Source organism: Streptomyces sp. NPDC002888 (assembly GCF_042888465.1).
In the GTDB taxonomy this organism is placed as follows: Bacteria; Actinomycetota; Actinomycetes; order Streptomycetales; family Streptomycetaceae; genus Streptomyces.
On sequence record NZ_JBIAPU010000048.1, the window covers coordinates 1 to 53,963 of the forward strand.

A 53,963-nucleotide genomic window follows, 5' to 3' on the forward strand; every position below is an offset into this window, starting at 1 on the left:
CCGCGTCGGGGGTGCCCCCGAGCCGGCCCTTCCCCCCCCTGTCCCGCCGGGGGGGGGGGGGCGCCCGGCGCGGGGGGGGGGGGGGCGCGCGGGCGCCCCCCCCCCCCCCCCCCCCCCCCCCCCCCCCCCCCTACGCACCCCACGCCCTACGCACCCCACGCCCTACGCACCCCACGCCCTTCGCACCCCACGCCCTTCGCACCCACGCCCGTCGTCACGCCCCGACGGCGTGCACACCACCGTCGACATGCACGATCTCCCCCGTCGTCCGGGGGAACCAGTCGGACAGCAGAGCGACGACAGCGCGGGCCGTCGGCTCGGGGTCTGAGAGATCCCAGCCGAGAGGGGCGCGGGTTTCCCAGACCTCGCGGAAGGTGTCGAAGCCGGGGATGTGCCGGGCGGCCATGGTCTTGACGGGGCCGGCCGCGACGAGGTTGCAGCGGATGCCGCGGGGGCCGAGGTCGCGGGCGACGTAGCGGGAGGTGGCCTCGAGTGCCGCCTTGGCCACGCCCATCCAGTCGTACGCCGGCCAGGCCGTGCTCGCGTCGAAGTCGAGGCCCACGATCGATCCGCCGCGCTCCTCCATGAGCGGCAGGCACGCCACGGCCAGCGACTTGAGGGAGTACGCGGACACCTCGACCGCGGTCGCCACCGAGTCCCAGCCGGTGGCCAGGAAGTTGCCGCCCAGCGCGTCCTGCGGGGCGAAGGCGATGGAGTGCACGACACCGTCGAGGCGCGCGTCTCCCCCCACCTGCTCCCGGATCCGGCCGGCGAGGCTCTCGAGGTGCCCCTTGTCCTGGACGTCGAGCTCGACGAGCGGGGCCGGCTTCGGCAGCCGCCGGGCGATCCGCTCGACGAGGCCGAGCCTGCCGTACCCGGTGAGGACCACCTCGGCGCCCTGCTCCTGGGCGAGCCGGGCGGTGTGGAAGGCGATGGAGGACTCCATCAGGACGCCCGTCACCAGGACGCGCTTGCCCGCGAGCAGGCCGCTCATCGTGCCGTCACCTCAGCCTTCCGGTCGGTCTGGGTCGGGTCCGCAGCCTTCCGCTCGGGCTGGGCCGGGTCCGCAGCCTTCCGCTCGGTGTCGGCCGGGTCCGCAGCCTTCCGCTCGGTGTAAGCCGGGTCCGCAGCCTTCCGCTCGGTGTAAGCCGGGTCCGCAGCCTTCCGCTCGGTGTGGGCCGGGTCCGTGCCGGTGACGAACCCGGCGATCTCGTCGACGACCCGGGGGGCGCCGAGGATCCGCCGGTGCCCGAGCCTGCGGGTGACGACCAGGCGTGCCCGCCCCTCGAAGGCCCCGACGATCCACTCCGCCTGCTCCGCGCCGACCGCCTCGTCGTTCTCGTCGTGGATCAGCAGCAGCGGGACGCGCACGTGCGAGGCGTGGTGGAGGACCGAGAAACGGGTCCACATGTCCTCACCCGGGTACAGGTCCCGCTCCAGGCGCCGGCAGATCTCGTCCTGAAGTTGCGGCCCCAGCGCCATGTGGGCGCAGAACGAGTCGACCAGGTACGCGAAGTCCGGCACGGAGCTGATCGCCACGATGCGGTCGGTGCGCAGCCCCTCCGGCAGCGAGAGGAAGGTGGCCAGTACGCCGAAGGAGTGGCCCACGACGGCCTCGAAGTCCCCGTGCGCGCCCTGCAGTCGGGCGATGATGGCGCGGTACTCGACGAGGGTCGTGCTGTCCCCCTCGGACTCGCCGTGCCCCGGCGCGTCGAAGGACACCGGGCTGTAGCCGAGCTCGAGGAGCCGGGTGATGAGCTTGGCGTAGCGCGACGCGCGCGATTCCCACCCGTGCACCAGCAGCACCGGGCGCTCACCGCTGCCCCAGGCGTAGGTGACGACCGCCTTGCCGTCGATGTCCAGCTCGCCGGTCCGCGCGCTCTCGATGACCGCCCGCTCGTCGGGCCGGGGCCTGCTGCGGCCCTGGGGCCGGCGGAAGAGGTCGTACATCTCCTCCCCCTCGGCGCTCTGGACTGGGTCGACGGCCGCCGTCGCGAGATCCATGGCAAGCCCTCCGGATCGTTCAGTGGGAGCGAGATACTAGCACGATCGTTCGCTCATATTTATGGACCAGTCTCGCGCACGGGACTAGAAAAGTAAACGCACGGTCGTGCTAATGTGCCGCCGTCAGCACTCCCGCTTGGAGGACGACATGACGCTCTCGCATCACGCCCCCCGTCCCACGGAGACTGTGACGGACCGGCAGCAGCGCGGCCCGAACCGGTGGTTCTGGGACCACCTGGACTCGGTCATCGACGCCGAGCTCCTGAAGGACTGGCCCACGGAGACCGCCGAGTCGGCGGAATCCGGGAAGGAGCCTCGGACATGACCGACGCGGGAACCACGACCGGCGGGGCCACCCCCGCACGTCTCGGCATCGCGGTCGCCTCCGGCATGCTCAAGGGGGTCTACGGCCACGGCGTACTGTCCGCCTTCGAGGAGCGCGGACTGCGCGCCGACGTGTACGGCACGGCCTCGTCCTCGGGACTGTCCGGCGGCCTCGCCGCTGTCGGCCGGGCGCGCCAGGTCGGCGTGGGCTACTGGCTGGGCGCCGCCGCGGCCGCAGTCGACAAAGGCATGAGCAGCGTGGCGCTCGACAGCATCGCGGAGTACGGTCCCACCCTGCGCGAGGGACTCTTCGGGCCCGGCGCCCCGGAGTACCTGCTGGCCACCAGCAAGGTCACCGACGCCGACGCCGCCGAAACCACCCAGGGACCCGGCGCGAAGGCCCTCGGCAGGCAGCTGCTGCGCAACATCTTCACCGGGGACCGCGGTTGGGTCGAGCAGAACCTGGCGCCCGTCGTCTTCTCCTCGCACGCCGTGCCCGGCGACGGCCGCCCGCGCCTGACCCCGGAGAACTACGACGCCGTCGCCTACGCCTCGACGCGCATGCTGCACGCCTGGAAGATCCCCGCCGAGGTCGACGGGGAGGCGTACGTCGACGCCTCGTACACCTGCTCCTGCCCGGCGCGCGAGGTCGCCGCCCGGGGCGTGGGCGTGCTGATCGCGATCGGCTCCGACCCGTTCCCGCTCTTCCGCGACCTCTACGCGTCCGAGGAGATCGTCGACGGCTCCGAGCTCGACGGGGCCCGCGTCCTCGTCGTCAAGCCGGACGAGGACCTGAAGAGCCTGGGCGTCGACTACGCCGCCGCGACCGCCGAAGGACTCGCCAAGGCGTACGAGATCGGACTCGACGCCGGACACCGCTTCGTGGACGGGCACCCCGAGCTGCTCGCCGCACCGACCGGACACCAGGAGGGCGTCGCGTGACCCACGTCGTCACCGAACAGTGCGTGCACTGCAAGTTCGCCGAGTGCATCACCTACTGCCCCGTCGCCTGCTTCCGTGAGGGCGACACGTTCCTCGTGATCGACCCCGAGGAGTGCATCGACTGCGGCAACTGCGTGGAGGCGTGCCCGGCCGACGCGATCTACCCCGAGGACGAGCTGCCGCCCGAGCTCGAGCCGGCCCTCGAGTGGAACGCCCGGCTCGCCCAGCAGCTGCCCCTGGCCACCACCGACGTCGCGCCGCTGGACGACGCCGAGGAGTGGGTCGGACGGCCGGACAAGTGGCGCAGCCTCGCGGACGAACAGGCTCCCCATGTCAGCTGTCCCTGACCGTATGCCTCCTGTCCCTGACCCGAACGTCGCCGGCCAGAGCTTCGCGCACCTTCTGCACGAGCGGGCCCGGCTCACACCCGACGCACTCGCCTACCGGTTCGTCGCCGACGACGAGAGCGCCGAGGAGATCACCTACGCGGCCCTGGACGAGCGGGCCAGGGCCGTGGCCGCCGGGCTGCGGGCAGAAGCGAAGTCGGGCGCGAGGACGAGTGGGATGCCGGGCGGAGGGCCCGGATCCGAGCACCCGTCCGCGCCCGCGCTGCTGCTCTACGCTCCCGGCCTGGACTACCTCGCCGGGCTGTTCGGCTGCTTCTACGCCGGGGTCCCCGCGGTCCCCGCCTTCCCGCCGGACCCCTTCCGGCTGGCGCGCACCCTGCCCCGGCTCGCGGCGATCATCGAGGACGCCGGTGCCGACACCGTCCTGACCACGTCGGACATCGCCCCGCTCATCACCGACTGGCTGGAGACGGCGGTCGAGGGCCGCGCGCCCCGGCTGCTCCCCACCGACGCTCAGGGCGACTCCGCCGCCGTCACCGCTCCCACTCCGGGCCGGCTCGCGCTGCTCCAGTACACCTCGGGCTCCACCTCGCTGCCGCGCGGTGTGATGCTCGGCCACGACCGGCTGCTCGGCAACTGCCGTGAGATCGCGCGGGGGTTCGGCATCCGCCCTGACAGCGCCGGCGCCCTCTGGCTGCCGCCGTACCACGACATGGGGCTGATCGGCGGCATCCTCACCCCGCTGTTCATGGGCGTGCCCATGACGCTGATGTCGCCGGTGACGTTCCTGCGCCGGCCGGCCGCCTGGCTGCGCATGGTCTCCCGGTACCGCGCGACCGTCACCGGCGCCCCCAACTTCGCGTACGACCTCTGCCTGCGCCGTATGACGGACGCCGACGCCGAGGGGCTCGACCTGTCGCGGGTCGAGCTGACGTTCACCGGGGCCGAGCCGGTCCGGGCGGACACCATGGCGCGGTTCGTGGAGCGCTTCGGCCCGCACGGGTTCCACGCCGAGTCGTTCTACCCGTGCTACGGGCTCGCCGAGGCGACCCTGTTCGTGACCGGCGGCACGCCCGGCGACGGCTGGCGCGAGGCGCGGATCGGACGCGACGCGCTGGAGGCGCGGGGCGAGGCCCGCCCCGCCGACCCGGGGACGGACGCGCGGACGCTGGTGAGCTGCGGGCCGCCCGGCCCGGACACCCGGCTGCTGATCGTCGATCCGGTCAGCAGGGAGCCGCGGGCGGAGGGCACCACCGGCGAGATCTGGGTCGCGGGACCCGGTGTCGCCGACGGCTACTGGCGGCGCCCCGAGGAGAGCGCCGAAACGTTCGGCGCGACGACCGCGGGCGGCGAGGGACCGTATCTGCGCACCGGTGACCTCGGGTTCCTCCTGGACGGGGAGCTGTTCGTGACGGGACGGCTGAAGGACCTGATCGTCGTCAACGGGCGCAACCACCACCCGGTCGACATCGAGCGGGCCTGCGAGGCCGCCGTCCCCGGGATCCGGCGCAACTGCGGCGCCGCCTTCGCCGTCGAGGGCGCGGCGGGGGAGCCCGAGCGCCTGGTGGTGGTCTACGAGGCCGACCCGGCCGACGAGGAGCGGTACGCGGCGGTGCTCGACGGCGTCAGGCGGGCGGTGTCGACGGAGGTGGGCGTGGCGCCGTACGCCGTGGTGCTGGTGCGGCCGCGCACGACGCCGAAGACGTCCAGCGGCAAGGTGCAGCGGTGGCTGGCCCGACGGCAGTACCTCGCCGGCGAGTTGGAGCAGCTGGCGCGATGGCAGCAGCCCCGGCCCTCGGGCCGACGGGACGACCATATCTACGAAGGGGCCGGACGTTGATCGTCAAGGTCAGGGGCATCCTGCTCCGCTTCACCGACTACCAGACCGAGATCGAGGTCGACGGCGACACCGTGCGCGCCGGACTCGACCGGCTGACCGAGCGCTACCCGAACCTGGGCGAGGTGCTGCTCGACCGCGAGGGGGCCGTGCGCGCCACCCATCTGATCGCCCTCAACGGCGAGCGTCTCACCCAGGGCGAACTCGACCGGGAGGCCACCGAGGACGACCGCGTGGACATCGTCACGGCCATTTCCGGAGGCTAGGACCTGTCGTTTGGATCACGCCGCAGACGCGGGGTCTGGCACGCACCTCTGCCGCGTTGTCGTCGGTTGCCGATTCCCCCACTCTCGGCTTCGCTCGAGCGGGAGGGGCCCCCATCGCATCGACGCCCTCCTCCGCCTTGCAGAGGCACGCACCAGACCCCGCTCACCGGCACCGAACAGCGCCGTCACTTCCCTGCGACCTGATCCAAACGAAAGGCCCTAGGAACCGATGCCCCGCAGCTCCACCTTCGAGGCCGTGCTCGACGCGAGCCTGTTCACCCCGACGCAGCTGCAGACCGTCTCGGTCGCGCGGCTGGCGTTCCAGGCGGGCACCCGCTGGCTGCGCGACCACGTGTGCAGCCACCGCGTCCTGGTGCGCGAGCACCGGGTCGGATTCGTGCTGTGGTCCTGGCAGTTGGAGTACGACCGGCCGCTGCGGTTCCTGGACGCCGACGAGGCGCTCGTCGACGTGCGGGCCCGGGTGCGCGGGCCGCGTTCGTCGCAGCTGGAGGTGGAGATGACACTCACCGGGCCCGCCGGGGTCGCGGTGCGCAGCCGGGCCGCCTCCGTGCCGCTGCGGCTCAGCGGCGACGAGGCGCTCTCCGGGGCACCCGCTCCGCTGCCGGACACCGTGGTCGCCGCCTTCCGCGACGACGAGGTGGAGCGCACCCCGCACCTCTCGCCCGTCCGCTCCCTGTGCGCCACGCTCCGGCGCGAGGGCGAACCGCTCGCCGAGGGCACCGTGCCCGTCCGGGTCCACCGCCACCAGTGCGAGGTGGCCGACCAGTGGTACTGGGCCGAGACCCTCGGCTTCGCCGGCGGCGCCCGCGAGGAACTCGTGCGCCGGCACGGCCGCGAGGTCGCGCCGCTGCGCCGTGCGCTGGCCGACGGCATCCGGCGCGTCGACGTCACCTGGCTGCGCGCCGGTCAGCTGTGGGACCTGCTCCACGTCCGCACGACCGCCTACCGGCACGGCGACGACCTGGCCTTCGTGCACGAACTCGCGCCCGCCGCAGAGGACGACGGGGAGCCGTACGCGATCGTGGTGGAGCGCGTATGACCTCCACGTTCGCGCGCGCGCAGGCGCTGGAGCGGGCGCTCGGCTGTCCCTTCGACCCGGACACCGCGATGTCGCTGGCCGGCGGCGTGCGCGCCGACGAGTCGGAGAGCGAGCCCGTCGAGGCCTACGAGGCGGCCTGGGCCGCCGGGCTGCACCGGGACCTGGTCCCGGTCTCCGACGGGGGCCGGCTCGACTCGTTCGAGTCGCTGACCGCCGTGGTCCGCGCGGTCTCCCGGCGCGACCTGGCGGTGTCCATCGGCCTCGGTTCGACGTTCCTCGCGGCCGCGCCGGTGTGGATCTGGGGCGACGAGGGGCAGCGGCGCCGGGTCGCCGAGCTCGTCCTGGACCGTGCCTGGGGCACCGCCGGGATCAGCGAGGAGGCCGCGGGCAGCGATCTGCTGGCCACCGCCACCCGCGCCGTCCCGTATCCGGGCGGACATGTGCTGAACGGGCGCAAGTGGCTGGTCGGCAACGGCCGCAGATCGGCCTTCGCCACCGTCCTGGCCGCGTCCGAGCCCTCGTACGGGCTGTTCCTGCTCGACTTCGACGCCCTCGGCGACGCGGGAGTGCGCAGGCTGCCCAAGGTGCGCACCCTCGGTCTGCGCGGGCACGACCTGAGCGGCTTCGATCTCGACGACTGCCGGGTCGGCGCCGACGCCGTGCTCGGCCGGCCGGGACGCGGCATCGAGATGGTCTCCGGGATGCTCCAGTTCACCCGCACCCTGGTCGGCGCCGCCGGCCTCGGCGTGGCCGACACCGCCCTGCGCATCGCGCTGCGCCACGCCCGCTCCCGCATGCTCTACGGGCGGCCCGCGTCGGCGTTGCCCCCGGTGCGGGCGCTCCTCGCGCGGGGCTTCGCGGACCTGCTGGTGGCCGAGTGCACCGAACTGGCGGCGGCCCGCGCCCTCGACGTGGCACGACAGCGGACGGCCCTGTGGTCCGCGGTGGCGAAGTACGTCGTACCGGGGCTGTGCGTGGACAGCGTGGCCGCGAGCGCGGAGGTGCTCAGCGCCCGCGCCTACCTGCGCGAGGGCGTCGCCGGCGGAGCCTTCCAGAAACTGCGCCGGGACCTCGCGGTGACGCCGGTGTTCGAGGGCACCGAGCTCGTCCAACTCGACACCGTGAGGGCGCAGGTGAGCAGCGCGGCGCGCCGGCGCGGGGCGTCCGCGAAGCTGCCCCTGCCGCTGCTGTACGGCTTCGGCGACCCGGTGGCCTCCCCCGCACCGCGGGAACAGCGGCCCTCGCTCACCTTCGGCGGCGCCGACGAGGTGGTCGACCTGCTCGACGAGACGGTCGAGGCCCTCGGCGACCCGGAGTTGTCCAAACTGGCCCGCCGTCTCCTGCCCGCCCGCGACGAGGCGCGGGCCGTGCTGCACGCGCGCGGCACGCACCGCACGGACGAGACGTACGAGGCGGCGCGCCGGCACTGCCTGGTGCACGCGGCCGCCTGCTGCCTGCACACCTGGCTGCACCGCCGCACCGCGCTCGGCGGCCTCGCGGCCGAGCCGGCCTGGCTCCTGGTCGCGCTGCGCCGGGTCCTGGCACGGCTCGGGCAGCCCGTCGAGCCCGACCCGGCGGCCGAGGAGCTGTTGGTGCGCAGGCTCGAAGACCTCGACGACACCGACCGCGCGTTCTCGCTCGTACCGCTGCGGCTCGCGCCGCAGCACCGGGCACCGACCTTGTAGGAGTACGCCATCACCACGACACCCGCCAAGGCCCCCGACCACGCCGTCGAGCCCGTCGAGCCCGTCGACGGCTGGCTCGTCCCGCTCCTTCGCGAACTGCTCGGCTGGGACGAGGACCTGCCACTGGACCGCACGCTCGCCGAACTCGGCCTCGACTCGCTCACCGCCGCCCAGCTGTCCGTGGAGGTCGAGGAGCGCACCGGCGCCCACATCCCGCTGGAGCGCTTCCTCGGCGACGAGACCCTGGCCGACCTCGCGCACGCGGTCCGGGAGGCCGCGGCGTGACCACGCGGGCCCATGCGGTCGACATCATGAACCGGGGCGTCCTGGGGCACCGCACCCTGGACGAGGAGGTGAGCGAGGTCCGGCGCGAGGCCCGGGAGCGGTTCGCGCGCTTCGTGCTGGAGGACGTCAACCCCGGCACGCACTTCCGCAACCACGCCCGACGGCCGCTCGACAGGCGGCTGTTCGAGCAGGCCGGGGAGCTCGGTCTGCTGCGCTTCTCGCTGCCCGTGGAGGTCGGCGGCGACGGTCGGGACAAGCTCGCCTGGGGTGTGGTCGTCGAGGAGATCGCCCGCCTCTCGCGCGACCCCGGCTTCGCCGTGCTGCTGGACATCAGCGTCGAGATCGCCGAGTTGCTCCTGTCGAGCGGCAGGCGGGAGCTCATCGACCGGTACGTGCCCGACCTCATGGCCGGACGCCGCTTCGGGGTGCAGGGCGCCTACGAGAACCGGGACCCGTACGACTACCGATCCACCGCCCGCCTGGAGGGCGACGAGTGGGTGCTCAACGGGGCGAAACGGTTCCTGGCGGGGGCCAGGTTCGCCGACCTGTTCCTGCTCTTCCTGCGCGACGAGGCGTCCAACGACATGCTGGCCTTCGCGGTGGAGAAGGACGACCCCGGGGTCACGGCGGTGGCCATGGACACCATGGGCCTGCACACCATGGGCCTGGGGCAGGTGCTGCTGCACGACGTGCGGCTGCCGCAGTGGCGGCTGGTGTGGCGGGCGGACGCGCTCAGCGAGCTCAACACGTACGCGCGGATCCGCCGCACGATGAGTGCGTGCGGGGTGCTGGGTGCGCTGGACGGCGTGGTCGACACCTGCGTGGAGGCGCTGTCCGCGCGGCGGCGGGGTGGCCGTGCGGTGCTGGAGTACACGAACGTCGAGCGGTCGGTCGGCGAGATGCGGATGCTGCTGCAGAGTGCCCGGGCGAGTGTCCACCGGGCCCTCGACGGCACCCGCTCCCCCGACCGCGACCCGCACTTCGACGAGTTCGCCACGGTCGCCAAGCACCAGGCCGCCGACTGCGCGCTGCGCATCAGCCACCTCGTCATGGGGCTGCAGGGCGGCGAGGCGTACATGTCCGCCTTCCCCTGGGAACGCTTCACCCGCGACGTCCTCGGCCTCGTCTCCGGCCAGGGCTCCCAGGAGACCCTCCTGATCCAGCTGGGCCAACGCGTCATCACGACCCTGGAGGGCGACCTCGTCCGCGAGGAGGCCACGGAACGGGCCGTCACCGTGCTGGCGGACCAGTGGTGGGCGCTGCATGCGGTGGCCGTGGGGGACGGGCCGGGGGAGTTCGCGGAGGCTGTGCGGGGGTTGGTGGAGGCGGCGCGGCTGGAAGCGCCCGGCCTCGACGAACGACCGCAGGTGAGCCTGCTGCTCGACCGGGCGCATGCCCTGGTCGCCGATGTCCGGGCCGGGCGGGCTCCCGAGGTGCTGCCGGTCGGGCCGGACGGGAGGTTCGGCGGGCGGCTCGGGGAGGTGGCCGCCGGGGCGTGGGGGTTCGTCGCGTGTGTGGTGGCGTACGAGTCGGGGCTGCTGACACGGCTGCTGCGGGCGCGCACCGCGCGGGAGGCGGCCGGGGACCTGCCCGTGGCGTTCACCGAGGGGCTGCTGGCGCTCCTCGCGGGCCGGGGCGTCGTACGGCGGGACGGGCAGGACGACGAGGGGCGCTTCGTCCTGGCACCGGGGCTGGAACAGGTCGTCGTCGGCGGCGGGCGGGGCCGGGCGTTCGCCGCGCGGCTGCGGCGGGCCCTGGCCGGGGGCGCCCTGCTGCGGGCCGGGGTGCGGGCCGTGGGCCGGGAGTCGGTGCCGGGGTGCGGTGGTGAGGCGGCGGTGCTCGCGGAGGTCCTGGTGGGCTCCCTGCTCGGGCGGTTGGAGGGGCTGGCCGTCGCCCTCGACCGCTCCGGCGCACGGGTGGGCTGCGCGGCGGGCGACGAGAGCAGGTCCGCCGCCGAGCTGACGCGGCAGATCCCGTACGTGCCGGTGCTCGACGACACGGACCTCGGCCGGGCCGACCGGCTCGCCCTGGCCTGGCTGCCCGTCGGCGGCCTGACCACGGACGCCCTGCGCGGGTCCGTCACCGCGGCGGCCCGAGGGCTCGAGCCCGGCGGCTGGCTCGTCCTGCCCTGCCCCCTCGCCCCCAGACGCCCCCTGGGCGCCGCAGCACTGCACCTCGCCCTCACCGTCACGGGCGCCACCGCGCCGAGCGACGACGAGGTGACGCACACCCTGCGAGAGGCGGGCCTGGGACATATCCACGTGGCCTGGGAGGACCGTGCGCTCGGCCTGCGGCTGATCGCGGCCCGGCGCCCCTAGGGGCGCGGGAACCGCGCGCCAAGCCACTACGGACCCGCAGCCGAACACAGCACGCGTCGGGGGCGGCCGGAACTCCGGCTGCCCCCGACTCCGTGGCGTCCCCTCAGGCCGCCGCGGTCTCCCTCTTCGCGCGGGCCGCCCGGATGCCTTCCCGGCGGTCGGTGAAGGACGTCGCCTTCTTGTCCAACTGGGCGACGAAGGCGGCCAGTTCCTCGCGTGCCGACTCGCCCGCCGCGCCGAAGCCCTCGCGTTCGAAGACGCGGAGCTTGCGCAGGACGGGCATGATGACGCTGTCGTGGTGGAGGCGCAGGTCGTAGATGCCGGCGATGGCGATCTCCGCGGACTTGCGGCCGAAGTCCTTGATGGTGGAGCCGGGCATCTCGAAGCCGACGACGACGTCCCGGACGACCTGCATGGCGGTGTCGGGGGCCAGCTCGAACGCGGCCTCGACCAGGTTGCGGTAGAAGACCATGTGCAGGTTCTCGTCCGCGGCGATCCGCGCGAGCAGCGCGTCACACAGCGGATCCGTGCTGGCCTGCCCGGTGTTGCGGTGCGAGATGCGCGTGGCGAGCTCCTGGAACGCGGCGTACGCGATCGCGTGGAGCGCGCTGAAGCCGTCGGGACGGTCGTAACCGCCCGACATGTGCACCATCCGCGCGCGTTCCAGGGCCTTGGGGTCGACGGCCCGCGTGACCAGGAGGTAGTCGCGCAGCGCGGTGCCGTGCCTGGCCTCCTCCGCCGTCCAGCGGTCGACCCAGGTGCCCCACGCGCCGTCCTTGCCGAACTCGGCCACCGCGAAGTGGTAGCCGGGCAGGTTGTCCTCCGTCAGGAGGTTGACCACCAGGGAGGTGCGGGCCACCTCCGGCAGCGTGGCCTCGTCGTCGGTCCACGGCTGACCGCCGAGCGGACCGTCGAACGTACGGCCGTCGCTCCACGGGATGTACTCGTGCGGGAACCACTCCTTGGCGACGCCGAGATGGCGGTGGAGGTTGTCCTCCACCACCGGTTGCAGTTCCGCCAGCAAGGAGTGCTCGGCTCTCGCGACAAAGCGGTCGGATCGGTCGATGGGTGGCATCGTGCTCTCTTCTTCACATCGTCGCGGGAGCGTCGACTCCCGGCGCAGACCTGACGGTTACGTGTTCTGTGCGGACCGGGACCGGATCGCGGGCGCTGCCACGGCGGCGGCCACGGCCCCGATGGCGCAGGCGAGGAACACCTGCAGATAGCCCTCGTCGTCGAGGACGCTGTGGCGCTCGAGGATGGCCGCGAGGGCGGCGATGCCGAGGGCGCCACCGATCTGGCGGGTCGTCATCAGCAGACCGGTGCCGGAGGCGAAGCGCTGCGGCGGCAGCGAGGCCGTCGCAGCGTTGGAGATCGCGGTCAGCGCCGCGCCGATGCCGATGCCGGCGAGGATGCCGATGGGCAGCCAGACCGCCGCGTACTGCTTCTCGGTCCCGAGCAGCAGGTACATCGCGAAGCACGAGGCGCTGAAGAGCGCGGAGCCGATGGCGACCGCGGCCCACTGGCTGGCCGGACCGACCCGGCGGCCCACGATCATGGCGCCGATCGCGGCGGCGAAGGCGCCCGGCGTCACCGCGAGACCGGCCTTCAGCTCCGAGTAGCCCCACACCGCGTTGAGGAAGAGCAGGGAGCTGAGGAGGTAGGAGTACATCGCCGCGCCGAAGAGCAGCGAGGTGACGTTGGTGGCCGCGAAGGAGCGGCTGCGCCACAGGTCCAGTTCGAGGGCGGGCGCGGAGTTCCGCTTGGAGAGCAGCAGGGCCACCGCGAACACCACGGCACCGCCGATCAGCAGGCCGAGCACGCGTCCGCTGCCCCAGCCCCACTCGGTGCCCTGGGTCACGCCGAAAACGACGCCGCCGACGCCGAGCGCCAGGGCGAGGGTGCCGACGGGGTCGGGCAGCTTGCGCCCGCTCGGCGCGTCAGTGGTGAGCTTGGCCGCGCCGAACAGGATGGCGAGCCCGATCGGCAGGTTGATCAGGAAGACGCTGCGCCAGCCCCAGACGTCCACCAGGAGCCCGCCGAGGCTCGGGCCCACGGCGGCGGCCATGCTGCCGACCGCGCCCCAGACCCCGATGGCGACCTGGCGGCGGGCCGCAGGCGTGTGCTGCAGCACCAGTCCGAGCGCCGAGGGGATCAGTCCCGCGGCTCCCACGCCCTGGAGGGCACGGGCGGCGATGAGCATGGGCACGCCCGCGGCGAGCCCGCTCAGCAGTGAGGCCACGATGAACACGGCCGTGGACCACAGGAACAGCTTCTTGCGGCCGATGACGTCGGCGACCCGGCCGGCCACGGCGAGCAGCGCCGCGAACACGACGGTGTACGCCGTGACGACCCAGGTCAGCTGGGACAGCGAGGCGTCGGGGAAGTCGGAGCGCAGGTCGGCGAAGGCGATGTTCACGACCGTGGTGTCGAGCACGGCGAGGAACGTGGCGCCCGACGCGACGAGCAGGGCGAGCTTGGCCGAGGCCGCGGCCGCCGCGGAGGTCCGCGACTGCTCGGCGTCCTCCGACTGTTCTGTCTTGGCCGGACCGGCGTCCGACGAGTGGGGTGAGGCGGTCGTCATGCGAGGTGGTCCCTTCGTCTGATGCGCCGCCGTCGCCCGGTCCGCAGCGGCCGCACCCGCCTCACAAAACTAAACGACCGTGCGTACATTTAAAAGAGGGATCCCGCTGATTCCGGCGCGATGAAGCCCATCGCACTGTCGATCACCACCGCCTCGCCCAGCACCTTGCGATGCCCCAGGCCATAGGTGAGAACCAGCTCCGCCTGCTCCCCGTAGGCGGCTTTCAGCGCGTGCGCGTGGTGGACGGGGACCATTTCGTCGCCGGTGTCATGAATGATCCGCATCGGTACGCCGATCTCCTCGGTCCGCACCGTGGCGTCGAACAGCTCCCACGGGTCCTCGACCGCCTGGAACAGCCGGTGTTCGATCCGGAACCGGAGGTCCTGCCACAGGGCGGGCCGCAGCCCCAGGATCCGGGCGAACTCGTCCGGAAAATGGCCGAAATCCTTCACTGCGGCCACGGTGACAAGACGCTCGGCCACCAGTCCGCCGCGCAGCGCCAGGAACGCGCTGGTGGCGCCCAGGGAGTGCGCGAGAACCGTGTGGAAGGCCCCGTACCGCTCCTGGAGCAGCCGCATGATCTCGCCGTACTCCAAAATGGTGGTGGCGTACCCCTCCGAGTCCCCGTGCCCGGGCGCGTCGAACGCGAGCCCGGTCAGCCCCAGCGCCTCCAGCCGCGGCACGAATCCCGCGTACCGCGAGGCCCGTGACTGCCAGCCGTGCACCATCAGCACCGGCCGCGCCCCGTCACCCCACCGGTAGACCCGCACCCGCTTGCCACCCACGACCACCTCCTCGGTCACGGCCCGCTCATGAACGGCCCGCTCCCCGGGCAACACCTCCCCGCGCCGCACCGGACGACAGAACAGCGCGTAAGCCACCCGCCCCGCGACCCCCGGCACCGACCGCGCCAAAGCGTTGAGCCCCGCCCCGATCACCGGCGCACCCCGGCTCATCGCCCCACCGCCACGGCCCCGACCCACCCACACACAGCAGGCCGCATGCCCACTGTCACCCCGTCACTTCCCCGGCCGCACAGGTGTCGGCGCCCGCGCCGACAACCCGACGCGTCAGTTCCTCCGCCGCCCCCGTGTAGGCAGCCGGGTCCAGCAGTCCTTCGAGCTCCCGCGCGTCGAACCGGGAGGCGAGCTGCGGCTCGGCCGCGAGGATTTCCGCGAGGGAGCGCCCCGTGGCGGCGCTCTCCGCGGACGCCCGGCTCACCACCTCCTTGGCCGCGGCCTTGCCGAGGGCCGACGCGAGGACGGCCGCGAGGCGCTCGGAGACGATCAGGCCGCCGGTCAGCCCCAGGTTGGCCCGCATGCGCTCGGGCGACACCACCAGACCGGCCACCAGCTCGCGCGCGGTGTGCGCCGCCCCGCCGGCCAGCCGCAGACACTCGCGCAACGGCTGCCACTCGGCGTGCCAGGCACCGGCCGAACGCTCGTCCTCCGAGAGCATCGCCTGCGTCAGCACACTCGCGTACGCGGGCACCTGGAGCGCGGCCGAGCGGATCAGCGTGGCCAGCGCCGGGTTGCGCTTCTGCGGCATCGCCGAGGACACCCCACGCCCGGCCGCGACCGGTTCCGCCACCTCGGCGGTCTCGGTGCGCGCCAGCGACTGCACGTCCACGGCGATCTTGCCCAGCACCCCGGTGGCCAGGGCGAGTCCGGCGGCCAGGGCGGCGATCGGCGCACGGTGACTGTGCCAGGGCAGGAGCGGGGCACGCAGTCCCGTCTCCTCGGCGAACCTCTCCGTCAGCCGCCGTGCGTACCCGTCGGTCACGCCCTCCCGCCACTCCTCACCACGCGCGTCCCCGTCGCTCAGCAGCTCCCACCACTCCTCCCGGTGCAGCCGCTCGTACTCGACGTACCCCGCCAGCGTGCCCGCCGCGCCGCCGAGTTGGACGACGAGCCCCTCGGCCCGCAGCCGGCGCAGCCGGTCCGTCGCGTCGGTCACGGCCACCAGCCAGCCGGCGGCCTTGAGGCCGAACGTCGTCGGTACGGCGTGCAGCGCGAGGGTGCGCCCCGCCATCAGCGTCCCGGTGTGCGCGCCGGCCAGCGCGCGCAGCGAGCCGGCCACGTCGTCCAGGTCGGCCAGCAGCAGGTCCAGGGCCCGGGCCGCCACGAGCATCAGCCCGGTGTCGAAGATGTCCTGGCTGGTCGAACCGCGGTGCACATAGTCCGCGGCGGCCGGGTCCTTGGCCGCCACCAGGGAGGTGAACGCCTGCACCACGGCCACGACCGGGTTGGCCGCTCCCCGGCTGAGCACGGCGAGCTCGCGCAGGTCCAGGTCGTCGGCACGGGCCAGCCCGGTGATCGTCCGGGCCGCTTCCTCGGGCACGTTGCCCAGGCCCGCCTGGGCCCGGACCAGCGCCGCCTCCGCGTCGAGCATCGCCTGCAGCCAGGCCCGGTCGGACGTGGCCTCCTCCGCGGGGGTCCCGGCGCGCACGGGGCTGAGCAGCCCGGCGTCGATCGTCACGGCGCTCACCTCGTCAGCTCTTTGGTCATCTCGTTGTCCGGCCGCAGGTCCGCGGCGCCCGCGAGCACGGCGTGCGCGATCGCGTCGGAGTCCTGCAGGGTCACGGAGTTCACCCCGGGCCGTATCCCGGCCGCCGTCGCCCAGTGCACGGACTCCGTGGGCACGCCGAAGGCGAAGCGGCGCGGGTGTGCCCGGCCCTCGGCGTCGATCAGGCGGAACGGCGCGTCGGTGACGGCGAGGCCGCCCGTCTCGTACGACGTCCCCTCGGGGTCGCGGATCTCGTGCGGGCGGCACTGCCCGGAGTCGAGGAGCCGGCGCAGCAGCGGGTCGGCGGTGGTGCGCAGGTCGATCTCCGGCAGGCGGGCCTCGATGAGTGTGGTGGCCGGGATCCGGGAGCCGGGGACCGCCGGGGACTCGACCGCGAACACCCCCGCCTCCTCGTCCGCCACGGCCCGCGCGTCGGGGCCGAGCACGTGCAGCACCCCGGCCTCGATCAGGGCGATCGCCTCCTCGATGCGGCTGGCGGGTGGGCCGATGGACAGGAACGCGTTCAGCGGCGTGTACCAGCCGTCCAGGTGCTGCCGGTGCGAGCGGCCGGTGAGGCCGCCGTGGTCGACGACGAGCCGCAGTTCGTTGCGCAGGTCGCGCAGCACGTCGAGCCCCGCCTTGAGCGGGCCGTCGACGTTGCCGGTGCGTGCCGCCAGCAGGTCCGCGTGCAGATGGCCGACCAGCCAGCCCCGGAAGTCCTCCGGCGAGTCGAAGTCGCGTCCCGCGTACGGGCGGGCGATCCGGGTCCAGTCCCAGCGCTCGGCGGGGGCGACGCCGAACTCGTCGAGGAGGTCCCGCTCCTGTCGGCCGCCCGGCGGCGCGGCGAGGTAGGCCTCGCGCAGCCGGCGCGCGTCGCCCGCCCGGTCGGCGGCCGTGAGCAGCGCCGTGTAGTAGACGGTCTCGACCTCCTTGGACACCAGCGGCCACACGGCCTCCTGGAAGTCGACCCCGCCCCGCCGCCGGGACCGCTTGCGCAGTTCCTCGATCACCTCGACGGTGAGCACGGCCGGCTCGTGCCGCCCGTGCGCGCCCTTCTGGTTCTCGCCCCGCGCGTGGAAGGGCAGGCCCCGGCGGGAGCCCGCGACCATGCGGGGCTCACGGCCGGACGGCACGTAGACCAGCCGGCCGCCCCGCCGCTCGAACCGCCCGCCGCGGCCGAGCGTGAAGAGGGCCATGTAGTCGAAGAAGTTGAGCCCGAGCCCGACCAGCGCGACCGTCTCGCCCGGCCGCACCTTCGTCAGGTCCACGTCCGCGGGGTTGGCGGGCGTGACGTAGCCCAGCCCGTTGGCTCCGGCGAAGTCGCCCAGCTCGCGCTGGCGCCGGGACTGCCGTACCGGCAGATGGCCCTGGGCGAGGACGACGACGTCGAGGCCCTCCACGAGCGTGCCGTCGTCGAGCCGCACGCACTGGGTGCCGTCGCTCTCGTCGTCGAGCGCGACCGCGCGGGCGCGGTGCACGACCGTGGTCAGGCCGCTCGGCGCCGTCTTCGTGACCCGCTGGAAGACCCACTCCAGGTAGTGGCCGTAGAAGGACCGGGTGGGGTAGGAGTCGGGGCCGAGCGCGCGTGCCTCGCCCAGGACCCGTTCGTCGTGCTGCCGGCCGCCCATGGGGCCGATGAGGGTGAGGAAGCGCGCCCACTCGTACAGGCTCGGCCCGGGGACGAGCGTGCCCTCGATCCGCACGCTCTCGTCGGTGAACATCGTGACCTGGGAGGCCACCGTGTTCATCAGCAGGTGCTCGGACTGGTCGGTGCGCCACACCTGCCCGGCGCCCGGCGGATACGGGTCGACCACGTGCACGGTGATCGTGATGTCGTCCGGGACCGACGCGGCGTTCGCACACAATCGTTCGAGGACCGAGAGGCCGCGGGGCCCGGCACCGATCACGCAGACGTCGAGCCGTCGGCTGGTCATAGTCACTCTCTCCACTGGTCGGAAGTCGTCGTGGGCCCGGCCGACCGCCCTACGGGTGGCGGCCAAGGCGCCGGCGCCTCATGTCCCCGCGGCAACACCGCTCAGGCTCAGTCCGCCGGAAGTCCGCCCCTGGATCAGGCCGCGTCCCCGCACACCGCGCGCCAGGGCGTCGTTGAGGTGGGCCCGGCCGGTGGGGCCGTGGGCCGACGGGGCCTCGGCCAGCTCCCGCAGGGCGTCCACGGCCGCGTCCAGCTCCAGGGCCAGCTCCGTCAGCACCTCCGCGACCGCGGCCGCGTTCGAGCTGAGGATGTCGGTCCACAGATCGGCGTCGCCCGCGGCGATCCGGGTGGCGTCGCGCAGCCCCTGCCCGGCGAGCTGGAGGTGGGACTCGTCGCCGTGCAGCAGCCGGGCCGCGAGGAGGCTCGCGACCAGGTGCGGGGTGTGCGAGACAAGGGCCACCGCCCGGTCGTGCTGGGAGGGTTCCATCACCACCGGGCGCGCCCCGCAGAGTTCGGCGAGTTCCGTGGCCCGGCCGACCACCCGCTCGCCGGCGCTCTCGGCCGGGGTCAGCACCCAGGGCCTGCCCCGGAAGAGGTCGGCCTGGGCCGCGAGCGGGCCGGACTGCTCCCGGCCCGCCATCGGGTGGCCGCCCACGAAGCGGGCCAGGTCGCAGCCCAGCTCCGCCGCCTCCGCCTGCGGCCGCACCTTGACGCTGGAGACGTCGGTGAAGTCGTGGGCCAGCCCCCGCACCTGCTGCTGGTGCAGGGACGTCGCGACATGCTGCGGGGGTACGGCGAGGACCGCCAGGTCCACGGGCGTGCGGGGCACTCCCACCACCCCCGCACCGAGGTCGGCCGCGGTGTGCGCCGCCTCGGGGTTCTCGTCGAGGAGGTAGGGGGTGATGCCCCGGCCCCGCAGGGCCAGGGCGATCGACGTGCCGATCAGACCCGTTCCGACCACCGCGACACTGCGCATCAGCGGGTGCGCCACAGCACGGGGAGAAACTCGGGGTCCGCGTAGTCCGGCGTCCCCGCGGCGGTCCTGCGCACCACCACGTCGTGGTTGTACGAGACCTCGGTGCCGTCGGAGCGGCGGAAGGAGCGGTAGCGGTTCTCGCCGTCCTGGAGGTGGAAGGAGATGGCGCGGCGCGGCCGGTCGCTCACGTTGGCGCCGCTGCCGTGGTAGGTGCGGCAGTGGTGGAAGCTGACATGGCCCTTCGGGATCACCATCGGGACCTTGCGCACCTCGACGCCGTTGTACGCGGCGTTCTCCTCCAGCATCACGTCGAGCTCGCTGCGGTCGCGCTCGGCGAAGTGCAGGGAGGTCGCGTCGTTCTCGGCGGTCTCCTTCCACTGGTGGCTGCCGTCCACCATCGTGATCGTGCCCATCTCCTCGCCACAGTCGTGGAAGGGGATGAACGCGGTCAGCATCCGCTCGGAGGTGGAGGTGGACCAGTAGTGCCGGTCGAAGTGCCAGGGCACGATGTTCGACTGCTCCCCGGCCACCGGCGGCTTGTAGATCAGGGTGGACTGGAACACCCGTATCTCCTCGGCCTCGGCGAGCCGCGCCGCCACCGCGCCGAGCAGCGGCTTGCGCAGGATGCGGCCGATGGTGTCGTCCTCGTAGTGGATGTAGTCGTTGTGCCGCTGCACCGCGCCGTTCCCGGGCTCCCAATAGGCGAGCTTCGGCGGGCGCACCGGCAGGGTCCGGTCGCGGTGACCCGCGTAGAAACGCTCGCTGGCCGACTCCAGGAGGTCGATCTCCTCGTCGGTGAAGAGCTTCTTGGACAGGTACCAGCCGTGCTCGGCGTAGAAGTCGACTTCTTCGTCGGTGGGGAGGAGCGCGCGCTCCTCGTCGGTCAGCGTGAACGGTGCGGTGTCCTGAACAGTCACGGTCTTCCTCGAGTACTGCGATCGCGGGCAGGGAAGGGCGGGGGTGCGAGGGCGTGGGGCGCCGGGCGCGAAGTCGCCGTCGCCTACTCGTCCGGTGCCGGTCGCGGCGTCAGGCCATCGCCTTCTCGCGGGCCACGGCCTCGTAGAGGGCCTTGATGTTGCCGCTGCCGAAGGTGCGGGCGCCGTGCCGGTCGATGACCTCCCAGAAGAAGGTCTTCCGTACGTGCATGGACTGGGTGAAGATCTGGAAGACCTGGCCCCAGTGGTCCTGGTCGACCAGGACGTTGGTGCGCCGCAGGTCCTCCATGCGCAGGTCGGGCTTGTCCAGACGCTCCGTCAGCTCGTCGTAGTAGGTGCCGGGCGTGTCCAGGAAGGTGACGCCGCGCTCCTCCATGGCCGGGACGGTGGTGACGATGTCGTCGGAGAGCAGGGCGAGGTGCTGCACGCCGGCACCGCCGTGGCTGGCCAGGAAGGTGTCGATCTGGCCGGGCTGACGGTCGGTCACGGGCTCGATGAGTGTGAAGGTGACCTTGCCGGACGGGCTCTGCACCACCTTGGAGTCCATGGCCTGCTCGCCGACCTCGATGAACTCCTCGAAGATCTGGCTGAACCCGAAGACCTTCTCGTAGAAGGCGACCGTCGGCCGCAGCTCGCCCGCCGGCAGGCAGATCGCCGCGTGGTCGACGGTGTGCAGCAGTTGCTCGCTCTCGTCGGGGTCGGCGGCGAAGATGTCCATCGTGCCGGGCAGGAAGTCGTCCCGGTCGCCGGTCCGCTGCACGAACCGGTGGGCGACGTCGCCGAAGCCGAGCACGGAGGCGGTGACGACCTCGGTGCCGCACCGGCCGTGCACGACGGGCTCCTCGACGGCCGTCGCTCCCCGCTCGATCGCCGTCTCGAACGCCTTGGCGGCGTCGGTGACCTCGAAGGCGATGTTGGCCACCCCGTCACCGTGCTGGGACACGTACTGCGCCGCCGGGTGGTCCGGGGTCAGCGCGGAGGTGAGCACGATGTCGATGCCGCCCTGGCGCAGCAGCAGGGACCGGCTGTCCGCCTGGCCCGTCTCGGGACCCGCCTGGCCGCGCACCCGGAAGCCGAACGCGGTGCAGAGGTAGAACGCCGACTGCTGGGCGTCGCCGACGTAGAACTCGACGTGGTCCACGGCTCCGATGTTCACGTGCTCTCTCCCTCTTGCTGTCGCTTGGTGCGGGTGCTGGCCGTGCCGAACAGCAGGCTGACGTTGTGGCCGCCGAAGGCGAACGAGTTGGACAGCGCGGCCTCGACCGGTGTGCGCCGCGCCTCGCCCCGCACGTGGTCGAGATCGCAGGCCGGGTCGACCTCGTCGAGGTTGTGGGTGGGCGGCAGCGTGCCGCGCGAGATGGCGAGGGCGCAGATGGCCGCCTCCACCGCGCCGGAGCCGCCGAGCAGATGCCCGGTCATGGACTTGGTGCTGCTCACGGCCGGGGAACGGTCCCCGAAGACGGCCCGGACGGCCTTGGTCTCGGCGACGTCGCCCAGCTTGGTGGCCGTGCCGTGCGCGTTGATGTAGCCGATGTCGTCGGGCGTCAGACCACCGGTCCGCAGCGCCCCGCGCATGGCCTGCGCGGCTCCCTCGCCGCCCGGCCGCGGTGCGGTGGGCTTGAAGGCGTCGGTGGTGGCGCCCCAGCCGAGGAGGTCGGCGTAGCCCGCGGCGCCGCGGGCGTCCGCGTGCTCGGCGCGCTCGATGACCAGCACCCCGGCGCCCTCCGCCAGGACGAACCCGTTGCGGCGGCGGTCGAAGGGGCGGCTGGCCGCCTCGGGGTCGTCGTCCCAGCCGCTCGCCAGCGCCCGGGCGTGGGCGAACGCCAGCGCCGAGGTCGGGTTGAGCGGCGCCTCGGCACCGCCGCAGACCACCACGTCGGCCTCGCCGTACCGGATCAGCCGGGCGGCCTCCGCCACGGCGTGGGCACCGGCGGCGCAGGCCGTGGAGACGGCCGAACTCCAGCCCCGGATGCCGTGCTTGATGGCGATCCGGGCCGCCGCCATGTTGGGCAGCATGCCGGGCAGCAGGTAGGGGCTGACCGCCGTCGGGCCGCGCTGGACCCGCTCGTGGGTCTGCGCCTCGTACGTGGTCAGGCCGCCCGCGCCGCTGGAGACGACCACCGCGACCCGCTCCGGGTCGGCGTCCCGGCCGACCACGAGCCCCGCGTCGGCGAGGGCGTCGTCGGCTGCGGCCAGGGCCATCAGGGCGAACCGGTCGACGAGCCGCCCCTCGCTGGGCGGCAGCACCTCCCGCGCCTCGATGTCGGGGGCGATGCCGGCGGTGCCCACGGTGCCGTCGAGCAGGTGGCCCTCCGGCGGCCGGCGCAGACCGGACTTGCCGTGGCACAGGGCGTCGAAGGTGTCGGCGGCGCCACGGCCGAGCGGGGTGAAGGTACCGAGCCCGGTGATGACGGCGCCCGAACGCGCGGCGGTCATACGGCCACCTGCTTCGCGGAGGACTCGTGGCCGAGCAGCTCACCGTCGAGGAAGCGCTGGCGCAGCACGAGTTTGCGGACCTTGCCGGTCGCGCCGAGCGGGATGCTGTCCGGACTGACCACGACCACGCGCTCGACGGTGCGGGCCACGTGCGGGTCCAGCGCGGCGAGCACTTCCGCCGTGCGGTCGGCCTCCTGGTCCGCCTCCGGGTCCAGCATGAGCAGGACGGAGGTGACGGCCTTGCCGTCCTTGGGGACGGCGACGACCGTGCACTCCAGCACGTCGGCGCAGTCGGCGAGGACGCGCTCCTCACACAGCATGGTGTAGAGGCGGTGGCCGTCTCCGAGGTCGACCGCGTCCACGAGACGGTCGACGTGGTAGTAGTAGCCGTCCTCGTCGCGGAAGACGAGGTCGCCGGTGAGGAAGTAGCCGTCCCGGCGGGTGCGGTAGGTGGTCACCGAGTCGTTCCAGTAACCCAGCGACAGCGTCGGCGCGTTGATGGCGAGCTGGCCGACCTCGCCGACGCCGAGCTTCTCGCCGTCGTCGTCGACGACCGCCACGTCGGAGAAGGTGTGCGGCTTGCCGATGCAGCGGCCGTAGCGCTTGGTGTCGGGGGTGTGGGTGATGTGGAACTGGGAGTGCCCCATCTCCGACGAGCCCAGGCCGTCCACGAAGAACGAGCCGCGCGTCTGCACCCGCCCCTGCGCGGTGACGGACTCGCGCGTGCCGGTGGCGATGAGCTTGCGGATGTGCGCCTCGTGCGCGCAGTCCCCGGTGTTCCACCAGGTGCGCACGGAGTCCATGTTGCGCTTCGACAGGTCCTCGCCGGCGAGCTCGGACCAGGTGGCGGCGAAGCCGAGGACGCTGGCCGGCTGCCAGGACTCGATGGCGTCGAGCACCAGGGAGCCGGTCTGCCGGGACACGACGGCCAGCTGGGCGCGGTTGGTCAGGGCGAGGTTCACGGCGATGACGGTGGCCGCGTGCGCCGACGGCAGCGCGCCCAGCATCCGGTCCAGGCCCTGGCCCTTGGGCAGCGACAGCCGGTGGCGGATGGCCGCGAACAGGCTGTGGTGGGAGTGGGTGACGGCCTTGGGCAGGCCGGTCGTCCCGGAGGAGTGGGTGATGACCACGGGCTCGTTGGCGTGGTGCCGGTAGGGCTTGGGTGCCTCGGCGGGGTCGCCCTTGCCCAGGTCGGCCGGGTCCGCGAGCAGCGGCGTGGTGTTGCCGGCCGAGGACAGTGCGTCCCAGTGCGGGACGTCGGCGATGACCCCGACGGCCCGCAGTCGCCTGATGTACTCGGCGGCCTGCTCGGCGGGCACCTTGCCGTTGATGAGCGCGGGGATCGCGCCCAGGCGGACGAGCGCCAGGTAGCTGAGGACCTGGTCGGCGCCGTCCGTCACCCAGACGGCGACCGGGTCCCGGGGCTTGACCCCGAGGGCGTGCAGCGCGGAGGCCCGGGCGGCGACGCGCTCGCCGAGCTGGGCCAGGGTGAGGGCCTGCCAGGCCGGATGACCGTCCACCTCGGTGTCGAAGGTCAGGGTCGGAGTGTCGAGGCCGGTGCCCCGCTCGATCAGTGTGGTCAGCACGTTGCCCACGCCCAGCCGTTGATCGGCCGCGAGTTCCGCGCGCTCGTTCTTCGGGTTCATTCCCGGGGTCCCCTAGTTTTCGGGCCTTGTTGTCTCGGTCTTCGCGTACGGCGTCGCCGTCTCGGGCTCTTCGGGGACGGCTGGTGCCGTCCCGGACTCCTCGCGCAGGGCTCTGCCGCCCCTCCCGCCCGCCGCCGTGGCGCGCGGGCCGGGAGGGTGCGCACAGGTCAGGCCGTTGCCGGCCGCGGGGTCACTTGGCCGCGGCAGCGGCGGCGGACGCCCGGTCGACGATCTCCTTGACGAGGCCGGAGACGGTGAGGAGCGCGACGGACTCCATCTCGTCCTCCTCGAACTTCACTCCGTACGTGTCCTCGACCTGGATGGCTATCTCGGCGACGGAGAGCGACTCCAGGTCCAGGCCGGCCGGGCCGAGCGGGGTGTCGCCGGTGACCTCGGAAACGTCGTAGTTCATGTTCTTCAGCGCCTCGATGATGAACTTCTCAACCTCAGCGGACATTTGATTGACTCCTGGTTCATGGATGGGCACCCGGGGCTGGACCCGGACACGGTGACGGTGCTGTGGTGCACCACGGACGGGGACGAGCGCCGAACGGCACGCTCCCTGCTGCTGCGGAACGCAGCCGGGATGCTCGGCGTCCCGGAGTCCGAGGTCTGGGTGGAGCACGAACCCGGCGGCCGCCCGTATCTCGGCGGGGCCGGCGAGGCGTTGCGCGTGAGCGTGGCCCACACGCGCGGAGCACTGGCGATCGCCCTCACGGGCCGGGCTCCGGTGGGTGTCGATGTGGAAGGGGTACGAGAGCTGCGCGCCGAGTCGATGGCCCGGGCGTGGCTTCATCCCGCAGAGGCTGCCTGGATCAGCGGGCTGCCCGAGCAGGAACGCTCAGTGGCTTTCCTGTGGTTGTGGACGCAGAAGGAAGCGGTCGGCAAGGCACTCGGGCGGGGCCTGCGCGGCGGGGGCATGAGCCGTTGTATGCCGCTTCCGGAGTGTTGGCCTCCCGGCCCGCACACCCCGTCGGTCCCGCACCCCCTGCCCGACGTCGACGATGTCGCGTCCTTCGCGGTCATGGTGGGTGACGGCCGCCATGTCATCGGCGTCGCGCTGCACGGTGACGCCGCGGGTGGTTCAGGCGATGGCGGTGGTGTCCGCGTCCAGGTGCGCAGGATCTCCTCCGGCGCCCGGACCTGAGTCGTCGGCCGAGGCCGCGGACCGCACGGCGGCCCGGAGGATCTCGGCGTTGCGTACCGGCTTGCCGGTGACGGTGCGTGGGATCTCGGGCAGGAAGTGCAGCGTGCGGGGTCGTTTGTACGGTGCGAGGCGCGCCGCGAGCAGCGCGGCGAGGGCGTCGAAGGCCTTCTGCTCGGCCACCGTCACGAAGGCCTCGATGCCGGTGCCCTGTACGACCACGGCGTCGGTGACCCCCGGCAGGGTGGTGAGGGCCTGCTCGACCTCGGCGAGGTCGACCTTCAGCCCGCCGATGGAGACCTGCGAGTCCAGTCTGCCGTGGACCGTCAGCAGGCCGGTGTCCTCGTCGAAGCTGCCGGCGTCCTTGGTGCGCAGCCACCCGTCGACGAAGCGGGTCGGGTCGGCCGGTCCCACGTACGGGGTGTCCGGCAGGCCCAGGAGGATCTGCCCGTCCTCGACGCGCACCTTCATGCCGGGTGCCGGGGTGAGTCCGGGGCGGTTGGTTCCGGAGAGGTCCGTTGCGATGACGCCGGCTTCGGTCATGCCGTACATGACGCCCAGATCGGCGTGGTAGTTCCGGGTGAACCGTTCCCATACGTCCGTTCTGACCAGTTCGCCGCCGACGATCATCCGGCGCAGCTGGGGAAGGCGGGGCGGCGTCTGGGGCGCGGTGAGGAGCGCGGCCTGCGAGGGGACACCGAGGATGGTGGTGGGCTCGTCGCCCGCGGCGACGGCCTTGAGGATCCCGTCGACCGTCTGGGTGCCGGGCAGGACGATCTCCGTGCCGGAGGCGAGTCCGTGCAGCAGTCCGCCGACGAGGCCGAGGACGTGGATGATCGAGGCCAGGACGACGGTGCGTTCGCCCCTGCGGGGGAAGCCGTCGAGCCGGGCGTACCGGTCGAGTTCCTCCAGGAGGCTGCCGACCGTGCGGCCGATCACCTTGGAGGGGCCGGTCGAGCCGGAGCTCAGCTGGAGCAGTGCGTGTGGCGAAGCGGCCGGGCGGCCGCCGTGCAGCGGGGTGATGCGGGTGCTGACGTCGAAGAATCCGCGCAGTCGGCCGCTGACTTCCTCGACCGGCTCGACGACCAGCTGCGGTGCGAGCCGCGCGACCGCCTTGCCCACCTCGTAGGTGGTCAACCGGTGGTCCAGCAGCGCGACTTGGGCTCCTGTACGCCACCCGGCGAGCATGGCGACGATACAGGCCAGGGAGGGGGGCATTCGTACGGCGAGCGTGCCCCCGGTCACCAGGCCGGCGGCCCGCAGGCGCTCCTGCTCGTCGGTGACGAGCCGGCGCAGCTCCGCGAGACTCACGGGCCTGCCCAGGTGGAGCGCGGTTTTGCGGCCGTCCCCCTCCAGTAATATGTCGTCGATCCAGGCGCCTTCGACACAAACGGCCCTTTTCGGCACCGCTTCCCCCACTGAAATCCCCACCAATCAAAGCCTTGGAACGGGCGTGCCGCCGTCCTCGTTTCCCCGTGGCGACAGATTCATCGTTGCTCACTACCTGCGAGTAATCAAGCACAGTTTTAGTGACCTGTTGCACGTCGGCAGATGTACTGAGCGGCTGTTTTCGAGCACGCCGAATCACCCATTCATCCAGAAATGGAAAGATGAATGGGGGGCGACCCGACGGGTCAAAAAGAATTCACTGCCGAGTAACTCCCGAGGGGCCGAAGAGCCGGACACGCGGGACGCCCATGAGGGCCATGACCTCTTCGAACTCCTCCATGAGGGTACGGAGCACGTCAGCTGCGCCGACGCTTCCGGAATGCACCAGTCCCCAGAGAACGGGGCGCCCGACAAAAACGGAATCCGCGCCCAGACAGAGCGCCTTCGCAATATCGGCGCCGTGCCGGACCGCACCGTCCAGGATCACCGGACATCGCCCGGAGACGACTTCGACAATCTCAGGAAGCGCTTCCATCGCGGGCTGGGCGAAATCGAGCTGACGGCCCCCGTGATTGGACACGACAATGCCGTCGACCCCGTGTTTCAGGGCGAGCTCGGCATCCTCTTTGGTGAGCAAGCCCTTCACCACGAGCGGCAGCGAGGTGCGCTCACGCAGCCAGGCCAGGTCCTCCCAGGTGATGGAGGCGTCGAACTGCTCCCGGGAATGCCGCGCGATGGCGGACTCGCCCGGTTCGTCGACATGGGAGGCGGACATGACGGAGGGATCGACATTCACCGCGCGTATACCCGCCGGAACGGCGAAGCCGTTGCGCGCGTCCCGCCGACGGTGGGCGACCCTGGGGGCGTCGACCGTCAGGACCAGCGCGCGGTACCCGGCCGCCTCCGCCCGTCGAACAAGGTCGATCATCAGTTCGCGCCGTTTGAGCCAATAAAGCTGCAGCCACAGCGGGCCCGTCGCCTCCGCGGCGATGTCCTCCAGGGTGCGGCTCGCGAACATGCTGACGGTGAAGAGCGCGCCCACCTCCCCGGCGGCCCGTGCCGTCGCCAACTCCCCATCTGTATGGGCCAGTTGGTGGTAGGCCATGGGTGCGATGCCCAGCGGCGCCGCGAGGTCGGCCCCCAGCAGCGAGGTACGGGGGTCGCAGTCCGAGACGTCGACGAGACAGCGCGGCCGCAGCCTGATCCGGTCAAGGGCCTCGCGGCCGGCCGACAGCATCGACTCGGTCCCGCTCCCTCCTGCCAGGAAGTCCCATACAGGGCCCGACAGCCGCTCTCTGGCGACCGCCTCGTACTCGTGAAGCGCCAACGACACCACTGCGAACACCCCCGTGTTCATAGCTCGCTCTTGCGCGTTCGACCGTGCTTCCCAACTAACCGCACGGGCGTACACTAACCGAACTCTCCCACATGTCCGCACGGTCGTCCACATAATGATGTCACCAGCGTGTCACGACGGCGGACGTCCCCCGGCGGGAGGTATCGAGGAGGTTTTCCTTGGCAAGGACAGGCACGGACGGACGCATCGAACGCGGCAACCAGACCCGGCGCGCGATCCTCCAACGAGCCGTCAGGATCGCGTCGGTCGAGGGCCTTGAGGGCCTGTCGCTCGGCCGCCTCGCGGGCGAGCTCGACCTCAGCAAGAGCGGTGTGTTCGCCCTCTTCGGATCGAAGGAGGAGCTGCAGCTCGCCACCGTGCGCGCCGCCATCAAGGTCTTCATAGAGCACGTGGTGCAGCCGGCCCGCACCCTGCCCGCAGGACTCGGCCGGCTCCAGTGCCTGTGCGGCAACTGGCTCGCCTACTCGGCGCAGCGCGTCTTCCCCGGCGGATGCTTCTTCTACTCGGTCTCGGCCGAGTACGACGCCCGCCAGGGCAAGGTGCACGACGCCGTGGCGAACGCGCACGGCAACTGGTTCACCCTCATGGAGCAGACGATCGACGAGGCCAAGGAGGCCGGCGAGGTCTGCGCGGCCGCCGACTCCGCCCAGCTCGCCTTCGAACTCGTCGCCCTCCTGGAAATGGCCAACGCCGAATCCGTACTGCACGGAAACTTCACCTGTTACAGCAGGGCGGCCGACGGCATCGTCAGCCGGCTGCGAGACGTCGCGACGGACCCGTCGCTGCTGCCCGACACCCTTGAACCGCCCGTGACCGCAGGGCTCGCGGGCCTGGACCGGAGGCACCATGCCGTTTGATCCGCAGTTGCAGACCCTGTACGACCGGCGCGCGGCGGAGGGCGTCCGCCCGCTGTACACCATGACGCTTCAGGAGGCACGGGCCGCCGACCTCGCGTCCATCCAGGCCGAGGCCGGCACCCCCGAGCCGGTCCACGAGGTGCACGACCTCACCGTCCCGGGACCCGGCGGATCCCTGCCGGTGCGCGTGTACCGGCCGTCGGGCGAGGGCCCGCTGCCCGTGCTCGTCTACTTCTTCGGCGGCGGCTGGACCCTGGGCTCCCTGGACACCAGTGACGCGCTCTGCCGCACCCTGGCCAATTCCGTCGGCTGCCTCACCGTCGCCGTCGGCTACCGCCTGGCCCCCGAGCACAAGTTCCCCGCCGCCCCCGAGGACTGCCTCGCGGGCGTACGGTGGGCCGCCGAGCACGCCGAGAAGTTCGGCGGGGACGCGAGCCGGCTGGCCGTCGCCGGTGACAGCGCCGGCGGAAACCTCGCCGCGGCCGTGACCCTCATGGCCCGTGACGCGGGCGGCCCGGACATCCTCACCCAGCTGCTCGTCTACCCGAACACGGACTATCTGGCGGACACCCCGTCCCGCCGGGAGAACACCGACCCGCTGCTCTTCAACGACAAGTCGGTGCACTGGTACTGGGACAACTACCTCACCACCCCGGACGACGGCACCCACCCCCTCGCCTCCCCACTGCGCGCCCCCGACCACTCCGGTCTGCCGCCCGCGCTGGTGATCACCGCCGAGTACGACCCGCTGCGCGACGAGGGCGAGAGCTACGCCGAGCGGCTGCGGGAGAGCGGGGTGCCCGCGCAGGTGACCCGCTACCCGGGGATGGCCCACGGCTTCTTCACCATGTCCGGCACTCTTGACGCGGCCCGCCGTGCCATGGAGCAGGCCGCGGCACACCTGCGCACCGCCTTCGCCGACGCCGCGAGTAAGGGCTGACCATGACGGACACCACCGCCGCTCCGGCGCTCGCCCTTACGGACCTGCACGCCTCGCTCACCGACCCGGTGCTGGACGCGATGAACTTCCTCAACGAGGTCGTCGCCCGCTTCCCCGAGGCCCTTTCCTTCGCACCCGGCAGGCCCTCCGAGGGCACGTTCGAGACGGACGACCTCGCCCGCCACCTGCGCTCCTACACCGACCACCTGGAACAGGCGCGCGGCTGGTCGAAGGACCAGGTGCGCACCCACCTCTTCCAGTACGGGCGCACCAACGGCATCATCCACGAGCTCATCGCCCGCACCCTGGCCAACGACGAGCAGATCCACGTCGCCCCGGAGTCGATCGTCGTGACGACCGGCTGCCAGGAGGCCATGCTGCTCACCCTGCGGGCGCTGTTCGCGGTGCCGGAGGACACCCTCCTGGTCAGCTCGCCCTGCTACGTCGGCATCACCGGCGCGGCCCGCCTGCTCGACATCGCCACCCACCCCGTCCCGGAGGGCGCCGACGGCCCCGACCCCGAGGCGTTCGCGGCCGCCGCCCGCCGGTTGCGGCAGGAGGGCAGGCGACCGCGCGCCCTGTACGTGGTGCCGGACTTCGCCAACCCGTCGGGCACGTCCATGACCCTGGCCGCGCGCGAACGGCTGCTTCGGGTCGCGGCGGAGGAGGACCTGCTGATCCTGGAGGACGACCCCTACGGGTTCTTCGTCCGCGCCGGATCCGCCCGCCCCACGCTGAAGTCGATGGACCACGAACGCCGGGTGCTGCACCTGGGGTCGTTCGCCAAGACCGCGCTGCCCGGCGCGCGCGTCGGCTACGTCGTCGCCGACCAGGAGGTCGTCGGCCCGGGCGGTCGGCGCTCCCTGCTCGCCGACGAGCTCTCCAAGATCAAGAGCATGACGACGGTCAACACCTCGGCCATCGGCCAGGCCGTCATCGGCGGACTCCTCGTGGAGTGCGACTGCCGGCTGCGCGAGGCCAACGCCGAGGCCATCGCCTACTACGGCACCAACCTGGCCACCCTGCTGGGTGAGCTGGAGCGGCACTTCCCCGAGGAGCGGCGCCGCGAGCTGGGCCTGAGCTGGAACGAGCCGACGGGCGGCTTCTTCCTCGTCGTCGACGTCCCGTTCGTCGCCGACACCAAGGCCCTCGAGGACTCCGCGCGCACCTTCGGCGTGCTGTGGACGCCTATGAGCGACTTCTACACGGAGGGCGGCGGGGAGCACCGGCTCCGGCTCTCCTGCAGCGCCCTGACCCCCGACCAGATCGTCGAGGGCGTGCGCAGACTGGCGCGGTTCATCGAGTCCCGGGCCGCCGAGGCGACCGAACGCCCCTGACGAAGCGGTACGAGGCCGGACAGGTTCCAGGGCCCGGCCGGACGTCGGACGGGCCCTTGTTTCCCTTCCATGATTTCCCTTCCATGATCTCAAAACTGAACGCACGGTCGTGCTAATGTCTTGGCCGGACAACCACTCGCGAAAGGGCCCGCATGGATATCCGGAAACTCGACCGGACGGCTGTGCTGGAGACCGTACGCCTCTTACAGCAGGCCGACCCGACGGACTGGGACCTCCCGACACCCTGCGCCGGATGGACACTCCGCCAGCTCGTGGCCCACATGGCGGGCCAGCACCACGGCTTCGCGGCGGCCGCCTCGGGAGGCGGTGACGACCTCGCCGTATGGCAGCCGATCGCGCTCGGCGACGACCCGTCGGCGACGTACCGGGCCGCGGCCTGGACCGCCATCGACGCCTTCACCCAACAGGGCGTGCTCACCCGGGAGTTCCTCCTCCCCGAGATCAGCACCACCAGACGCTTCCCGGCCTCGGTCGCGATCGGCTTCCACTTCCTGGACTACGTGGTCCACGGCTGGGACGTGGCCCGCACGCTCGGCGTGCCCCTGGATCTCGACGAGCAGGTCGCCGAGGCCGCCCTCGCGTTCGCCCTGCGCGTGCCGGACGACGAACGCCGGCTCGTACCCGACCCCCTGTTCCGCCCCGCCCTGCCCGCGGCGGCCGGCGCGAGCTCCCTCGACCTCGTCCTGACGTCGCTCGGCAGGTCCCCCGACTGGTCCGCCGCGGCGGCCCTGTAGTCACGGCCCGCACACGTCACCGGCCCGTGGACCTCACCGGCCCGTCACGCCCCAAGCCCGACACGCACAGGGAGACACCTTGCTCACTGAACTCAAGCAGCATGTCGCACGGCGCCTCAGTCTGACGGAGGAGGAGGTGTTCGCCGGGCAGCCGCTGTCGGCCGTCCTCGTCGCCTCGCCGACGGCGATCAACTCCGTCGACCTGCTGGACGCGTTCGCGGGCGCACTCGCGGACACCGGCTTCGACGACGACGTCGAACTGCCGACGATGACCCTCCAGCACACCGCGGAGGAAGTCGTCCAGGCCCTCGGCAAGCAGCTCGCAGCCAGCTCCTCCTGAACGGAAAGCTCCCAGCTCCTCCTGAACGGAAGGCGAGACCCATGCTGATCATGACCGACATCGTCAAGGAACTCCGCTCCGGGGCCACCCTCACCGATGTGCTGCGCGCCCAGCACAGCTACCACGAGCAGCGCCGCTGGTCGTCGGACGAACTCTTCGACGGCCGCCGCCTCACGCATCCGGGCGAGAGCGACAAGGCCGCCCTGTGGCACGCCGCCCGCGCCGAACTCACCACCCAGCCGGCCGGTATCCGGCTCGCCGTGGACGGCGTCAAACTCGCCAACGAGATACGCGAGTCCAACCCGCTGGGCAGCGACGTCCTGCACATCGCCGCCGCCTGGTCGGCCCGCTACTGGCTGGAGGAGGAGGCCCACCACGAGATCTCCTTCGGGCGTCTGATGGAGATGACCGGCATCGACCCGATCGACCAGGAAGAGGTCGTCGAGTGCCGCGGGCCCCTTCCCATGGACAACTACGCCCGGGTCTGCATCCTCCAGGCCTGTGTGGAGATCGAGGCCTGCGTGTCGTACCAGCACGCGGCCCGCACCAGCAAAGACGAGCTGGTGCACGACGTCTTCCACACGGTCATGAAGGACGAGGTGCAGCACCGGCAGTACTTCGCCGCCTTCGCCAAGGCCCTGGTGGAGTCCGGGGTCTACCCGCTCAAGGACGTCCTGTCGATGGCGTACACCTGGGTCCGCCCCGACGGCGGCGAGACCTTCGGCTCGACCCGCGAGGCCCAGACCGAGCGGAAGGGCCACGTCAACTGGTGGGAGCGGGTCCGGACCGACGAGGAGGAGTTCGCCCTCCGCGACGACGCGCTGCATGAAGGGTCGGTGCACGCACGCAAGTTGAGCAGCGTGTTCGCCCTGGTGCGGGAAGTCACCGGCATCGAGACCCGATCCTACGAGGACTTGAAGCGTGCCTACTTCGCCAGCCTCCGCACGAACGATGTCGACCGGATTCGATCTGCAGTCAGTCGCGGAGCTCGCTCAGAGGCGGCACTTGCGGGATAGCGGGGCGGTATTCACCGCGGGGGAGCGGGCACACTGCCGCTCCCGTCCCGACCCGGACGCGTCCCTGGCGGGGCTGCTGTCGGCCAAGGAGGCCTTCATCAAGGCCCTCAGCTCGATGGGAGGCGCACCCGAGTGCACCTTCCCCGAGATCGAGGTCGGCCACGGCCCCGCCGGGCAGCCCCGGCTGCGGCTGCACGGAGACGTCGCCCGCTGGTGCGAGGAGCGCAACATCTCGGCGGAGCTGTCGATCAGCCACACCGGCGGCATGGCCGGTGCCGTGGTCGTCCTCCTGGCCGAGCCGATGACGAGCGGAGGGCACCACCCCACATGACAACCGTCACACCACGGGTCCTGGAGCACACCTGTGAAGTCGCCCTGCGCCCCAACGACTTCGACTGGGCCGGGCACCTGAACAACAGCGTGTACCCCCAGCTTCTGGAGACCGGCCGCTGGGAGTGGGGGCTCGCCCACGGCGTCGACGCCCGCGAGGACTCCGTCGTCGCCATGGTGCTCCAGCTCCAGCTGGACTACGTCCAGTCGGTCGACTGGGACCCGGTCGGCCGCCTCGTCGTGCGCACGTCCCTCGCGGAACAGTCGGCCTACAGCTTCACCCTGGCCCAGGACGTCGAACGGCCCGACGGCACGGTGGTGGCCAGAGGCCGGGTCCGCCTCGGCCTCATCGACCGCCACACCAAACGCATCCACAAGGTCAACCTGGACACGATGCTCGAGGGCCCCGGGAGCGTGGCATGACAGGCACCACACTGCCCCAGGCCCTCGCCGCCCAGGCCCACCGTGCCGACGCCACCGTCACCTTCGGCACCTCCGCCCGGCGGGAGACCCTGACGTACCCCGAGTTCGCCGAGCAGATCGCCGCGGCGGCCGGCGGCTTCGCCGAGCAGGGCGTACGCCCCGGGGACCGGGTCATGCTCCGCATCGGCAGCTCCCGCGAGAGCCTGCTGGCCCTGCTCGCCCTGATGCACCTCGGCGCGGTCCCCGTCTCCGTGAAGCCACGCGTGCCCGGGGCCGTCGTCGAGCAGTACCTGGCCGCGGTGACCCGGCAGCAGCAGGCGCGCCACGCCGTCCGGATCTCCGGGCACGGCCTGAACGAACTCCGGCTGGACCTGCACCCGGCCCGGGCGCCCGAACCGGCACCGGGGGACCCGGAGGACCTCGCGTTCGTCCAGTACACGAGCGGTTCCACCGGCATGCCCCGCCCGATCCCGCTCAGTCACCGCGCGGTCCTCGGCAACATCGAGGCCATCCGCGACGTGTCCGGCATGCGGCCGGGCCACGCCGGTCTGATGGCGCTGCCGCTCCACCACGACATGGGCCTGATCGGAACCCTGACCGCGCTCGTCCAGGGCGCCGACGTGGTCCTCGAGGAGCCCGGCACCTTCCTGCGCAGGCCCCTGGGGGCCCTGCGCCTCGTCCGGGACGCCGAGCGCGTCCACAGCGCCTTCCCCGACTTCATGCTGCGCTACCTGGCGGCACGGATCACGGAGGCCGCGGACAAGGAGAAGCCCGATCCCCAGCTGTTCCAGGCCTGGGGCACCGTCTTCTGCGGGGCCGAACCCATCCGCCGGGAGTCGGTGCGCACGTTCCTCGACGCCACCACCGACTGGGGCTTCGACCCGTCGGCGCTGGTGTTCTGCTACGGCCTCGCCGAAGCGGTCCTGATGGCCACCTCGCACCGCCTCACGGACCCCGCCACCGGATTCCGCACCCAGGGCCCGGTCGCCACCGCCTGCCTCGGCACCACCATGCCCGGCCTCGACCTGCGCGTCGTGGACGAGTCGGGCCGCACCTGCGCCGAGGCGCAGACGGGCCGCGTACAGCTGCGCGGGGACACCCTGTTCAACGGGTACGACGGCGCCACCGACCACCGCACCACCTGGTTCGACACCGGCGACCTGGGCCACCTGGACGCGGGCCTGCTCTACCTCGGCGGCCGGCGCTCCGACCGTGTCTCCGTCAACGGCACCAACGTCTTCGCCGCCGACGTGGAACAGGTGGCGGCGGCCGAACCGGGCGTCGCCGAGTGCGTCGTCCTCCCGTACGGCGCCTCGTTCGCCGTCGTGGTCGTGGCGGAGCGGGGCCGGGACATCGACACCGACGGCATCGCGGCCCGCGTCACCGCGGACTTCTCCGTCGCCCCGGAGACCGTCGTCGAGGTCCCGCACAGCGCCGTCGTCCGCACGGCGAGCGGCAAGCCCGCGCGCACGTACATGGCGGCCCGGCTCGAAGAAGGGGGACTGCTCCCGCGGGTGGCGACGGCCGCCCACCCCTGAGACGTTCCTCACAGAAAGAGAAGCCGCACAGAAACAGTGGGATCCCGACAAACCAGAACGGGCGGCACCGTGATCACGATGCCGCCCGTTCCGCTGGTGCGCGAGGGGGGAGTTGAACCCCCACGCCCTTGCGGGCACTGGAACCTGAATCCAGCGCGTCTGCCTATTCCGCCACCCGCGCATTGGGTGTGTCCTCCGGCTCCTTCCCCTGTGGGGCTGGCGCCTTCCGACATCCAGAACATTAGCACGGTGGGCCGGGTGGATTCACATCGCTTATCCGCCGCCCCCGGCCCCCCGCAGAGACGCCGGCGCCCCCACCACGTATCAACGAGGGCCTGTTCACGTATCAACCTCGTACCGGTCCCGGCCATCTGCCCAGGAGCCGGACGAGGTCCACAGTCAGGTGCGGGACACTGGTCTACGGCCCCCTCTACGATCCTGGGCAGAGGTACGTACAGGAGAGCTTCCGGGGAAGGGGTCGAGGAGAGCCTCGACACCCGTCGACCGGGTCGACAGGGGGAACCAGCCGATTCACCGGCGCGTGGATACGATCAGTAAGCAGTACCAGGCAAGAAGCAGTACGCAGGGCAGCAGAAGAAGCAGTCCACAGGACGGCAACGACGGAGGAGGTGCCTCATGGGAGTCCTGAAGAAGTTCGAGCAGCGTCTCGAAGGTCTGGTCAACGGCACCTTCGCCAAGGTCTTCAAGTCCGAGGTCCAGCCGGTGGAGATCGCCGGAGCGCTGCAGCGCGAGTGCGACAACAACGCCACGATCTGGAACCGCGACCGCACCGTCGTCCCCAACGACTTCATCGTGGAGCTGAGCACGCCGGACTTCGAGCGGCTCAGCCCCTACTCCGGCCAGCTCGGCGACGAGCTCGCCGGCATGGTGCGCGACTACGCCAAGCAGCAGCGCTACACCTTCATGGGCCCGATCAAGGTCAACCTGGAGAAGGCGGACGACCTCGACACCGGCCTGTACCGGGTACGCAGCCGTACGCTCGCCTCGTCCAGCAGCCAGGCCCCCGAGAGCGCTCCGGCGGCCGGCGGCGGGCGTCCCGGCGGGTACGGCTACCCGCAGCCGGGACAGTCCGCCCGTCCCGGCGCCGCCGCCGCTCCCCCCATGCCGTCCGCGCCGCCGCCCGGCGGCCGGCCCGGCGGGTACGGTTACCCCCAGCCCGCGGGCGGCCAGCGGCCCCCGGCCGCGCCCGCGGCCGGCGGACGAACCCGCCACTGGATCGAGATCAACGGCACCCGCCATCAGATCTCCCGCGCGACGCTGGTGCTGGGCCGCAGTACCGAAGCCGACGTGCGGATCGACGACCCCGGCGTCTCGCGCCGGCACTGTGAGATCCGGACCGGAACGCCCTCGACGATCCAGGATCTCGGGTCCACCAACGGCATCGTGGTGGACGGGCAGCACACCACCCGCGCTACGCTCCGCGACGGCTCGCGGATCGTCGTGGGCAGTACCACCATCATTTACCGGCAAGCCGAAGGGTGAAGCGGGGGCAATGTCAGAGCTGACCCTCACGGTCATGCGGCTGGGTTTCCTGGCCGTCCTGTGGCTGTTCGTGATCGTGGCCGTGCAGGTCATCCGCAGCGACCTGTTCGGTACGCGCGTCACCCAGCGCGGTGCGCGCCGGGAAGCCGCGCGCCCGCAGCAGCAACAGGCCGCCCGCCAGGCCCCACCGCCACAGCGCCAGCAGTCGGGCGGCGGCCGCCAGCGCCGTAACGCCCCCACCAAGCTGGTGGTGACCGAGGGCACCCTCACGGGCACCACCGTCGCCCTCCAGGGGCAGACCATCACCCTGGGCCGGGCGCACGACAGCACGATCGTGCTGGACGACGACTACGCCTCCAGCCGCCACGCACGGATCTACCCGGACCGCGACGGCCAGTGGATCGTCGAGGACCTGGGCTCCACCAACGGCACGTACCTCGACCGGAACCGGCTGACGACGCCCACGCCGATCGCGCCGGGCGCGCCGATCCGCATCGGCAAGACCGTCATCGAGCTTCGGAAGTAGTGCTACATCATGACTGAGCGCGAGCGGAGCGAGCACGCAGCGGCGGTCCCCACCCCGGGCCCCGGCGCGCTCCCGACCGGAGGGTGGGCAGTGTGGCTCGACACGACCGGCTGTACCCGGAGCCGACTGGCGAGGTGCGCATGAGCCTGTCACTGCGCTTCGCCGCCGGATCGCACAAGGGCATGATCCGGGAGGGCAACGAGGACTCCGGTTACGCCGGTCCGCGCCTGCTCGCCATCGCCGACGGCATGGGCGGCGCCGCCGCCGGTGAGGTCGCCTCCTCCGAGGCCATCTCCACCATCGTCGCCCTCGACGACGACATCCCCGGCTCCGACGTGCTCACCTCGCTCGGCCACGCCGTACAGCGCGCCAACGACCAGCTGCGCTCCATGGTCGAGGACGACCCCCAGCTCGAAGGCATGGGGACGACATTGACCGCGCTGCTGTGGACGGGCCAGCGACTGGGCCTCGTGCACGTCGGCGACTCGCGGGCGTACCTGCTGCGCGACGGCATGCTGACCCAGATCACGCAGGACCACACCTGGGTGCAGCGGCTGGTCGACGAGGGCCGCATCACCGAGGAAGAGGCCACCACCCACCCGCAGCGCTCCCTGCTGATGCGCGCGCTGGGCAGCGGCGACCACGTCGAACCGGACCTCTCCATCCGCGAGGTGCGCGCCGGCGACCGCTACCTGATCTGCTCCGACGGACTGTCCGGGGTCGTCTCCCACCAGACGCTCGAGGACACCCTCGCCAGCTACCAGGGCCCGCAGGAGACCGTGCAGGAGCTCATCCAGCTCGCGCTGCGCGGCGGCGGCCCCGACAACATCACCGTCATCATCGCGGACGTCCTCGACCTCGACACCGGCGACACCCTCGCCGGGCAGCTGTCCGACACCCCGGTGGTGGTCGGCGCCGTCGCCGAGAACCAGCTCCAGCTGCACGACAACGGCATCATGCAGACCCCCGCGGGGCGCGCATCGGGCCTGGGCCGTCAGGTGCCCGGACAGGGCGGCGGCGAGTTCGGCCCGCCCGGCTCCGGCGACACCACCGGCTACGTCCCGACCGGCGGCTTCGATGGCTACGGCGAAGACGACTTCGTCAAGCCCGGCAAGGGCCGCAGGTGGCTCAAGAGATCCTTCTACGCCATCCTCGCGCTCGCCGTCGTCGGCGGCGGCCTCTACGGCGGCTGGCGCTGGACGCAGACGCAGTACTACGTCGGCACCAAGGACGAGCACATCGCGCTGTACCGGGGCATCAGCCAGGACCTGGCGTGGGTGTCGCTGTCGAAGGTCGAGAAGGACCACCCCGAGATCGAACTCAAGTACCTGCCGCAGTACCAGCAGAAACTGGTCGAGGCCACCATCGCCGAAGGCGGCCTGCAGAACGCCCAGAAGAAGATCACGGAGCTGTCCGTCCAGGCGTCGGCGTGCAAGAAGCAGGCCGAGCGCACCACCGCCGGAAACCAGAGCAACGCCAAGACCGGCGAGGGCGAGGCCGGAGGCACCACGGGAACCACTCCCGCCTCCCTCACGTCCAAGGCGTCACCGAGTCCCTCGGCGACATCTCCGTCCACGCCTCCGTCCCCGTCCACGACCCCGACCGCGCCCACACCCAGCCCCGGCCCCACTCTCTCGGAGGAAGAGCAGAAGGTCGTCTCGCTGTGCGGTAAGCAGTAGGCAAGCCGTGAGAGGCCCCGTCACACGATGAGCAGTACTACCAACCCGTCGACGCACCACACGTCCACGATCGGCTCGATCGGCACACCGAGCCGGCGCAACACCGAGCTCGCGCTCCTGGTGTTCGCCGTCGCCATCCCGGTGTTCGCCTACGCCAACGTGGGCCTCGCCATCAACGAGGAGGTGCCGTCCGGCCTGCTGAGCTACGGGCTCGGCCTCGGCCTCCTGGCCGGCGTCGCCCATCTCGTCGTACGCAAGTTCGCGCCGTACGCGGATCCGCTGCTGCTGCCGCTGGCCACGCTGCTGAACGGCCTCGGTCTCGTCGTCATCTGGCGGCTCGACCAGTCCAAGCTGCTGCAGTCCATCAAGCAGGCGGGCACCGCCGCGCCACGGCAGCTGCTGTACACGGCACTGGGCATCGCCCTGTTCATCGTGGTGCTGGTCTTCCTCAAGGACCACCGCGTCCTGCAGCGCTACACCTACATCTCCATGGTCGGCGCGCTGTTCCTGCTGCTGCTGCCGCTGGTGCCGGGCCTCGGCCAGAACATCTACGGCGCCAAGATCTGGATCTCGGTCGCCGGTTTCTCCATCCAGCCCGGTGAGTTCGCGAAGATCGTCCTCGCGATCTTCTTCGCCGGCTATCTCATGGTGAAGCGCGACGCGCTCGCCCTGGCCAGCCGCCGCTTCATCGGCCTGTACCTGCCCCGCGGCCGCGACCTCGGCCCGATCCTGGTCGTCTGGTTCATCTCGATCCTGATCCTGGTCTTCGAGACCGACCTCGGTACCTCGCTGCTGTTCTTCGGAATGTTCGTCATCATGCTGTACGTCGCCACCGAGCGGACCAGCTGGATCGTCTTCGGTCTGCTGATGTCCAGCGTCGGCGCGGTCGGCGTGGCCAGCTTCGAACCGCACGTCCAGCAGCGTGTCCAGGCCTGGCTCGACCCGATGAAGGAGTACCTGCTCTCCCGGCAGGGCGTCGGCGGCCACTCCGAGCAGGCGATGCAGGCGTTGTGGGCGTTCGGCTCCGGCGGCACCCTCGGCACGGGCCTCGGCCAGGGCCACTCCGACCTCATCCGGTTCGCCGCCAACTCCGACTTCATCCTCGCCACCTTCGGCGAGGAGATGGGCCTCGCCGGCATCATGGCGATCCTGCTCATCTACGGCCTGATCGTGGAGCGCGGTGTGCGCACCGCCCTCGCCGCCCGCGACCCGTTCGGCAAGCTGCTCGCCATCGGCCTGTCCGGCGCCTTCGCCCTCCAGGTGTTCGTCGTCTCCGGCGGTGTGATGGGCCTCATCCCGCTGACCGGTATGACGATGCCGTTCCTGGCGTACGGCGGTTCCTCCGTGATCGCCAACTGGGCGCTCGTCGGCATCCTCATCAGGATCAGCGACACCGCGCGCCGCCCGGCGCCCGCCCCTGCCGCCAACCCCGACGCCGAGATGACCCAGGTGGTCCGCCCGTCATGAACAAGCCCCTGCGCCGGATCGCGATCTTCTGCGGCCTCCTGGTCATCACGCTCCTCCTCCGCGACAACTGGCTCCAGTACGTCAAGGCCGACACCCTGGCCACCGACACCGACAACCGCCGCGTGGCCATCGAGCGGTACGCCACCCCGCGCGGCGACATCATCGTCGACGGCAAGGCCATCACCGGGCACACCACGACGTCGGGCAGCGACTTCAAGTACAAGCGCACCTACAAGGACGGCGCCATGTGGGCGCCGGTCACCGGCTACGTCTCGCAGGCCTACGGCGCCACCCAGCTCGAGTACATCGAGGACGGCATCCTCAGCGGCAACTCCGACCAGCTCTTCTTCCGCAACACCCTCGACATGATCACGGGGAAGAAGAAGGAGGGCGGCAACGTCGTCACCACCCTCAACGCCGCAGCGCAGAAGGCCGCCTACGACGGTCTGAAGAAGCGCGGCAAGGGTGCCGTGGCCGCCATCGACCCGTCCACCGGCAAGATCCTCGCGCTGGCCTCCTACCCGTCCTACGACCCGTCCACCATCGCCGGCGGCGGCGCCTCGGACGAAAAGGCGTGGAAGGCCCTCGACAAGAAGAACAACCCCGACGACCCGTCGCTCAACCGGGCGCTGCGCGAGGTCTACCCGCCCGGCTCCACCTTCAAGGTGGTCACCGCGGCCGCCGCGCTGGAGAACGGCCTGTACACGAGCGCCGACCAGAAGACCAGGTCGCCGCTGCCGTGGATCATGCCGGGCACCTCGACCCCGCTGAAGAACGAGGGGAACATCCCCTGCGAGAACGCGACCCTGCGCGTCGCCCTGCAGTACTCCTGCAACTCCGTCTTCGGCAAGGTCGGCTCCGACCTCGGCAACGACAAGATGCTGGAGGAGGCCAAGAAGTTCGGCTTCGACTCCGAGCACTTCGTCCCGGTCCGCACCACCGCCTCGGTCTTCTCCGACGACATGGACCAGTCACAGACCGCGCTGTCCTCGATCGGTCAGTTCAACACCGCGGCGACACCGCTGCAGATGGCCATGGTCCCCGCGGCCGTCGCCAACGACGGCAAGCTGATGAAGCCGTACATGGTCGACGAACTCCAGGCGCCGAACGTCGACACCCTCGAGAAGACGGACCCGGAGGAGATGAGCCGGCCGCTGTCGGAGAAGAACGCCCAGGTCCTCCAGTCGATGATGGAGACCGTCGTCAAGGAGGGCACGGGCACCGCGGCGCAGATCGGCGGCGGTGTCACCGTGGGCGGCAAGACCGGTACCGCCCAGCACGGCGTCGACAACAGCGAGAAGCCGTACGCCTGGTTCATCTCCTACGCCAAGCTCAGCGACGGCAGCTCGCCGGTCGCCGTGGCCGTGGTCGTGGAGGACGACAAGGCCGTCCGCGACGACATCTCGGGTGGCGGTCTGGCAGCTCCCATCGCGAAGAGCGTGATGGAGGCGGTCATCAACAGCAAGAAGTGACCCCGATCACGTCCCCTTCGCATCGGTGCACGTTGCGATACCGGTCCTGTATCGGGTGACGGGCTTGGCCAGGTCACACAGAGCGAGCCGGGTACGGTAGGCCCGGACGGCAGCCTCCGACCGCACGCGTGTGCCGGTCGGGACCGACGGAGAGGGCTGGTAGGAAGCTATGGAAGAGCCGCGTCGCCTCGGCGGCCGGTACGAGCTGGGCCCGGTGCTCGGCCGTGGTGGCATGGCGGAGGTTTATCACGCGCATGACATCCGGCTCGGGCGCCAGGTGGCGGTGAAGACGCTGCGCGCGGATCTCGCGCGCGACCCGTCCTTCCAGGCCCGGTTCCGCCGGGAGGCCCAGTCGGCCGCCTCGCTCAACCACCCCGCGATCGTCGCGGTCTATGACACGGGCGAGGACTACATCGACAACGTCTCGATCCCGTACATCGTCATGGAGTACGTCGACGGCTCCACCCTCCGTGAGCTTCTTCACAGCGGCCGCAAGCTGCTGCCGGAGCGGTCCATGGAGATGACCATCGGCATCCTCCAGGGCCTGGAGTACGCCCACCGCAGCGGCATCGTCCACCGAGACATCAAGCCGGCCAACGTCATGCTGACGCGCAACGGCCAGGTCAAGGTCATGGACTTCGGCATCGCCCGTGCCATGGGCGACTCCGGCATGACGATGACGCAGACGGCGGCCGTCATCGGCACCGCCCAGTACCTGTCGCCGGAGCAGGCCAAGGGCGAGCAGGTCGACGCCCGGTCCGACCTCTACTCGACGGGCTGTCTGCTCTACGAGCTGCTGACCGTCCGCCCGCCGTTCGTCGGCGACTCCCCGGTCGCGGTCGCCTACCAGCATGTCCGGGAGGAGCCGCAGTCCCCGAGCGTCTTCGACCCCGAGATCACACCCGAGATAGACGCGATCGTCCTGAAGGCGCTGGTCAAGGACCCGGACTACCGCTACCAGTCCGCCGACGAGATGCGCGCCGACATCGAGGCCTGCCTCGACGGCCAGCCGGTCGCGGCCACGGCGTCGCTGGGCTCGGTCGGCTACGGCGGCTACCCCGACGACCAGCCGACGACGGCCCTGCGCGCCGACGCGGGCGCCACGACCATGCTGCCGCCGATGAACCCGGACGAGGGCGGCTACGGCTACGACGACCGCTCCGGCCGGCGCCGCCAGAAGAAGTCCAACACCTCGACGATCCTCCTGGTCGTCGCGGCCGCCCTGGTCCTCGTCGGCGCGATCCTGATCGGCAAGTGGGCCTTCGGCGGCGACGGTGTGGCCAATGACACGGTGCCGGTCCCGAACTTCGTGGGCTCGACCAAGGCGAACGCCGAGAAGGTCGCCACCAATGCCGAACTGAAGCTCGTACCGACCGAGAAGCCCTGCGAGGCCCAGCCGAAGGGCAACATCTGCTCGCAGGAGACCACTGCGGGAACCGACGTCAAGAAGGGCACCTCGGTCAACGTCGTGGTCTCGACGGGCGCGCCGAAGGTCGTGGTGCCCACCGTCCTCGGCAAGACCCTCGACGAGGCGAAGTCGATCCTGGAGGACGACAAGTACGGGTTCAAGGTCGAGACGAAGGAAGAGGTGTCCACGGAGGATCCGGGCACCGTCACGGACCAGGACCCGGATCTCGGCGACGAGGTGGAGAAGGGGACCACGGTCACCCTCACCATCGCCAAGGCCGAGGAGAAGGCGACCGTCCCCGACGTCACCGGCCAGGACTGTGAGAAGGCCAAGGCGCAGATGACCCAGAACAACCTGGTCGGCACCTGCACCGAGGTGGAGGTCCAGGACCCGAACCAGGTCGGCAAGGTCATCGGCACCACGCCCCAGGCCAACTCCCAGGCCTCCAAGGGCTCGTCGGTCACCATCCAGATCGGCAAGGCGGCCCAGAAGCAGCAGACGCAGGTCCCGAACATCCAGGGCCAGACCCTGGGGACCGCCAAGCAGCTGCTCCAGCAGGCCGGCCTCCAGGTCGGCAAGATCCAGGGCTCCGACGACGACAACTCCCTCGTCCTCGGCTCGAACCCGGGTCAGGGCCAGACGGTCGACCAGGGCACCGCGGTGGACCTGTTCACCGCGGGCGGCAACAACAACGGCGGAAACAACAACGGCGGAAACGACGGGGGCGGCGGCATCTTCGGCTGACCGTGCCCGACCGGCGAACTGATCCGCTGGAACGTGAGAGTCCCCGGTACCGCACGATGCGTACCGGGGACTCTCACGTGCGGTGGTTCATCCCCGCTGACCAGTCTTGGAGCAGTGCATGTCCTCGTTGGATGAGTTGCAGGCCTTGCTGGGCGAGCCCGTTGGCCGGCAACCGAGCCCGGACGACTGGAACGAAGTCGAGCAATACGTAGGTTCCGCTTTGCCCGGCGACTTCAAGACGTTCCTCAATGCCTACGGCAGCGGGGCCATCTCCGGTGAGCTCGTTGTCTTCCACCCGCGTGGACCGAGCCCGTTGCTGGGGCGCATGCGCAAGACGCACCAGACGTTCACTGAGCGTCGAGACAGGGCCCTGAGCTTCGGAGGCTCCGCGCATGTCCCGTACCCCTTCCACCCCGAACCCGGTGGGCTGATTTCGTGGGGACGACCACAGTGGTGACGAGCACTTCTTCCTCCCCTGCGACCCGGACCCGGACCGGTGGAAGGTCGTCACGATGGTCCACGAAGAGGGCTGCGAAACCTTCGACGGCCCGTTCTCGGCCTTCGCCCTCGCGTTCGTGCGGCGGCTGCTCGACGTGGACCGATACCACGGCATCGAACCAGAAGCCCTGGAGTACCTGGAGCCGGAGGACCTTGAGGAACTGGTCGCCGCCGGAGAGATCGGCCCCGTCCAGCCGAGCTTCGAGCCCCTCTGAACGGAGCGGCCGCAAACGATTCCTGGACAACAGATAGCACTTCAAGCGACGAACCACGCCGGCAGGCTCTCGGCACCCGATGGCGGCGCCTGGGCGCAGGCCAGCAGGCCCTGCTCACCCTCGCCCATCTCCGCAACGGCCACCCCTACGCCCAGCTCGGGGCTGGGGTCGGTCTTCATCGTGTCATCAGACGCCACTCCTCGTTGATCGATTGGGGTGGGGTGTCAGCTCTGCCCTGGCGGCCATACGGCCCGACCACCGACAGAAGGGCAGGACGTGATCAACGAATCGGTACTGATGGAGTCCAAGAGCCTGCGCGGCAGCGTGCTGGAGCGGACAGACGTGCTCGACAGGGTCAAGGCACTGTCACTGCTGCCGGACGGGATGCATGTGACTACGGCGATGGTGGCGGCGTACTTCGAAGTCGCCGAAACCGTGGTCAACAACCTGCTCAGCCGCCACCGGCAAGAGCTGGAGTCCAACGGCCTGCGGGTCCTGCGGGGTGCTGACCTGCGTGAATTTCACAAACTCAATGTGAGTTCCTCTTCCGGCGGTGGTTTTCCACAGCGGCGCTCCAGCCTCGCCATCTGGTCCCGCCGTGCCGTCCTCAACGTGGCCATGCTCCTCAGGGACAGCGAAGTCGCCCGTCAGGTGCGTGTGTACCTCCTGGACATGGAGTACGCGGCTCGCACACAGCCTGTGGACAACTCCGTACGCAGGGACACCGTCTCCCTCGACGACCACATCGACCGACGCATCGCCCACATCCTCGGCCGGAACGTCGTTCCCCTGTTCAACGCCCTCATCGCCTCCTCCGGCGAACAGCGCCGTGAGCTCATCGAGCTCCGCCAGGACATCGAGAACGTCGAACGCAAGCTGTGCTGGCACCACCAGCGCATCCGGAGCCTGGAAGGGGAAGCACCGACAGACCAGGTCAGGGCCTCCATCAGCGCCATGACCTGGCAGGCCTTCGAGCGTCACGTCGCCGTGCTGCTGCGCCGCGACGGCTGCACGGAAGTCGTCGTACGCCAGGCCCGCACCGACCGGGGCATCGACATCACGGCACGCACGGCCGACGGGCGTACCGTCGCCGTCCAGTGCAAGAACCGCGCCGGCCGCCGGTCGGTCCCCAGCGCCGACATGCAGAAGTTCGCCGGCGCCGCACGAGCCGTCAACCGCGCGGACCTCGCCCTGTTCGTCGCCACCTGCAACTTCAGCCTCGAAGCGCAGGCGATCGCCGATCTGAGCGGGGTCATCACAGTGAACCGCGACGAACTCGAGGCATGGAGCGCCGGAGTACGCCTGAACGCCCTGGGATAGGCCGCACACGAGAGGCCCGAAGCCGCAAAAGGAAGTTGCGGCTTCGGGCCTCCGCCATGCTAGGTGACTGAGCTCCCGCAAGGAGCTCAGTCACCCCAGTTCCTTCGGCGGTGTCCGCTCGCTGTTCACCTTGTCCACCCGCACCAGCTCGCCCCACACCACGTACCGGTAGCGGCTCGTGTAGACCGGTGTGCAGGTCGTCAGGGTGATGTAGTGGCCGGGCTTCTTCTTGCCGGACTCCTTGGGGACCTCGGTGAGGACCTTGACGTTGTACTTCGAGGTCTCGGGAAGGATCGCGTAGACCTTGTAGACGTACCACTTGTCCTTCGTCTCGAAGACGATCGGGTCGCCCATCTCCAGCTTGTCGATGTTGTGGAACTTCGCGCCGTGGCCGTCGCGGTGGGCGGCCAGGGCGAAGTTGCCGTCCTTGCCGCTGGTCGGCAGGGTCGCCTTGACGGGTTCGGTGTAGTAGCCGGCGACGCCGTCGTTGAGGATCTCGGACGAGGTGCCCTTCTCGACCAGGACCTCGCCGTTCTTCATCGCGGGCACGTGCAGGAAGCCGATGCCGTTCTTGGTGTCCAGCGCGCCGGGCCCTGAGTCGTGGGCCCAGGTGTCGCGGACCTTGTCGCCCTGCTTGTGCGCCGCGCGGTCGGCCACGACGTTCGTCCACCACAGGGAGTAGACGACGAACAGGCCGAGCACCAGGCCCGCCGTGATGAGGAGTTCACCGAAGACACTGACCGCCGTCGCGATCCGGCCGCCCCGGCGCCGCGGCGCGGGCGGGGACGCGGACGCGTCGGTGTGCTCTGCGGTGCCGTCGGTGGTCGCTGCCACTGTTCATCTGCCCTTACTCGACTAGCGCATCCGGCTTGCCCTTGCTGCGCGGCCGTTCCTCGACCATCTTGCCCCAGACGATCAACCGGTACTTGCTGGTGAACTCCGGCGTGCACGTCGTCAGCGTGATGTAGCGGCCCGGCCCGGTGAGGCCCGAGCCAGGGGGGACGGGGTCCAGGACGCTCGTGTTGCTCGGCGGCGTCACGGGGAGCATCGACGCCATCTTGTAGACGAAGTAGTCGTCCTGCGTCTCGACGACGATCGCGTCACCCGGCTTGAGCCTGTTGATGTACCGGAACGGCTCGCCGTGCGTGTTGCGGTGGCCCGCCAGCCCGAAGTTGCCGGTCTTCGCGTCGGGCATCGCCGTCTTCAGCGGGTCCTCCCCGTAGTGCCCGACCATGCCCTTGTCGAGCACCTTCTTGTTGCTGACGCCCTCGGCGATCGGGACGACCACGTCCAGCTCGGGGATGTGCAGGATCGCGAAGCCCTGGCCCGGCGAGAACGTCCCCGGGTTGCGCTTGCCGTTCGCCCAGTCGTCCTGGAGCTTGTTCGCCTCGCTGCCGGCCTGCGCGTGCGCCCGTACGTTCGTCCACCACAGCTGGTAGGTGACGAACAACAGCATCAGCACACCGGTCGTGATGAACACCTCACCTACGGCCCGGCTGGCGACCACGGCCGCGCCGGGCTTGCGTGCCCGCGCCTGTCGGCGGGCCTCCACGCGGGAGAGGGGCTTTGCGGCGGCGGAGCGCGGTTTGTCAGGATTCTCACCCCGGGCCGGGGTCTCCGACGCCTCCGAGGTACCGCCGTGCCGTCCACGACGGCGCTTGGCAGCCTTTCTGCGGGCCGCCCGGCCACCAGGAGTGGTTCCGGTGGCAGACGTGGCGGATGGCGCCCCAGAGACGCTCGTGGACTCGCCGCCGACCGTCTGCCCCGGCGGAGCGGGTATCCGCAACGCCACCGTCTCCTCGTCGGGAGGCGGGACGTACGGCGGAGCGCCGTACGGATCGTACGGCGCTCCGCCGAAGGAGTCCTCGCGCTCGGGGCGCAGCGCGGTCACGCCGTGGCCCTGCCCACCACCGGGGCGAGCCCCGCCGACCTCGCCACCGCGCCCTGGTCCCCGCACTCCACCAGCCAGTTGGCCAGCATCCGGTGGCCGTGCTCCGTCAGCACCGACTCGGGGTGGAACTGCACGCCCTCGACGGGCAGCTCCCGGTGCCTGAGGCCCATGATGATGCCGTCGTGCGTACGGGCCGTGACCAGCAGCTCGTCCGGGACCGTCGCCGGCTCGGCCGCGAGGGAGTGGTAGCGGGTCGCGGTGAAGGGAGAGGGCAGCCCGGCGAAGACGCCCTTGCCCTCGTGATCGACCAGCGACGTCTTGCCGTGCAGCAGCTCCGGCGCCCGGTCCACCACACCGCCGTACGCCACCTGCATCGACTGCATGCCCAGGCAGACCCCGAAGACCGGGACCCCGGTGGCGGCGCAGTGGCGCACCATCTCGATGCAGACACCCGCCTCCTCGGGGGTGCCGGGGCCCGGCGACAGCAGGACGCCGTCGAAGCCGTCCTGGGCGTGTGCCGTCGAGACCTCGTCGTTGCGCAGGACCTCGCACTCGGCGCCCAGCTGGTACAGGTACTGGACCAGGTTGAAGACGAAGCTGTCGTAGTTGTCGACGACGAGAATGCGCGCGCTCACTGGTTGTCCACCGTCACATCGTTGAAGGGCAGCAGCGGTTCGGCCCACGGAAAGACGTACTGGAACAGCACGTAGACCACGGCCAGCACCAGCACGATCGAGATCAGCGCCCTCACCCACGCGCTTCCCGGCAGATGCCGCCAGATCCAGCCGTACATGCCGTCCCTTTCCTTCGCACCACGGCACCAGACTCACGCCGTACCGCACCAGACTAACGGCGCAGAGCCTCGGGTTTGCCTGCCTCCACAGGCTGTGTGGAGTCCAGGTGCGCCCAGACGATCAGCCGGTGACTGTGCCCCCATTCCGGATCGCACGTGGTCAGCGTCAGATAGCGGCCTGGACGCGTGTACCCGGACTTACGTGGCACAGCGTCGATCACTTCAATGTCCGAGGGAACGGTTTTGTAGGGGCCTTTGTCGACCCGATACGTGAACCAGGTGGTCCCGTCGGTCAGCACCACCGCGTCGCCCCGGCGCAGCCTGGGGAAGTCCTTGAAGGGGTCGCCGTACGTGCGCCGGTGACCTGCGACGGAGAAGTTGCCCCGCTGACCGAGCCGCGCGGTGTTCGCGTAGTGGCCGAGGCCCTTCTTCAGGATGCCGGTGGAGGTGCCCTCCAGCACCGGCTTGTTCCACGTGAAACCAAGACGTGGGATGTACATGATCGCGAAGGGCTCGCCACTCCTGGCTCTGGCTGGAGCTCTGGCTGGAGCTGTGGCTTTAGCCGTGGTGCTCGGGGCGGGCGTGGGCCGCGTGTCCTGCTGAGCCCACTGGTCCTGGAGGTCGTCGATCTGGTCGTCCATGACGCGGTCGGCCCGCACACCGGTCCAGAACAGCACGTAGACGACGAGGAGCACGATCAGGGCGCCGACGGTGATGCACAGTTCGCTGAACGTCCTGACGATCACGCGCACCGGCGGCTCCTGAGACGGACTGCTCCACCTACTCCACGGGCTTCGCGTAGTGCAGGTCCACTGTGCCCGAGTAACCCGGCAGAGTCACCTTCCCGTCCTCGGTGACTTTCCAGCCGAGGCCGTAGACATTCACGTACACCATGTAGTTCTGGATCGCCGGGGACTCCGCGAGTGCCTTCTGCATCGCCTCCGGGTCCCCGACCGCCGTGATCTCGTACGGCGGAGAGTAGACGCGGCCCTGGAGGATCAGGGTGTTGCCGACGCAGCGCACCGCGCTGGTGGAGATCAGCCGCTGGTCCATGACCTTGATGCCCTTGGCGCCGCTCTTCCACAGGGCGTTCACCACGGCCTGGAGGTCCTGCTGGTGGATGACCAGGTAGTCGGGCTGCGGCTCGGGGTAGCCGGGGAGCTTGGCGGTGGCGTTCGGCGGGGCGTCGTTCAGCGTGACCGTGATCGCCTTGCCCGTCAGTTTCTGGGTGCCCGCGCTCTTCTCCAGCTGCGCCAGCTTCTCGTCCTCGGCCTTGGTGCTGCCGTCGTCGGCCTCGGCGAGCGAGTCGACGTCGTCGCGCAGGGTCGCGTTGGACTCGTCGAGCTGCCCGTTCTTGTGACTGCGCTCCTGAATGAGGTCGGAGAGCTTCAGCAAGGACGTGTCCGTGCGGATGTTGGTGCCCTTGGCCGTATTGAAGCTGGTGAAGAAAATGAGTCCCGCGAGAGCGAAGACGGCCGCCGTGAGCACCCGCACGGGTCGCAGGCGTCGGCCTCGCGCGGGACTGGATCCCGTCCCGGGGGAGTCGGCAGAATTGCTCAACGTACCCTTATCTCCTTCGGCGCCACGGAAGCACTACGCTAACGGACGCCCGGGGGAGCACTGCGAGCCCCATTGCACCGTTCCCGTGGACGTTGCCCCGAGCCCGACCCAGTATCCTGCGCGGCCACGCAGCGCATCGACAGGAGAGACCCTCGTGCCGAAGTCACGTATCCGCAAGAAGGCCGATTACACGCCGCCGCCCGCCAAGCAGGCCGCAGCCATCAAACTGAACAGCCGCTCCTGGGTCGCACCCGTCATGCTGGCCATGTTCCTCGTCGGGCTCGCCTGGATCGTCGTCTTCTATGTGACCGACGGTTCGCTGCCCATCGACAAGCTGGACAACTGGAACATCGTGGTCGGATTCGGCTTCATCGCGGCGGGCTTCGGCGTCTCCACGCAGTGGAAGTAGCAGCCAAAGTAAGGGCGACTCGGCGGTGAACACAGCTCTACCCAGGGCTATCCGCTGAGTTATCCACAGCCCAGGCAGAATTTCCACACCCGCCTGGGGAAAAGACGACGATCTGTGGATAACTCATTGGACGTTGACGCCAGTACGACTGACACACCGGTTGCCGCAAGACTGTTCGCCCCCTGTCTGACCTGTGCAAACGCGGGTCGGTGACAGGGGGCACAGTTGTTCCTGCACCGTATGCACAAGATCCGGCACACGCTGTGGACAACGGGGCGCTCAGGTGAGCTGGGCGGTTCTCAGGAGCGTCATCACCACGACGGCCGCCAGCACCAGGGCGCAGCTGCCGTACTGGATGAGGGCGCGCCGCTCGCGCGGGGCGTGAACCATGCCGTAGCCGATCACGACGCCGGCCACCAGTCCGCCGATGTGGGCCTGCCAGGCGATGTTCATGCCCGGGTTGAAGGTGAAGATCAGGTTGATCACCAGCAGGGCGATGATCGGCCGCATGTCGTACCGGAGCCGGCGCATGAGCACCGCGGTCGCGCCGAAGAGGCCGAAGATCGCGCCGGAGGCGCCGAGCGAACCGCTGCTCGGGGCGGCCAGCACATACGTGAGGGCGCTGCCCGCGAGGCCCGAGACCAGGTAGAGCGCGAGGTAGCGGACCCGGCCCAGGGCGGCTTCCAGGGGGCCGCCGAGCCACCACAGGCTCAGCATGTTGAAGGCGATGTGCCAGATGGCCTCGTGCGCGAACATCGAGGTGAACAGCAGATACCACTGGCCCTCGGCGACGCCTTCGGTAGGAGTGAACGGCGCCGGCGGCCACTGGCCGACCAGGACCAGGTGGTCCAGGAACGACGAGCGGATCTGGCCGACGAGGAAGACCGCGAGGTTGATCCCGATGAGGATCTTGGTCAGAAGGCGGGGATCGGCCGCGATGGTGCCGCCGGCCAGGGTGCGCGGCCGGGAGGCGTCGGGCGCGTGCCCCGTCCCGGAGCCGCCGCGCACGCACTCCGGGCACTGGAAGCCGACGGAGGCGCTGACCATGCACTCGGGGCAGATCGGGCGCTCGCAGCGGGTGCAGCGGATGCCGGTCTCGCGCCCGGGGTGGCGGTAGCAGACGGGCAGGCTCTGGGCAGGCTGAGACCCCTGGTCGTCCGGCCCCTTCGGACTGCCTGGCGCCTGATCCATGAGATCCCCCAAGTCGTCGTACACACGGCATTTGCCCCGCTCATCCTTACGGACGAGCGGGGCATTTGGTTCCCGTCGAGATGCCTGGGCTCGGCCCGGCGGATCAGGGCTCAGCCCTGGCGGGTCTCCACGACGACCGACTCGATGACCACGTCGTTGAGCGGGCGGTCGGTGCGCGGGTTGGTCTGCGTGGTCGCGATGGAGTCGATGACCTTCTGGCTGGCCGCGTCGGTGACCTCACCGAAGATGCTGTGCTTGCGGTTCAGCCAGGCCGTCGGGGAGACGGTGACGAAGAACTGCGAGCCATTGGTGCCCGGGCCGGCGTTGGCCATGGCCAGCAGGTACGGCTTGTCGAAGCGCAGGTCCGGGTGGAACTCGTCCTCGAACTGGTAGCCGGGACCACCGGTGCCGTTACCCAGCGGGTCACCACCCTGGATCATGAATCCGCTGATCACCCGGTGGAAGACCGTGCCGTCGTACAGCTTGGCCGTGGACCTCTCGCCGGTGGCGGGGTTGGTCCACTCGCGCTGACCCGTGGCGAGGTCTACGAAGTTCTTGACCGTCTTGGGGGCGTGGTCCGCGAAGAGCCGGACCTCGATGTCGCCGTGGTTGGTCTTCAGGGTGGCGTAGAGCTGCTCGGCCACGATCTGCCTTCCGTTGTCTTTCTGTGACCCCCTGATCCTCGCACGGTCCACGCCCCCCGTCGCCCGCCGAGGGCATCTGAGCGCATACGGAGGCCGCATCCGAGCGGATATCCGGGGCGAGTGGTGTCGGGCTGCGGGCGCGGAGAGAGGATCCGTGGCATTGTCGACGACAAGCTCGTGTTGCCCCTTATTTCACGTTCGTGACCCGGATGCCCGTCCTCGAATGCCCCAGCGTTCATTGACAGGCATGATCCGTAAAAGGGTGGAAAGTCGAAATACCGTACGCCACCGAGGAGGAGGAACCCGTGACCCGCATCGAAAGCGTGCGCGCCGCGACCGGCTCGGCGAAGGACAGCGTGCTGCACGCCGCGGAAGTGGTGGCGCCCTACGCCGACACGGCCAAGGACAGGGCCGCGTTCTACGCACACGAGGCACGCGTACGGCTCGCGCCCAAGGTGTCGCAGGCCGCCGACCAGGCTCGCGTCCAGTACGACGCGTATGTCGTGCCGCGTCTGGAGCAGGCTCGTTCGCATGTACCGCCCAAGGTCGATCAGGCTGCCCATGACGCCGCCACTCGCACCCGTGCTGCTGCCCGGCAGGCGGCCGAGTACTCCAGGCCGAGGATCGAGCAGGCCGTGGCCGTGGCCGTGCCCGTCGCGGACGAGGCCGCGACGCGCGGTGCCGCCGCTTTGGCCGCACTGCGCGGTCATGTGACGGCCAAGGAGATCGAGAAGTTGGCCCGCAGGCACCAGCGGCGGGCGCGGGCGGGTCGGGCGGCGAAGATGCTGGCCGCCCTGGGCGTGCTCGCCGGTGGCGCCTTCGCCGCCTGGAAGTGGTGGGACAAGCAGGCCAACCCCGACTGGCTGGTCGAGCCCCCCGCCGCGACGGAGGTACCCGAGGCCGGCGGGCTGACCTCGGTGGACGGCAGCGGCGACACGTCCGTGCTCGATCCCGAGGTCCAGGCGAAGCAGGCCGAGGACGACGCGGCGGACCGCGACGAGCGCGACTGACGCTCAAAGCGCCACACAGCGCCGTGGGGGGGGGGGGGGGGGGGGGGGGGGGGGGGGGGCCGGGGGGGGGGGGGGGCCGGGGGGGGGGGGGGGGGGGGGTGGGGGGGTGGGGGGGGTTGTGGGT

At 71.0% G+C, this 53,963-nt stretch carries 52 protein-coding genes, 1 tRNA gene and 2 pseudogenes; 31 read left to right on the top strand and 24 right to left on the bottom strand.

Annotation, left to right across the window (positions count from 1 at the left end; genetic code table 11):
- Window positions 1-214 precede the first annotated feature (214 nt).
- Both fabI and ACFYWX_RS45495 read right to left on the bottom strand, forming a co-directional pair.
- Window positions 215-994, bottom strand: a complete 780-nt coding sequence (fabI, locus tag ACFYWX_RS45490; protein WP_389431357.1) for an enoyl-ACP reductase FabI — start codon at window positions 992-994, stop codon at window positions 215-217.
- Window positions 991-2,004 (bottom strand): alpha/beta hydrolase family protein, encoded by a 1,014-nt coding sequence (locus tag ACFYWX_RS45495; protein ID WP_389431359.1) that lies wholly within the window; start codon window positions 2,002-2,004, stop codon window positions 991-993. The genes fabI and ACFYWX_RS45495 overlap by 4 nt, the downstream gene beginning before the upstream one ends.
- A 148-nt stretch (window positions 2,005-2,152) precedes the next feature.
- On the opposite strand from ACFYWX_RS45495, the gene ACFYWX_RS45500 reads away from it, so the two are divergent.
- The 9 genes from ACFYWX_RS45500 to ACFYWX_RS45540 all read left to right on the top strand — a co-directional run bounded on the left by ACFYWX_RS45500 (window position 2,153) and on the right by ACFYWX_RS45540 (window position 11,068).
- Window positions 2,153-2,329, top strand: coding sequence for a hypothetical protein (locus ACFYWX_RS45500; protein ID WP_389431360.1), 177 nt, complete (start codon window positions 2,153-2,155; stop codon window positions 2,327-2,329).
- On the top strand, window positions 2,326-3,270 hold the full coding sequence (locus ACFYWX_RS45505) for a hypothetical protein (RefSeq protein WP_389431361.1): 945 nt from the start codon (window positions 2,326-2,328) through the stop codon (window positions 3,268-3,270). Before ACFYWX_RS45500 ends, ACFYWX_RS45505 begins: the two co-directional genes overlap by 4 nt.
- Entirely contained in the window at window positions 3,267-3,617 is a 351-nt protein-coding gene (locus ACFYWX_RS45510; RefSeq protein WP_389431363.1) for a 4Fe-4S dicluster domain-containing protein, read from the top strand. The genes ACFYWX_RS45505 and ACFYWX_RS45510 overlap by 4 nt, the downstream gene beginning before the upstream one ends.
- Window positions 3,618-3,621: 4 nt before the next feature.
- Entirely contained in the window at window positions 3,622-5,457 is a 1,836-nt protein-coding gene (locus tag ACFYWX_RS45515; protein ID WP_389431364.1) for a fatty acyl-AMP ligase, read from the top strand.
- On the top strand, window positions 5,454-5,720 hold the full coding sequence (locus ACFYWX_RS45520; protein WP_389431365.1) for a MoaD/ThiS family protein: 267 nt from the start codon (window positions 5,454-5,456) through the stop codon (window positions 5,718-5,720). The genes ACFYWX_RS45515 and ACFYWX_RS45520 overlap by 4 nt, the downstream gene beginning before the upstream one ends.
- Window positions 5,721-5,949: 229 nt before the next feature.
- On the top strand, window positions 5,950-6,780 hold the full coding sequence (locus ACFYWX_RS45525) for an acyl-CoA thioesterase (protein ID WP_389431366.1): 831 nt from the start codon (window positions 5,950-5,952) through the stop codon (window positions 6,778-6,780).
- On the top strand, window positions 6,777-8,465 hold the full coding sequence (locus ACFYWX_RS45530) for an acyl-CoA dehydrogenase family protein (RefSeq protein ID WP_389431367.1): 1,689 nt from the start codon (window positions 6,777-6,779) through the stop codon (window positions 8,463-8,465). Before ACFYWX_RS45525 ends, ACFYWX_RS45530 begins: the two co-directional genes overlap by 4 nt.
- Before the next feature lie 123 nt (window positions 8,466-8,588).
- On the top strand, window positions 8,589-8,750 hold the full coding sequence (locus ACFYWX_RS45535) for an acyl carrier protein (protein ID WP_389431428.1): 162 nt from the start codon (window positions 8,589-8,591) through the stop codon (window positions 8,748-8,750).
- The gene (locus ACFYWX_RS45540; protein ID WP_389431368.1) at window positions 8,747-11,068 is read left to right on the top strand and encodes an acyl-CoA dehydrogenase family protein; all 2,322 of its coding nucleotides are present in this window, start codon (window positions 8,747-8,749) and stop codon (window positions 11,066-11,068) included. Before ACFYWX_RS45535 ends, ACFYWX_RS45540 begins: the two co-directional genes overlap by 4 nt.
- 103 nt (window positions 11,069-11,171) lie before the next feature.
- Here the strand turns inward: ACFYWX_RS45540 and ACFYWX_RS45545 are convergent, their stop codons facing one another.
- The 11 genes from ACFYWX_RS45545 to ACFYWX_RS45595 form a co-directional block, all read right to left on the bottom strand.
- Complete coding sequence (locus ACFYWX_RS45545; RefSeq protein WP_389431369.1) at window positions 11,172-12,143, bottom strand: acyl-ACP desaturase; 972 nt, start codon at window positions 12,141-12,143, stop codon at window positions 11,172-11,174.
- Between the two features lie 57 nt (window positions 12,144-12,200).
- Window positions 12,201-13,652 (bottom strand): DHA2 family efflux MFS transporter permease subunit, encoded by a 1,452-nt coding sequence (locus tag ACFYWX_RS45550; RefSeq protein ID WP_389431371.1) that lies wholly within the window; start codon window positions 13,650-13,652, stop codon window positions 12,201-12,203.
- 89 nt (window positions 13,653-13,741) lie between these two features.
- Entirely contained in the window at window positions 13,742-14,455 is a 714-nt protein-coding gene (locus tag ACFYWX_RS45555) for an alpha/beta hydrolase (RefSeq protein WP_389431373.1), read from the bottom strand.
- 208 nt (window positions 14,456-14,663) lie between these two features.
- Window positions 14,664-16,130 carry an adenylosuccinate lyase family protein gene (locus ACFYWX_RS45560; RefSeq protein ID WP_389431374.1) on the bottom strand — a complete coding sequence of 489 codons (1,467 nt, stop codon included), beginning with the start codon at window positions 16,128-16,130 and terminating at the stop codon, window positions 14,664-14,666.
- A gap of 5 nt (window positions 16,131-16,135) precedes the next feature.
- Window positions 16,136-18,091 (bottom strand): FAD/NAD(P)-binding protein, encoded by a 1,956-nt coding sequence (locus ACFYWX_RS45565; protein ID WP_389431375.1) that lies wholly within the window; start codon window positions 18,089-18,091, stop codon window positions 16,136-16,138.
- Between the two features lie 78 nt (window positions 18,092-18,169).
- On the bottom strand, window positions 18,170-19,066 hold the full coding sequence (locus tag ACFYWX_RS45570) for a prephenate dehydrogenase (RefSeq protein ID WP_389431376.1): 897 nt from the start codon (window positions 19,064-19,066) through the stop codon (window positions 18,170-18,172).
- Window positions 19,066-19,983: a phytanoyl-CoA dioxygenase family protein gene (locus ACFYWX_RS45575; RefSeq protein WP_389431378.1), complete on the bottom strand. Its 918-nt coding sequence runs from the start codon at window positions 19,981-19,983 to the stop codon at window positions 19,066-19,068. The genes ACFYWX_RS45570 and ACFYWX_RS45575 overlap by 1 nt, the downstream gene beginning before the upstream one ends.
- A gap of 109 nt (window positions 19,984-20,092) precedes the next feature.
- Entirely contained in the window at window positions 20,093-21,157 is a 1,065-nt protein-coding gene (gene hppD / locus ACFYWX_RS45580; protein ID WP_389431379.1) for a 4-hydroxyphenylpyruvate dioxygenase, read from the bottom strand.
- Complete coding sequence (locus ACFYWX_RS45585) at window positions 21,154-22,437, bottom strand: beta-ketoacyl-[acyl-carrier-protein] synthase family protein (protein ID WP_389431380.1); 1,284 nt, start codon at window positions 22,435-22,437, stop codon at window positions 21,154-21,156. The genes hppD and ACFYWX_RS45585 overlap by 4 nt, the downstream gene beginning before the upstream one ends.
- Complete coding sequence (locus ACFYWX_RS45590; RefSeq protein ID WP_389431382.1) at window positions 22,434-24,083, bottom strand: class I adenylate-forming enzyme family protein; 1,650 nt, start codon at window positions 24,081-24,083, stop codon at window positions 22,434-22,436. Before ACFYWX_RS45590 ends, ACFYWX_RS45585 begins: the two co-directional genes overlap by 4 nt.
- Window positions 24,084-24,273: 190 nt before the next feature.
- Complete coding sequence (locus tag ACFYWX_RS45595) at window positions 24,274-24,540, bottom strand: phosphopantetheine-binding protein (RefSeq protein ID WP_383728358.1); 267 nt, start codon at window positions 24,538-24,540, stop codon at window positions 24,274-24,276.
- An 18-nt stretch (window positions 24,541-24,558) separates the two neighbouring features.
- Between ACFYWX_RS45595 and ACFYWX_RS45600 the strand changes: the two genes are divergently transcribed.
- Window positions 24,559-25,230 carry a 4'-phosphopantetheinyl transferase family protein gene (locus tag ACFYWX_RS45600; RefSeq protein ID WP_389431384.1) on the top strand — a complete coding sequence of 224 codons (672 nt, stop codon included), beginning with the start codon at window positions 24,559-24,561 and terminating at the stop codon, window positions 25,228-25,230.
- Here ACFYWX_RS45600 and ACFYWX_RS45605 read toward each other — a convergent pair.
- Both ACFYWX_RS45605 and ACFYWX_RS45610 read right to left on the bottom strand, forming a co-directional pair.
- Window positions 25,168-26,538 carry a class I adenylate-forming enzyme family protein gene (locus ACFYWX_RS45605; RefSeq protein ID WP_389431385.1) on the bottom strand — a complete coding sequence of 457 codons (1,371 nt, stop codon included), beginning with the start codon at window positions 26,536-26,538 and terminating at the stop codon, window positions 25,168-25,170. The genes ACFYWX_RS45600 and ACFYWX_RS45605 overlap by 63 nt on opposite strands.
- A 334-nt stretch (window positions 26,539-26,872) precedes the next feature.
- Window positions 26,873-27,973, bottom strand: a complete 1,101-nt coding sequence (locus tag ACFYWX_RS45610; protein WP_389431386.1) for an alpha-hydroxy acid oxidase — start codon at window positions 27,971-27,973, stop codon at window positions 26,873-26,875.
- A 158-nt stretch (window positions 27,974-28,131) separates the two neighbouring features.
- Here ACFYWX_RS45610 and ACFYWX_RS45615 point away from each other — a divergent pair, with 158 nt between their 5' ends.
- The 9 genes from ACFYWX_RS45615 (at window position 28,132) to ACFYWX_RS45655 (ending at window position 35,509) form a co-directional block, all read left to right on the top strand.
- The gene (locus tag ACFYWX_RS45615) at window positions 28,132-28,830 is read left to right on the top strand and encodes a TetR/AcrR family transcriptional regulator (protein ID WP_389431388.1); all 699 of its coding nucleotides are present in this window, start codon (window positions 28,132-28,134) and stop codon (window positions 28,828-28,830) included.
- The gene (locus ACFYWX_RS45620; RefSeq protein WP_389431390.1) at window positions 28,820-29,770 is read left to right on the top strand and encodes an alpha/beta hydrolase; all 951 of its coding nucleotides are present in this window, start codon (window positions 28,820-28,822) and stop codon (window positions 29,768-29,770) included. Before ACFYWX_RS45615 ends, ACFYWX_RS45620 begins: the two co-directional genes overlap by 11 nt.
- Window positions 29,771-29,772: 2 nt before the next feature.
- Window positions 29,773-31,107, top strand: a complete 1,335-nt coding sequence (locus ACFYWX_RS45625) for a PLP-dependent aminotransferase family protein (RefSeq protein WP_389431392.1) — start codon at window positions 29,773-29,775, stop codon at window positions 31,105-31,107.
- A 152-nt stretch (window positions 31,108-31,259) separates the two neighbouring features.
- Window positions 31,260-31,862, top strand: coding sequence for a TIGR03086 family metal-binding protein (locus ACFYWX_RS45630; RefSeq protein WP_389431394.1), 603 nt, complete (start codon window positions 31,260-31,262; stop codon window positions 31,860-31,862).
- A 79-nt stretch (window positions 31,863-31,941) separates the two neighbouring features.
- A complete protein-coding gene (locus ACFYWX_RS45635; RefSeq protein ID WP_389431396.1) occupies window positions 31,942-32,202 on the top strand; it encodes a hypothetical protein in 261 nt (86 codons plus the stop codon).
- Between the two features lie 41 nt (window positions 32,203-32,243).
- Entirely contained in the window at window positions 32,244-33,218 is a 975-nt protein-coding gene (locus tag ACFYWX_RS45640; protein ID WP_389431398.1) for a hypothetical protein, read from the top strand.
- Window positions 33,208-33,549: a holo-ACP synthase gene (locus tag ACFYWX_RS45645; protein WP_389431399.1), complete on the top strand. Its 342-nt coding sequence runs from the start codon at window positions 33,208-33,210 to the stop codon at window positions 33,547-33,549. The genes ACFYWX_RS45640 and ACFYWX_RS45645 overlap by 11 nt, the downstream gene beginning before the upstream one ends.
- Window positions 33,546-33,971 (top strand): acyl-CoA thioesterase, encoded by a 426-nt coding sequence (locus ACFYWX_RS45650; RefSeq protein WP_389431401.1) that lies wholly within the window; start codon window positions 33,546-33,548, stop codon window positions 33,969-33,971. Before ACFYWX_RS45645 ends, ACFYWX_RS45650 begins: the two co-directional genes overlap by 4 nt.
- Complete coding sequence (locus ACFYWX_RS45655; RefSeq protein WP_389431402.1) at window positions 33,968-35,509, top strand: AMP-binding protein; 1,542 nt, start codon at window positions 33,968-33,970, stop codon at window positions 35,507-35,509. The genes ACFYWX_RS45650 and ACFYWX_RS45655 overlap by 4 nt, the downstream gene beginning before the upstream one ends.
- Window positions 35,510-35,603: 94 nt before the next feature.
- On the opposite strand, the gene ACFYWX_RS45660 is transcribed toward ACFYWX_RS45655, so the two are convergent.
- Window positions 35,604-35,690, bottom strand: a tRNA-Leu gene (locus ACFYWX_RS45660).
- A 455-nt stretch (window positions 35,691-36,145) separates the two neighbouring features.
- Here ACFYWX_RS45660 and ACFYWX_RS45665 point away from each other — a divergent pair.
- From ACFYWX_RS45665 to ACFYWX_RS45710, 10 genes and pseudogenes are all read left to right on the top strand, one after another.
- Complete coding sequence (locus ACFYWX_RS45665) at window positions 36,146-37,012, top strand: FhaA domain-containing protein (protein WP_389431403.1); 867 nt, start codon at window positions 36,146-36,148, stop codon at window positions 37,010-37,012.
- Window positions 37,013-37,022: 10 nt separating this feature from the next.
- On the top strand, window positions 37,023-37,538 hold the full coding sequence (locus ACFYWX_RS45670; RefSeq protein ID WP_389431404.1) for an FHA domain-containing protein: 516 nt from the start codon (window positions 37,023-37,025) through the stop codon (window positions 37,536-37,538).
- 140 nt (window positions 37,539-37,678) lie between these two features.
- Window positions 37,679-39,217 carry a Stp1/IreP family PP2C-type Ser/Thr phosphatase gene (locus tag ACFYWX_RS45675; protein WP_389431406.1) on the top strand — a complete coding sequence of 513 codons (1,539 nt, stop codon included), beginning with the start codon at window positions 37,679-37,681 and terminating at the stop codon, window positions 39,215-39,217.
- Between the two features lie 27 nt (window positions 39,218-39,244).
- A complete protein-coding gene (locus tag ACFYWX_RS45680; RefSeq protein ID WP_389431408.1) occupies window positions 39,245-40,684 on the top strand; it encodes an FtsW/RodA/SpoVE family cell cycle protein in 1,440 nt (479 codons plus the stop codon).
- Window positions 40,681-42,156 (top strand): penicillin-binding transpeptidase domain-containing protein, encoded by a 1,476-nt coding sequence (locus ACFYWX_RS45685; protein WP_389431409.1) that lies wholly within the window; start codon window positions 40,681-40,683, stop codon window positions 42,154-42,156. The genes ACFYWX_RS45680 and ACFYWX_RS45685 overlap by 4 nt, the downstream gene beginning before the upstream one ends.
- A 169-nt stretch (window positions 42,157-42,325) precedes the next feature.
- Window positions 42,326-44,308 (top strand): Stk1 family PASTA domain-containing Ser/Thr kinase, encoded by a 1,983-nt coding sequence (gene pknB, locus ACFYWX_RS45690; RefSeq protein ID WP_389431411.1) that lies wholly within the window; start codon window positions 42,326-42,328, stop codon window positions 44,306-44,308.
- Window positions 44,309-44,426: 118 nt separating this feature from the next.
- Window positions 44,427-44,765 carry a hypothetical protein gene (locus ACFYWX_RS45695; RefSeq protein WP_389431412.1) on the top strand — a complete coding sequence of 113 codons (339 nt, stop codon included), beginning with the start codon at window positions 44,427-44,429 and terminating at the stop codon, window positions 44,763-44,765.
- Between the two features lie 55 nt (window positions 44,766-44,820).
- A complete protein-coding gene (locus ACFYWX_RS45700) occupies window positions 44,821-45,021 on the top strand; it encodes a hypothetical protein (RefSeq protein ID WP_389431414.1) in 201 nt (66 codons plus the stop codon).
- Window positions 45,022-45,080: 59 nt separating this feature from the next.
- Window positions 45,081-45,188, top strand: a pseudogene (locus ACFYWX_RS45705) (IS5/IS1182 family transposase); the annotation flags it as partial.
- Between the two features lie 109 nt (window positions 45,189-45,297).
- Window positions 45,298-46,341 carry a restriction endonuclease gene (locus tag ACFYWX_RS45710; protein ID WP_389431415.1) on the top strand — a complete coding sequence of 348 codons (1,044 nt, stop codon included), beginning with the start codon at window positions 45,298-45,300 and terminating at the stop codon, window positions 46,339-46,341.
- A gap of 90 nt (window positions 46,342-46,431) precedes the next feature.
- On the opposite strand, the gene ACFYWX_RS45715 is transcribed toward ACFYWX_RS45710, so the two are convergent.
- The 6 genes and pseudogenes from ACFYWX_RS45715 to ACFYWX_RS45740 form a co-directional block, all read right to left on the bottom strand.
- Window positions 46,432-47,175, bottom strand: a complete 744-nt coding sequence (locus ACFYWX_RS45715) for a class E sortase (protein WP_389431416.1) — start codon at window positions 47,173-47,175, stop codon at window positions 46,432-46,434.
- 13 nt (window positions 47,176-47,188) lie between these two features.
- On the bottom strand, window positions 47,189-48,310 hold the full coding sequence (locus tag ACFYWX_RS45720) for a class E sortase (RefSeq protein ID WP_389431430.1): 1,122 nt from the start codon (window positions 48,308-48,310) through the stop codon (window positions 47,189-47,191).
- Window positions 48,229-48,867 carry an aminodeoxychorismate/anthranilate synthase component II gene (locus ACFYWX_RS45725; RefSeq protein ID WP_389431417.1) on the bottom strand — a complete coding sequence of 213 codons (639 nt, stop codon included), beginning with the start codon at window positions 48,865-48,867 and terminating at the stop codon, window positions 48,229-48,231. The genes ACFYWX_RS45720 and ACFYWX_RS45725 overlap by 82 nt, the downstream gene beginning before the upstream one ends.
- Window positions 48,864-49,074 (bottom strand): annotated as a pseudogene (locus ACFYWX_RS45730) (hypothetical protein). Before ACFYWX_RS45730 ends, ACFYWX_RS45725 begins: the two are co-directional and overlap by 4 nt.
- Before the next feature lie 4 nt (window positions 49,075-49,078).
- A complete protein-coding gene (locus ACFYWX_RS45735) occupies window positions 49,079-49,777 on the bottom strand; it encodes a class E sortase (RefSeq protein ID WP_389431418.1) in 699 nt (232 codons plus the stop codon).
- Between the two features lie 28 nt (window positions 49,778-49,805).
- Window positions 49,806-50,585 carry a DUF881 domain-containing protein gene (locus tag ACFYWX_RS45740; protein ID WP_389431420.1) on the bottom strand — a complete coding sequence of 260 codons (780 nt, stop codon included), beginning with the start codon at window positions 50,583-50,585 and terminating at the stop codon, window positions 49,806-49,808.
- A gap of 154 nt (window positions 50,586-50,739) precedes the next feature.
- Between ACFYWX_RS45740 and crgA the strand changes: the two genes are divergently transcribed.
- Window positions 50,740-50,994 (top strand): cell division protein CrgA, encoded by a 255-nt coding sequence (crgA, locus tag ACFYWX_RS45745; protein ID WP_389431421.1) that lies wholly within the window; start codon window positions 50,740-50,742, stop codon window positions 50,992-50,994.
- Between the two features lie 279 nt (window positions 50,995-51,273).
- On the opposite strand, the gene ACFYWX_RS45750 is transcribed toward crgA, so the two are convergent.
- Both ACFYWX_RS45750 and ACFYWX_RS45755 read right to left on the bottom strand, forming a co-directional pair.
- Complete coding sequence (locus ACFYWX_RS45750) at window positions 51,274-52,185, bottom strand: rhomboid family intramembrane serine protease (protein ID WP_389431422.1); 912 nt, start codon at window positions 52,183-52,185, stop codon at window positions 51,274-51,276.
- A 110-nt stretch (window positions 52,186-52,295) separates the two neighbouring features.
- The gene (locus ACFYWX_RS45755; RefSeq protein ID WP_389431424.1) at window positions 52,296-52,829 is read right to left on the bottom strand and encodes a peptidylprolyl isomerase; all 534 of its coding nucleotides are present in this window, start codon (window positions 52,827-52,829) and stop codon (window positions 52,296-52,298) included.
- A 305-nt stretch (window positions 52,830-53,134) separates the two neighbouring features.
- Here ACFYWX_RS45755 and ACFYWX_RS45760 point away from each other — a divergent pair, with 305 nt between their 5' ends.
- Window positions 53,135-53,839 (top strand): DUF5324 family protein, encoded by a 705-nt coding sequence (locus ACFYWX_RS45760; RefSeq protein ID WP_389431426.1) that lies wholly within the window; start codon window positions 53,135-53,137, stop codon window positions 53,837-53,839.
- The last annotated feature ends 124 nt before the right edge of the window (window positions 53,840-53,963 follow it).

What these genes read in the sequence shown, in the direction of transcription:
- fabI (WP_389431357.1), bottom strand. Translation starts at nt 994, where the DNA reads ATGAGCGGCCTGCTCGCGGGCAAGCGCGTCCTGGTGACGGGCGTCCTG.
- ACFYWX_RS45655 (WP_389431402.1), top strand. Translation starts at nt 33,968, where the DNA reads ATGACAGGCACCACACTGCCCCAGGCCCTCGCCGCCCAGGCCCACCGT.
- ACFYWX_RS45640 (WP_389431398.1), top strand. Translation starts at nt 32,244, where the DNA reads ATGCTGATCATGACCGACATCGTCAAGGAACTCCGCTCCGGGGCCACC.
- ACFYWX_RS45620 (WP_389431390.1), top strand. Translation starts at nt 28,820, where the DNA reads ATGCCGTTTGATCCGCAGTTGCAGACCCTGTACGACCGGCGCGCGGCG.
- ACFYWX_RS45570 (WP_389431376.1), bottom strand. Translation starts at nt 19,066, where the DNA reads ATGCGCAGTGTCGCGGTGGTCGGAACGGGTCTGATCGGCACGTCGATC.
- ACFYWX_RS45685 (WP_389431409.1), top strand. Translation starts at nt 40,681, where the DNA reads ATGAACAAGCCCCTGCGCCGGATCGCGATCTTCTGCGGCCTCCTGGTC.
- ACFYWX_RS45500 (WP_389431360.1), top strand. Translation starts at nt 2,153, where the DNA reads ATGACGCTCTCGCATCACGCCCCCCGTCCCACGGAGACTGTGACGGAC.
- ACFYWX_RS45750 (WP_389431422.1), bottom strand. Translation starts at nt 52,185, where the DNA reads ATGGATCAGGCGCCAGGCAGTCCGAAGGGGCCGGACGACCAGGGGTCT.
- ACFYWX_RS45670 (WP_389431404.1), top strand. Translation starts at nt 37,023, where the DNA reads ATGTCAGAGCTGACCCTCACGGTCATGCGGCTGGGTTTCCTGGCCGTC.
- ACFYWX_RS45550 (WP_389431371.1), bottom strand. Translation starts at nt 13,652, where the DNA reads ATGACGACCGCCTCACCCCACTCGTCGGACGCCGGTCCGGCCAAGACA.
- ACFYWX_RS45505 (WP_389431361.1), top strand. Translation starts at nt 2,326, where the DNA reads ATGACCGACGCGGGAACCACGACCGGCGGGGCCACCCCCGCACGTCTC.
- ACFYWX_RS45675 (WP_389431406.1), top strand. Translation starts at nt 37,679, where the DNA reads ATGAGCCTGTCACTGCGCTTCGCCGCCGGATCGCACAAGGGCATGATC.
- ACFYWX_RS45545 (WP_389431369.1), bottom strand. Translation starts at nt 12,143, where the DNA reads ATGCCACCCATCGACCGATCCGACCGCTTTGTCGCGAGAGCCGAGCAC.
- ACFYWX_RS45600 (WP_389431384.1), top strand. Translation starts at nt 24,559, where the DNA reads ATGGATGGGCACCCGGGGCTGGACCCGGACACGGTGACGGTGCTGTGG.
- ACFYWX_RS45495 (WP_389431359.1), bottom strand. Translation starts at nt 2,004, where the DNA reads ATGGATCTCGCGACGGCGGCCGTCGACCCAGTCCAGAGCGCCGAGGGG.
- ACFYWX_RS45700 (WP_389431414.1), top strand. Translation starts at nt 44,821, where the DNA reads ATGGTCCACGAAGAGGGCTGCGAAACCTTCGACGGCCCGTTCTCGGCC.
- ACFYWX_RS45680 (WP_389431408.1), top strand. Translation starts at nt 39,245, where the DNA reads ATGAGCAGTACTACCAACCCGTCGACGCACCACACGTCCACGATCGGC.
- ACFYWX_RS45610 (WP_389431386.1), bottom strand. Translation starts at nt 27,973, where the DNA reads ATGAACACGGGGGTGTTCGCAGTGGTGTCGTTGGCGCTTCACGAGTAC.
- ACFYWX_RS45585 (WP_389431380.1), bottom strand. Translation starts at nt 22,437, where the DNA reads ATGACCGCCGCGCGTTCGGGCGCCGTCATCACCGGGCTCGGTACCTTC.
- ACFYWX_RS45590 (WP_389431382.1), bottom strand. Translation starts at nt 24,083, where the DNA reads ATGAACCCGAAGAACGAGCGCGCGGAACTCGCGGCCGATCAACGGCTG.
- ACFYWX_RS45695 (WP_389431412.1), top strand. Translation starts at nt 44,427, where the DNA reads ATGTCCTCGTTGGATGAGTTGCAGGCCTTGCTGGGCGAGCCCGTTGGC.
- ACFYWX_RS45525 (WP_389431366.1), top strand. Translation starts at nt 5,950, where the DNA reads ATGCCCCGCAGCTCCACCTTCGAGGCCGTGCTCGACGCGAGCCTGTTC.
- ACFYWX_RS45625 (WP_389431392.1), top strand. Translation starts at nt 29,773, where the DNA reads ATGACGGACACCACCGCCGCTCCGGCGCTCGCCCTTACGGACCTGCAC.
- ACFYWX_RS45530 (WP_389431367.1), top strand. Translation starts at nt 6,777, where the DNA reads ATGACCTCCACGTTCGCGCGCGCGCAGGCGCTGGAGCGGGCGCTCGGC.
- pknB (WP_389431411.1), top strand. Translation starts at nt 42,326, where the DNA reads ATGGAAGAGCCGCGTCGCCTCGGCGGCCGGTACGAGCTGGGCCCGGTG.
- ACFYWX_RS45595 (WP_383728358.1), bottom strand. Translation starts at nt 24,540, where the DNA reads ATGTCCGCTGAGGTTGAGAAGTTCATCATCGAGGCGCTGAAGAACATG.
- ACFYWX_RS45630 (WP_389431394.1), top strand. Translation starts at nt 31,260, where the DNA reads ATGGATATCCGGAAACTCGACCGGACGGCTGTGCTGGAGACCGTACGC.
- ACFYWX_RS45665 (WP_389431403.1), top strand. Translation starts at nt 36,146, where the DNA reads ATGGGAGTCCTGAAGAAGTTCGAGCAGCGTCTCGAAGGTCTGGTCAAC.
- ACFYWX_RS45565 (WP_389431375.1), bottom strand. Translation starts at nt 18,091, where the DNA reads ATGACCAGCCGACGGCTCGACGTCTGCGTGATCGGTGCCGGGCCCCGC.
- ACFYWX_RS45515 (WP_389431364.1), top strand. Translation starts at nt 3,622, where the DNA reads ATGCCTCCTGTCCCTGACCCGAACGTCGCCGGCCAGAGCTTCGCGCAC.
- ACFYWX_RS45650 (WP_389431401.1), top strand. Translation starts at nt 33,546, where the DNA reads ATGACAACCGTCACACCACGGGTCCTGGAGCACACCTGTGAAGTCGCC.